The organism is Gaiella sp. (genome assembly GCF_057140465.1).
The window spans coordinates 1-57,203 of the sequence record NZ_DBNHWK010000066.1 but is presented as its reverse complement, the minus strand read 5'-3'; the positions used below and the strand labels follow the sequence as shown (position 1 = coordinate 57,203).

Annotated in this window: 56 protein-coding genes and 1 pseudogene (1 of these 57 running past the window's edge); 14 read left to right on the top strand and 43 right to left on the bottom strand. The window is 73.2% G+C overall.

Going from position 1 to position 57,203, the window contains the following annotated elements; translation table 11 throughout:
• The 10 genes from lepB to AC162C_RS09515 form a co-directional block, all read right to left on the bottom strand.
• Positions 1-313, bottom strand: partial view of a signal peptidase I gene (lepB, locus tag AC162C_RS09560; protein ID WP_484097344.1) — the 5' portion only. Its footprint begins 566 nt before the window's first position; the window shows 313 of its 879 coding nt (coding positions 1-313); it begins with the start codon at positions 311-313; the stop codon falls past the left edge of the window.
• Positions 310-966 carry a tRNA (guanine(37)-N(1))-methyltransferase gene (gene trmD / locus AC162C_RS09555; protein ID WP_484097343.1) on the bottom strand — a complete coding sequence of 219 codons (657 nt, stop codon included), beginning with the start codon at positions 964-966 and terminating at the stop codon, positions 310-312. Before trmD ends, lepB begins: the two co-directional genes overlap by 4 nt.
• A gap of 27 nt (positions 967-993) precedes the next feature.
• Positions 994-1,461 carry a ribosome maturation factor RimM gene (locus AC162C_RS09550; RefSeq protein WP_484097342.1) on the bottom strand — a complete coding sequence of 156 codons (468 nt, stop codon included), beginning with the start codon at positions 1,459-1,461 and terminating at the stop codon, positions 994-996.
• Positions 1,462-1,692, bottom strand: a complete 231-nt coding sequence (locus tag AC162C_RS09545; protein WP_462973423.1) for a KH domain-containing protein — start codon at positions 1,690-1,692, stop codon at positions 1,462-1,464.
• A gap of 10 nt (positions 1,693-1,702) precedes the next feature.
• Positions 1,703-1,945, bottom strand: coding sequence for a 30S ribosomal protein S16 (gene rpsP / locus AC162C_RS09540; RefSeq protein WP_462973422.1), 243 nt, complete (start codon positions 1,943-1,945; stop codon positions 1,703-1,705).
• 81 nt (positions 1,946-2,026) lie between these two features.
• Positions 2,027-3,358, bottom strand: a complete 1,332-nt coding sequence (gene ffh / locus AC162C_RS09535; RefSeq protein WP_484097341.1) for a signal recognition particle protein — start codon at positions 3,356-3,358, stop codon at positions 2,027-2,029.
• A gap of 55 nt (positions 3,359-3,413) precedes the next feature.
• On the bottom strand, positions 3,414-3,758 hold the full coding sequence (locus AC162C_RS09530) for a hypothetical protein (protein ID WP_484097340.1): 345 nt from the start codon (positions 3,756-3,758) through the stop codon (positions 3,414-3,416).
• 69 nt (positions 3,759-3,827) lie between these two features.
• Entirely contained in the window at positions 3,828-4,784 is a 957-nt protein-coding gene (ftsY, locus tag AC162C_RS09525) for a signal recognition particle-docking protein FtsY (protein ID WP_484097339.1), read from the bottom strand.
• A gap of 63 nt (positions 4,785-4,847) precedes the next feature.
• On the bottom strand, positions 4,848-8,309 hold the full coding sequence (locus AC162C_RS09520; protein WP_484097338.1) for a chromosome segregation SMC family protein: 3,462 nt from the start codon (positions 8,307-8,309) through the stop codon (positions 4,848-4,850).
• A 54-nt stretch (positions 8,310-8,363) separates the two neighbouring features.
• Positions 8,364-10,451, bottom strand: a complete 2,088-nt coding sequence (locus AC162C_RS09515; RefSeq protein ID WP_484097337.1) for a putative bifunctional diguanylate cyclase/phosphodiesterase — start codon at positions 10,449-10,451, stop codon at positions 8,364-8,366.
• Positions 10,452-10,542: 91 nt separating this feature from the next.
• Between AC162C_RS09515 and AC162C_RS09510 the strand changes: the two genes are divergently transcribed.
• Positions 10,543-11,346: a DUF1295 domain-containing protein gene (locus AC162C_RS09510; protein ID WP_484097336.1), complete on the top strand. Its 804-nt coding sequence runs from the start codon at positions 10,543-10,545 to the stop codon at positions 11,344-11,346.
• A 17-nt stretch (positions 11,347-11,363) separates the two neighbouring features.
• Here AC162C_RS09510 and rnc read toward each other — a convergent pair whose 3' ends face one another.
• The 6 genes from rnc to AC162C_RS09480 form a co-directional block, all read right to left on the bottom strand.
• A complete protein-coding gene (gene rnc, locus AC162C_RS09505) occupies positions 11,364-11,996 on the bottom strand; it encodes a ribonuclease III (protein ID WP_484097335.1) in 633 nt (210 codons plus the stop codon).
• A gap of 73 nt (positions 11,997-12,069) precedes the next feature.
• Positions 12,070-12,309 carry an acyl carrier protein gene (gene acpP / locus AC162C_RS09500; protein ID WP_462973436.1) on the bottom strand — a complete coding sequence of 80 codons (240 nt, stop codon included), beginning with the start codon at positions 12,307-12,309 and terminating at the stop codon, positions 12,070-12,072.
• Between the two features lie 99 nt (positions 12,310-12,408).
• Entirely contained in the window at positions 12,409-13,389 is a 981-nt protein-coding gene (gene plsX / locus AC162C_RS09495; RefSeq protein WP_484097334.1) for a phosphate acyltransferase PlsX, read from the bottom strand.
• A 9-nt stretch (positions 13,390-13,398) separates the two neighbouring features.
• Entirely contained in the window at positions 13,399-13,587 is a 189-nt protein-coding gene (gene rpmF, locus AC162C_RS09490) for a 50S ribosomal protein L32 (protein WP_462973412.1), read from the bottom strand.
• A gap of 43 nt (positions 13,588-13,630) precedes the next feature.
• Complete coding sequence (locus tag AC162C_RS09485; protein WP_484097333.1) at positions 13,631-14,161, bottom strand: YceD family protein; 531 nt, start codon at positions 14,159-14,161, stop codon at positions 13,631-13,633.
• A 129-nt stretch (positions 14,162-14,290) separates the two neighbouring features.
• Complete coding sequence (locus AC162C_RS09480; RefSeq protein WP_462973410.1) at positions 14,291-14,578, bottom strand: hypothetical protein; 288 nt, start codon at positions 14,576-14,578, stop codon at positions 14,291-14,293.
• A 230-nt stretch (positions 14,579-14,808) separates the two neighbouring features.
• Here AC162C_RS09480 and AC162C_RS09475 point away from each other — a divergent pair, with 230 nt between their 5' ends.
• The 3 genes from AC162C_RS09475 (at position 14,809) to AC162C_RS09465 (ending at position 18,877) form a co-directional block, all read left to right on the top strand.
• On the top strand, positions 14,809-16,530 hold the full coding sequence (locus AC162C_RS09475) for a sensor histidine kinase (protein ID WP_484097332.1): 1,722 nt from the start codon (positions 14,809-14,811) through the stop codon (positions 16,528-16,530).
• Positions 16,527-17,216, top strand: coding sequence for a response regulator (locus AC162C_RS09470; protein ID WP_462973408.1), 690 nt, complete (start codon positions 16,527-16,529; stop codon positions 17,214-17,216). The genes AC162C_RS09475 and AC162C_RS09470 overlap by 4 nt, the downstream gene beginning before the upstream one ends.
• 185 nt (positions 17,217-17,401) lie before the next feature.
• Positions 17,402-18,877 (top strand): hypothetical protein, encoded by a 1,476-nt coding sequence (locus tag AC162C_RS09465; protein WP_484097331.1) that lies wholly within the window; start codon positions 17,402-17,404, stop codon positions 18,875-18,877.
• 189 nt (positions 18,878-19,066) lie between these two features.
• Here the strand turns inward: AC162C_RS09465 and AC162C_RS09460 are convergent, their stop codons facing one another.
• The 13 genes from AC162C_RS09460 to AC162C_RS09400 all read right to left on the bottom strand — a co-directional run bounded on the left by AC162C_RS09460 (position 19,067) and on the right by AC162C_RS09400 (position 29,897).
• Positions 19,067-19,579: an ATP synthase subunit B family protein gene (locus AC162C_RS09460; RefSeq protein ID WP_484097330.1), complete on the bottom strand. Its 513-nt coding sequence runs from the start codon at positions 19,577-19,579 to the stop codon at positions 19,067-19,069.
• An 87-nt stretch (positions 19,580-19,666) separates the two neighbouring features.
• Entirely contained in the window at positions 19,667-20,206 is a 540-nt protein-coding gene (gene coaD / locus AC162C_RS09455) for a pantetheine-phosphate adenylyltransferase (RefSeq protein ID WP_484097329.1), read from the bottom strand.
• Positions 20,203-20,739 (bottom strand): 16S rRNA (guanine(966)-N(2))-methyltransferase RsmD, encoded by a 537-nt coding sequence (gene rsmD, locus AC162C_RS09450; protein WP_462975332.1) that lies wholly within the window; start codon positions 20,737-20,739, stop codon positions 20,203-20,205. The genes coaD and rsmD overlap by 4 nt, the downstream gene beginning before the upstream one ends.
• 43 nt (positions 20,740-20,782) lie before the next feature.
• Positions 20,783-22,894, bottom strand: coding sequence for an ATP-dependent DNA helicase RecG (gene recG / locus AC162C_RS09445; protein WP_484097328.1), 2,112 nt, complete (start codon positions 22,892-22,894; stop codon positions 20,783-20,785).
• Between the two features lie 87 nt (positions 22,895-22,981).
• On the bottom strand, positions 22,982-23,842 hold the full coding sequence (locus AC162C_RS09440; RefSeq protein WP_484097327.1) for a DegV family protein: 861 nt from the start codon (positions 23,840-23,842) through the stop codon (positions 22,982-22,984).
• A gap of 16 nt (positions 23,843-23,858) precedes the next feature.
• Positions 23,859-24,239 carry a response regulator gene (locus AC162C_RS09435; protein ID WP_484097326.1) on the bottom strand — a complete coding sequence of 127 codons (381 nt, stop codon included), beginning with the start codon at positions 24,237-24,239 and terminating at the stop codon, positions 23,859-23,861.
• A 4-nt stretch (positions 24,240-24,243) separates the two neighbouring features.
• The gene (locus AC162C_RS09430; RefSeq protein ID WP_484097325.1) at positions 24,244-25,845 is read right to left on the bottom strand and encodes a DAK2 domain-containing protein; all 1,602 of its coding nucleotides are present in this window, start codon (positions 25,843-25,845) and stop codon (positions 24,244-24,246) included.
• Positions 25,845-26,204, bottom strand: coding sequence for an Asp23/Gls24 family envelope stress response protein (locus AC162C_RS09425; protein WP_462973399.1), 360 nt, complete (start codon positions 26,202-26,204; stop codon positions 25,845-25,847). Before AC162C_RS09425 ends, AC162C_RS09430 begins: the two co-directional genes overlap by 1 nt.
• Before the next feature lie 58 nt (positions 26,205-26,262).
• Complete coding sequence (gene rpmB / locus AC162C_RS09420; protein ID WP_462973398.1) at positions 26,263-26,454, bottom strand: 50S ribosomal protein L28; 192 nt, start codon at positions 26,452-26,454, stop codon at positions 26,263-26,265.
• A gap of 82 nt (positions 26,455-26,536) precedes the next feature.
• A complete protein-coding gene (gene ribH, locus AC162C_RS09415; RefSeq protein ID WP_484097324.1) occupies positions 26,537-27,523 on the bottom strand; it encodes a 6,7-dimethyl-8-ribityllumazine synthase in 987 nt (328 codons plus the stop codon).
• Positions 27,520-28,806, bottom strand: a complete 1,287-nt coding sequence (locus tag AC162C_RS09410; protein WP_484097323.1) for a bifunctional 3,4-dihydroxy-2-butanone-4-phosphate synthase/GTP cyclohydrolase II — start codon at positions 28,804-28,806, stop codon at positions 27,520-27,522. Before AC162C_RS09410 ends, ribH begins: the two co-directional genes overlap by 4 nt.
• 54 nt (positions 28,807-28,860) lie before the next feature.
• Entirely contained in the window at positions 28,861-29,304 is a 444-nt protein-coding gene (locus tag AC162C_RS09405; protein WP_462973395.1) for a hypothetical protein, read from the bottom strand.
• Positions 29,304-29,897, bottom strand: a complete 594-nt coding sequence (locus tag AC162C_RS09400) for a riboflavin synthase (protein ID WP_462973394.1) — start codon at positions 29,895-29,897, stop codon at positions 29,304-29,306. The genes AC162C_RS09405 and AC162C_RS09400 overlap by 1 nt, the downstream gene beginning before the upstream one ends.
• A 163-nt stretch (positions 29,898-30,060) precedes the next feature.
• On the opposite strand from AC162C_RS09400, the gene AC162C_RS09395 reads away from it, so the two are divergent.
• Positions 30,061-33,414: an ATP-binding protein gene (locus AC162C_RS09395; RefSeq protein WP_484097322.1), complete on the top strand. Its 3,354-nt coding sequence runs from the start codon at positions 30,061-30,063 to the stop codon at positions 33,412-33,414.
• Here the strand turns inward: AC162C_RS09395 and ribD are convergent.
• From ribD to priA, 6 genes are all read right to left on the bottom strand, one after another.
• Complete coding sequence (gene ribD, locus AC162C_RS09390; protein ID WP_484097321.1) at positions 33,401-34,345, bottom strand: bifunctional diaminohydroxyphosphoribosylaminopyrimidine deaminase/5-amino-6-(5-phosphoribosylamino)uracil reductase RibD; 945 nt, start codon at positions 34,343-34,345, stop codon at positions 33,401-33,403. The two genes, AC162C_RS09395 and ribD, sit on opposite strands and share 14 nt — an antisense overlap.
• Positions 34,342-35,022 carry a ribulose-phosphate 3-epimerase gene (locus AC162C_RS09385; protein WP_484097320.1) on the bottom strand — a complete coding sequence of 227 codons (681 nt, stop codon included), beginning with the start codon at positions 35,020-35,022 and terminating at the stop codon, positions 34,342-34,344. The genes ribD and AC162C_RS09385 overlap by 4 nt, the downstream gene beginning before the upstream one ends.
• A 44-nt stretch (positions 35,023-35,066) precedes the next feature.
• Positions 35,067-36,323, bottom strand: coding sequence for a transcription antitermination factor NusB (locus tag AC162C_RS09380; RefSeq protein ID WP_484097319.1), 1,257 nt, complete (start codon positions 36,321-36,323; stop codon positions 35,067-35,069).
• Positions 36,302-37,111 (bottom strand): methionyl-tRNA formyltransferase, encoded by an 810-nt coding sequence (locus AC162C_RS09375; RefSeq protein WP_484097318.1) that lies wholly within the window; start codon positions 37,109-37,111, stop codon positions 36,302-36,304. Before AC162C_RS09375 ends, AC162C_RS09380 begins: the two co-directional genes overlap by 22 nt.
• Positions 37,108-37,707: a peptide deformylase gene (def, locus tag AC162C_RS09370; RefSeq protein ID WP_484097317.1), complete on the bottom strand. Its 600-nt coding sequence runs from the start codon at positions 37,705-37,707 to the stop codon at positions 37,108-37,110. The genes AC162C_RS09375 and def overlap by 4 nt, the downstream gene beginning before the upstream one ends.
• 120 nt (positions 37,708-37,827) lie before the next feature.
• Positions 37,828-39,759, bottom strand: a complete 1,932-nt coding sequence (gene priA / locus AC162C_RS09365) for a replication restart helicase PriA (protein ID WP_484097316.1) — start codon at positions 39,757-39,759, stop codon at positions 37,828-37,830.
• Positions 39,760-40,000: 241 nt separating this feature from the next.
• Here priA and AC162C_RS09360 point away from each other — a divergent pair, with 241 nt between their 5' ends.
• The 8 genes from AC162C_RS09360 (at position 40,001) to AC162C_RS09325 (ending at position 47,957) form a co-directional block, all read left to right on the top strand.
• On the top strand, positions 40,001-41,020 hold the full coding sequence (locus AC162C_RS09360) for an ABC transporter ATP-binding protein (RefSeq protein ID WP_484097315.1): 1,020 nt from the start codon (positions 40,001-40,003) through the stop codon (positions 41,018-41,020).
• Between the two features lie 70 nt (positions 41,021-41,090).
• Positions 41,091-42,095: an iron ABC transporter substrate-binding protein gene (locus tag AC162C_RS09355; protein ID WP_462973385.1), complete on the top strand. Its 1,005-nt coding sequence runs from the start codon at positions 41,091-41,093 to the stop codon at positions 42,093-42,095.
• Positions 42,092-43,678 carry an ABC transporter permease gene (locus AC162C_RS09350; RefSeq protein WP_462973384.1) on the top strand — a complete coding sequence of 529 codons (1,587 nt, stop codon included), beginning with the start codon at positions 42,092-42,094 and terminating at the stop codon, positions 43,676-43,678. The genes AC162C_RS09355 and AC162C_RS09350 overlap by 4 nt, the downstream gene beginning before the upstream one ends.
• 9 nt (positions 43,679-43,687) lie before the next feature.
• Positions 43,688-44,377, top strand: a complete 690-nt coding sequence (locus AC162C_RS09345; protein ID WP_484097314.1) for a metal-dependent transcriptional regulator — start codon at positions 43,688-43,690, stop codon at positions 44,375-44,377.
• 104 nt (positions 44,378-44,481) lie between these two features.
• Positions 44,482-45,096 (top strand): hypothetical protein, encoded by a 615-nt coding sequence (locus AC162C_RS09340; RefSeq protein WP_484097313.1) that lies wholly within the window; start codon positions 44,482-44,484, stop codon positions 45,094-45,096.
• A gap of 88 nt (positions 45,097-45,184) precedes the next feature.
• Positions 45,185-45,868 carry a response regulator transcription factor gene (locus AC162C_RS09335; RefSeq protein ID WP_462973381.1) on the top strand — a complete coding sequence of 228 codons (684 nt, stop codon included), beginning with the start codon at positions 45,185-45,187 and terminating at the stop codon, positions 45,866-45,868.
• Positions 45,865-47,205, top strand: a complete 1,341-nt coding sequence (locus tag AC162C_RS09330) for a HAMP domain-containing sensor histidine kinase (protein ID WP_484097312.1) — start codon at positions 45,865-45,867, stop codon at positions 47,203-47,205. Before AC162C_RS09335 ends, AC162C_RS09330 begins: the two co-directional genes overlap by 4 nt.
• A gap of 86 nt (positions 47,206-47,291) precedes the next feature.
• A complete protein-coding gene (locus tag AC162C_RS09325) occupies positions 47,292-47,957 on the top strand; it encodes a hypothetical protein (protein WP_484097311.1) in 666 nt (221 codons plus the stop codon).
• 132 nt (positions 47,958-48,089) lie between these two features.
• Here the strand turns inward: AC162C_RS09325 and metK are convergent, their stop codons facing one another.
• From metK to AC162C_RS09285, 8 genes are read right to left on the bottom strand one after another with little or no spacing between them, the layout of a single operon-like run.
• Positions 48,090-49,340, bottom strand: coding sequence for a methionine adenosyltransferase (metK, locus tag AC162C_RS09320; protein WP_462973378.1), 1,251 nt, complete (start codon positions 49,338-49,340; stop codon positions 48,090-48,092).
• Between the two features lie 33 nt (positions 49,341-49,373).
• Entirely contained in the window at positions 49,374-50,348 is a 975-nt protein-coding gene (locus tag AC162C_RS09315) for an NAD(P)H-dependent glycerol-3-phosphate dehydrogenase (RefSeq protein WP_484097310.1), read from the bottom strand.
• Between the two features lie 4 nt (positions 50,349-50,352).
• On the bottom strand, positions 50,353-51,708 hold the full coding sequence (gene der / locus AC162C_RS09310; RefSeq protein ID WP_484097309.1) for a ribosome biogenesis GTPase Der: 1,356 nt from the start codon (positions 51,706-51,708) through the stop codon (positions 50,353-50,355).
• Positions 51,695-52,375 (bottom strand): lysophospholipid acyltransferase family protein, encoded by a 681-nt coding sequence (locus AC162C_RS09305; protein WP_484097308.1) that lies wholly within the window; start codon positions 52,373-52,375, stop codon positions 51,695-51,697. The genes der and AC162C_RS09305 overlap by 14 nt, the downstream gene beginning before the upstream one ends.
• On the bottom strand, positions 52,372-52,998 hold the full coding sequence (gene cmk, locus AC162C_RS09300) for a (d)CMP kinase (protein ID WP_484097307.1): 627 nt from the start codon (positions 52,996-52,998) through the stop codon (positions 52,372-52,374). Before cmk ends, AC162C_RS09305 begins: the two co-directional genes overlap by 4 nt.
• A complete protein-coding gene (gene aroA / locus AC162C_RS09295; RefSeq protein ID WP_484097381.1) occupies positions 52,995-54,311 on the bottom strand; it encodes a 3-phosphoshikimate 1-carboxyvinyltransferase in 1,317 nt (438 codons plus the stop codon). The genes cmk and aroA overlap by 4 nt, the downstream gene beginning before the upstream one ends.
• An 11-nt stretch (positions 54,312-54,322) precedes the next feature.
• The gene (locus tag AC162C_RS09290; RefSeq protein ID WP_462973373.1) at positions 54,323-55,429 is read right to left on the bottom strand and encodes a prephenate dehydrogenase/arogenate dehydrogenase family protein; all 1,107 of its coding nucleotides are present in this window, start codon (positions 55,427-55,429) and stop codon (positions 54,323-54,325) included.
• 34 nt (positions 55,430-55,463) lie between these two features.
• Positions 55,464-56,819 carry a class II 3-deoxy-7-phosphoheptulonate synthase gene (locus tag AC162C_RS09285; RefSeq protein ID WP_462973372.1) on the bottom strand — a complete coding sequence of 452 codons (1,356 nt, stop codon included), beginning with the start codon at positions 56,817-56,819 and terminating at the stop codon, positions 55,464-55,466.
• 171 nt (positions 56,820-56,990) lie between these two features.
• Here AC162C_RS09285 and AC162C_RS09280 point away from each other — a divergent pair.
• Positions 56,991-57,203, top strand: a pseudogene (locus AC162C_RS09280) (tryptophan--tRNA ligase); the annotation flags it as partial.

Genomic DNA, 57,203 nt, shown 5'->3' with positions numbered 1-57,203 from the left:
TCCGGAGCGGCCGCGGGAGGCGACGGAACAGCCGATCGACCGGGTTCCGCGAGTGGTGCTCACGCTCGGCCGACGGAGGCAGTGGCGGCATGCCCAGGGGCATCCCATCGTCCGTCGTGTCGGCAGCGGGCGGCTCCGCGGGCGTCGTCGGCCAGCCGGGAGGCGCGCTCGGACCGGGGCCGTCCTCGGTCTCCGGCCGTGCGGGCACGCCCACGCCGGCCTCGTCGGAACGAGGCGGAGGGAGCGGCGCCGCCTGCCCGTCCTCGTCGTCCGGCAGGCGGTGCGGAGGGCCGTAGAGGTCGTGCTCGCTCACGCCGGGCTCCGGATGCCGCTCTGCTCACGCCGCCACGTCGCGATGCGCGCGTGGTCACCCGAGCGCAGAACATCGGGCACCGCCCAGCCGCGGAACACCGCCGGGCGCGTGTAGTGCGGGTACTCGACACCGCCTGCAAGCGCGACGGAGAAGCTCTCGTGCTCGCCCGATCCGTCGGCGAGCGCCCCCGGCAGGCGACGCGCGATGGCGTCCACGAGCACCATCGCGGGCAGCTCTCCACCGGAGAGGATGAACGGCCCGATCGACACGGCATCCGTGCAGAGGTACTCGACGATCCGCTCGTCGAAGCCCTCGGAGCGGGACGAGAGAAGCGCCACGTGCGGCTCCTGGGCGAGCTCCTCCACGAGCGGCTGGTCGAGCGCGCGCCCGGAGGGCGTGAGGGCGATCACGCGTCGGGGCAGGCGGTCGCCGTAGAGGCCGTCGAGGGCGGCGGCCACGACGTCGACGCGGAGCACCATCCCCGGACCACCCCCGTAGGGCTCGTCGTCGACCTGGCCCCCGCGGAGCGGAGACGTGTCGCGATAGCCGAGCAGCCGCAGCTCGAGCTCGTCGCCGAGGACGTTGGCGATCGGCGGATGCTCCGTCATCCAGGCGAACGCATGGGGGATCTGGGTGAAGACGTCGAGACGCACGGCGATCCAGCGTAGCCGTCGCGCTCGTCAGACTGCGTACTCGGACACGATCACGACCCGGCGTCCGGCGAGGTCGACCTCGCGCACGGCGTCCTCGATCATCGGGACGAGCGCGCCGGAGTCGAGCACGAGGTTGTCGTTCGCGACGCCCTCGAGGACGTCCGCGACGTGCCCGAGGCGCGCCCCCGACTCGTCCACCACGTCGAGGCCGACGAGCTCGTGCACGTAGAAGTGCCCCGGCGCGGGCGGCGGGAGGTCGTCTGCCGCGACCGAGAGCGTCGTTCCGCGCTCCACGGGGCGGTCGAGCTTGATCGCCCGCCGACCGCCCCCGACGCGGCGGGAGAGCGTGATCGTCGCCTCTGCCCCGTCCACCCGCAGCGTCGCACCGACCTCGTAGCGACGAGGATCGGCGCTCGCGCGCTCGACCACGAAGGCGCCGTCGACGCCGTGCGGCCTGCCGACCCGGCCTACCGGGACGAGGTGCGGTGCCGCCATCTAGCCGGCGATCTCGAGCACGATGCGGTGACCCGAGCGTCCGCTGCTCGTCCGGACGAGGGTGCGCAGCGAGCGCGCCGTCCGTCCCTGACGCCCGATCACCTTGCCGACGTCCTCCGGGGCGACCGAGAGCCGGAGGACGGTCGCTCCGTCCTCCTCCGCGGCCTCGACACGGACGGCGTCGGGATCGTCGACGAGCCCCCGGGCGATCCAGGCGAGCAGCTCCTCCACCGTGCCCCCGCTACTGGATGCCGGCGGCCTTGATGAGGCGCTGCACGGGCTGCGACGGTTGCGCGCCCTTGGCGATCCAGTCCTTCACCTTCGCCTCGTCGAGCTCGATCGTGGACGGATCGGTCTGCGGGTTGTAGCGGCCGATGATCTCGATGAAGCGCCCGTCACGCGGCGACCGCGAGTCGGCGACCACGACCCGGTAGATCGGGTTCTTCTTCGAGCCGACGCGCGTCAGCCTGATGCGTACTGCCATGTCCCTCTCTTCTCTCGTCTCGTGAACGACCGTGAATGATGCCTGACGCGGGCGGCCCTCATGCGACTCCCGTCCGTCGGCTCACTGCCGGACGCCGCCGCGGAGTTCGGGAGGGAGCGCCGGGAGCTTCCCCTTCCCCATCTGCCGCATCATCTTCTCCATCTGCTTCCGGGCCTGGAGGAGGCGGTTCACCTCGTCGATGCTCGTCCCGCTGCCCGCGGCGATCCGCCGCCTCCGCGGCCCGTTGATCACGTGTGGCGTGCGCCGCTCGTGAGGGGTCATGGAGAGGACGATCGCCTCGACCCGTGCCATCTGCCGCTCGTCGATCTCGAGGTCGCCGAGTTGCTGGCCGACGCCCGGGATCATCTTCAGGACGCCCTTGACGGGGCCCATCTTCCGCACCATGCGGTAGCTGGCGAGGAACTCGTCGAACGTGAACTCACCGGCCTGGAGACGTCGCTCGAGCTCCTCCTGCTCGTCCTCGGCGACCGCCGCCTCGGCCCGCTCGATCAGGGTCAGCACGTCGCCCATGCCGAGGATCCGCGACGCCATCCGGTCGGGGTGGAAGACCTCGAGCTGGTCGAGCTTCTCCCCGGTCGACGCGAACATCACCGGCCGACCGGTGATCGCCTTCACGGACAGGGCAGCTCCGCCGCGGGCGTCGCCGTCGAGCTTCGTGAGCACGACGCCGTCGAACGCGATCCGCTCCTGGAAGGCGGTCGCGACGTCGACGGCGTCCTGACCCGTCATCGCGTCGAGCACGAGCACCACGTCGAGCGGCTTGACCGCGTCGCGGACGCGGACGAGCTCGTCCATGAGCGCCTCGTCGACGTGCAGGCGCCCCGCGGTGTCCACGAGGACGACGTCGCACCCGTCCGCGGTGGCGCGCTCGAGGCCGCTGACCGCCGCCTCGACCGGATCCTGCGTCTCGGCACGGTAGACGGGAACGCCGATCTGCTTGCCCAACTGCTCGAGCTGGTCGATCGCGGCGGGGCGCTGGAGGTCGGCGGCCACGAGCGCCGGCGCCTTTCCCTCCCGCTTGCGCAGATGGAGCGCGAGCTTCGCGCACGCGGTCGTCTTGCCCGAGCCCTGGAGGCCGCAGACGAGGATCACGGTCGGCGGGCGCCCGAACACGAGCTTCGCGTCGGAGGCGCCCATCAGCTCCGTGAGCTCCTCGTGGACGATCTTCACGACCTGCTGCCCGGCATCGAGGCCTCTGAGCACGTCCTGGCCGAGCGCCCGCTCCCGCACGTCGGCGACGAAGCTCTTCACGACCTCGAAGTTGACGTCCGCCTCGAGCAGGGCGAGCCGGACCTCGCGCATCGCGCGCGAGACCGACTCCTCGTCGAGGCGTCCACGCCCGCGCACGTCTCCGAGCGCCGACTGCAGCCGACCTGCAAGCGTGTCGAACATCGCCGTCAGTGTACGGAGCGCGACGAGGTCGGCCGGGGAGCCGGGTGCCCGAGGGCTACAGCGGCGCGCTGCCCGAGCGCGCCGGGATCGACACGGCGCCGATCCGGCCGATCGTGTCGAGATCGGGCGCGAAGACGTTGTGGAGCTGCGCGACGTCGATGCTCACGTCGGCCCTGATGCCGAGCTGGGACAGGGTCGGCCGCAGCCGCTGCTCGAGGAACGCCTCGGCGGCGGATGCGGTCTGGAACAGGTCCACGACGTTGATGCCGTCGTGTGCCTCCGCAGCGACGTGCAGAATCGAGCCTGCGGCGGGGTTCGCGTCGAGGTCGAGGTGGGACATCAGCTCCTCGTAGCGGTTGCCGGAGAGCCCCGGGAAGTGCACGAACATGGCGACTGCCATAGCCCACCTCATTCGATTCGGCGTGGTCGCGGACAGCGTAGAGGCCGGTGCAGACGACGGCGCGCGGGCTCAGGGCGCCCCGACGAGCGCGCGCGCGAAGTCGAGCGCGTCGAACGGCCGCAGGTCGTCGATCCCCTCCCCGATCCCGACGAGCTTGACGGGCAGCTGCTGCTCGTGCGCGATCGCGATCGCGACTCCCCCCTTCGCCGAGCCGTCGAGCTTCGTCAGGGCGACGCCCGTGACGCCGACCGCCTCGCCGAAGAGCCGGGCCTGCTGGAGCGCGTTCTGTCCCGTGGTCGCGTCGACGACGAGCAGTGTCTCGTGCGGCGCCCCGTCGGCCCGCGACGCGATCACCCGCCGAACCTTGCCGAGCTCCTCCATGAGGTTCGCCTGCGTGTGCAGGCGGCCGGCGGTGTCGACGATCACCACGTCCTTTCCTCGCGCCCGCCCGGCCTCGATCGCGTCGAAGGCGACGGACGCCGGATCCGCTCCTCTCGCGCCGCCCACGAAGTCGGCCCCGGATCGCTCGGCCCAGATCTCGAGCTGCTCCTCGGCGGCCGCGCGAAACGTGTCGGCGGCGCCGAGCAGCACGGACCGGCCGTGCCGCCGCAGCTGGTGCGCGAGCTTCCCGATCGTCGTCGTCTTGCCGGTGCCGTTGACACCGACGACGAGCACGACGCTCGGCGGGCCTTCGTGGACGGCCAGCGTCGGCGGCTCGCCGAGGAGGGCCGCGACCTCGTCGGCGAGTGCCGCCTCGAGGCCCTGGATCGATCCACGCGCCTCCAGCCGCCGCACGATCTCGGCCGTCGCGGGGACGCCGACGTCGGCCCGGATCAGCGCCTCCTCCAGGCGCTCCCACGCCTCGTCGTCGTTCGGATCGAACGCCGTCGGGACGATCTGCTCCGCGAGGGCGCGGCGACTCTTCGCCAGCGAGTCGCGCATCCGCGCCAAGAAGCCGGTGCGCTCGGGCTCGTCGACCGCGGGGTCGGCGGCGTCGCCCAGCAGCTCTGACCAGGTCCGGCTCATCGTCGGCCGCGAGCCTCGCGGGCCGGTGCGCCGCACCGCGCCGGGAGCGGCGACCAGCGACCGCTAGGCGATCGCGGCTGCATGCTCGTGCCGCGGCAGCCGACGGGAGACGATCTGGGAGATGCCGTCGCCGCCCATCGTCACGCCGTAGAGGACGTCCGCGGCCTCCATCGTGCGCTTCTGGTGCGTGATCACGACGAACTGCGCGCGGTCCGCGTAGCGGCGCAGGAGCTCCACGAAGCGTGCGATGTTCGTGTCGTCGAGTGCCGCCTCGACCTCGTCGAGCAGATAGAAGGGGCACGGCTTCGCGAGGAAGAGCGCGAACAGGAACGAGATCGCGCCGAGCGCCTTCTCGCCGCCGGAGAGCAGCGAGAGCCGCGTGATGCGCTTTCCGGCCGGGCGCAGCTCGACCTCGATCCCAGGCTCCGCCCCCTCGTCGTCGGGCTCGACGAGCCGGAGCCACCCCTCGCCGCCGGGGAACAGCGTCTCGGCGACCTCGGTGAAGTTGGCCGACACCGCGGCGAAGGTCTCGTCGAAGCGTCGGGTGACGGTCTCGGCGAGATCGTCACGGAGCTGCTCGAGCTCGTGGAGCGACTGCTCGAGGTCCTCGCGCTGGGTGGAGAGCTCCTCCAGACGCTCCTTCTCCGCCGCGTACTCCTCCTTCGCGAGCGGGTTGACGCGGCCGAGCGCCTCCCGCCTCGATTCGAGCCGCTCCGCTCGCGCGGCGAGCTCCTCGCGCGGGCCCTCGGGCACGTCCGCGTCGGTGCCCTCGGGGACCGACGCGCGCGCCGCCGCGTGACGACGACGCGCCTCGTCCGCCTCGCCGTCCAACCGGGCGATCTCCACCTCGATGCCGGTGAGCCTCTCGTTCGCCTCGTCGGCCGCGGCACGCAGCTCGACCTCTGCGGCGCCGAGGCGTCGCAGCTCGGTGCCGAGCTCCGAGGCACGGGCGGCGCCGGCATCGGCCCGGGCGCGGACGGGCGCCTGGAACCGCTCCGCCAGCGCGACCGCGCGGTCGAGCGAAGCGTCGAGAGCCGTGGTGATCGCTCCGAGGCGTCGAAGGAGGTCGGGATCCGCGCCCATCCGGCCGGGGGCGCGCGCGACGAGCGCCGCCTCGGCCACCCGTGCCCGGTCGGCGGCCTCGCGCGCCACGTGTTCCGCCGCCTGCGCCGCCTCCCTGGCAGCCGCGGCCTCGTCGACGAGCGCCTCGAGATCCGCCGCGGCGTCGACCGCCACCCGCTCGGCGGAGCCGCCGAGTCGGGCGACGACGACCTCGGCCGCCTGGGCGCGACCGGCGGCATCGGCCGCCTCGCGACGGGCAACCGTCTCCAGCTCGGTGAGCCGGCGGAGCTCGGCGCCGAGCGACGCCGATCGGTCACGGCCGGCGGCGACCTGTGCGGCCAGCGGGGCCTCGAACCTGTCGACGACGGCGGCCGCGCGCGCGAGCAGTCCCTCGAGCCCCTCCGCGCTGCGGGAGAGTCGTGCGAGGAGCGCGGGATCGGACGCGCGCTCTCGCAGGTGGGCAACGGCCCGGTAGGCCTCCTCCGCGGCCGCGGCGGCCTCCGCGGCCGTCGTCGCGGAGCGGTCGGCCGCGTCGGCGCGCCCGGCGAGCTCCGCGACCTCGGCTGCGAGCGCGCCGCGGCGGGACTCCATCTCGAGCAGCACCGCCTCCGCGGTCTCGCCGGCGAACCAGAGCTCACCGCGGCCGGGGTCGTACCCGAATCCCTCCTCCGTCACCGAGGGCACACGTGCGTCGAGCAGCGCGTCGAGCGGCACGACCGGGAGCCCTGCGACGAGATCTGCGGGATCGCGCCCGGCGAGGACGAGGACGCTCCCGAGGCCGCCGTCGCGCGCGCGCCGGAGCAGGTCGAGCCCGGCGCGGGCGTCCTCCGCGAGCACGGCGGACGCACGGGCTCCGAGCGCCGCCGCGATCGCGCGCTCACGGCCCGGCTCCACGTCGAGCGCCGTGATCGCCAGCCGCTCGCCCGCCTCCGCGAGCGCCCGTGCGGCCGGCGGAATCCCCTCACGCTCGGCGAGCGCGCGCTCGAGGGCGGCCAGCCGCTCCCGGGCCGACCGCGTGCGCTCGGCGAGCTCGTCACGGTCGCTCGCGGCAGCCCGCGCAGCGTCGCGCGCCTCGTTCGCCGCGCGCTCGAGCTCCGCAGGGGACGGCTCGCCACGGGCGGCCCGTGCCCTGGCGGCGTCGTGCTCGTCGCGCAGCGACGAGGCGAGGGCGGCGGCGTTCTCGCCACGGGCCGCGATCTTCCCGCGCGCGGCTCCGAGCGCGACCAGCCCCCGGCCCGCGCTCTCCTGGCCTCCGTCGATCTCCGAGAACGCCTGCTCGAGCTCCTCGCGCTCCCGACGCAGGGCATCGAGTCGTGCCTCTGCCTCCCGAACGGCCACGCGTTCGGCCGCGGCGAGCCGTGCGTGTGCGTGGCGGCTGCGCTCGGCCGCCTGGCCACTGGCCTGGGCGAGGTCGCGCGCCTCGGCGGCCGCCGTCCGGGCGGCGTGCTCGAGCGCCCGAACCGCGGCGTCGTCGCGACCGGCGAGCGCGCGCAGGGCTTCCGTCACGTCCTCCTCGAGTCGTGTTGCGAGCTCTGCCGCCGTCTCACGCCGAATTGCGAGTCGCTCGGCGGCGCCCTGGAGCCGGTAGAGCGAGCCGAGCGCTGTCTCACGGCGTCCGGCGGCATCGGAGAGCTCCTCCTCCGCCGACTCTCGCTCGGCGAGGAGGGCCCGCAAGCGCTCCTGCGTCCCGCGCCGCGCGAGCTGCGCACCCTGCCGGACGTCGTCGGCCGCCGCTCGACGGTCGGCGATCCCCTCGAGATCGAGCGCCGCCACGCGGGCGCGCAGGACCGCGATCTCGACCGCGAGCTTCTCGGCGCGCTCGGCGGCCGTGGCCTGGAGGGCGAGCGGGCGGAGGCGCTTGCGCACCTCGTCTTCGACGTCGCGAGCGCGCTCCACCTGAGCGGCGACGCGCGCGAGCTTGAGCTCCGCGCGGTGCTTGCGTTGCTTGAACTTGCCGAGCCCGGCCGCCTCCTCGACGAGCGCCCGGCGGTCGGCGGGCTTCGACGCGAGCACCGCGTCGACCTTGCCCTGCGAGACGATCGAGTGCATGGAGCCCCCGAGGCCCACGTCGGCCAGCAGCTCGACGAGGTCCGTGCGGCGCACCGGGGTCCGGTTGACGAGGTACTGACCCTCGCCTCCCCGGATCAACCGCCGTGCGATCGAGATCTCCGCGTAGTCGAGCTCGCCGCCGAACGCGCCGTCCTCGTTGTCGAAGAGGAGCTCGACCTCGCAGTGCTCGGCCGGCTTCGACGCGCCGCCGCCGGCGAACAGGACGTCGTCGGGCTTCTCGGCGCGCAGCGCCGACGGGGTCAGCGACCCGGCCGCCCAGACGATCGCGTCGGCGACGTTGGACTTGCCCGAGCCGTTCGGCCCGACGACGACGGCGACGCCCGGCTCGAGCTTCACCTCGACCGGATCCGGGAACGACTTGAAGCCGCGGATCTTGATGCTCCGCAGATGCATGCGAGCGCGAGGCTATCCGGTGCGGCGGACGGTCCGACGCTCGCAGCAGGCCCGCTACGCCGCGGGGCGTTGGCCCGGGACGGGCTGGCGCAGCGTCGTCCAGTGGAAGCCGTGCTCGGGAGGAAGCCGCATTCCGGACTCGAGCAGGCGGACGACGTAGTCGCCGTCGAGTGCCGGGGCATAGAGGTAGCCCTGGCCCAGACCGACCCCGAACTCCCGAAGGGCCTCGGCCTGCGCCTCGCGCTCGACTCCCTCGCCGACGACCTCGAGCCCGAGCGATCGGGCAAGGCCGACGATCATCGTCACGAGCTTTCGATCGTCCGCGTCGTCCACGAGCCGCTCGACGAAGGGCTGGGGCACCTTGAGCACGTCGAGCGGGAAGTCGCCGAGACGGCTGAGCGACGAGTACCCGGTCCCGAAATCGTCGATCGCGACGCGGACGCCCAGCTCACGGAGGGCGCCGAGGTGCTCGATCGCCTCGCGGAAGCCGACGCTCACTTCGTGCTCGGTGACCTCGAGCGTGACGAGCGAGGGGTCGAGATGGAAGGTGGACACGGCCGCCCAGACGTCGTCGACGAGGGTCGGGCTGGCGACGTCGACGGCCGACAGGTTGATCCACACCTCGACCCGCCTGTCCGGCCGACCACATTCCTGCCAGAGACTTGCATGGCGGCACGCCTCGCGGATCATCCTCCTGCCGATCGCCGCGAGCTGGCGGTTGTCGGCGACACCGAGGAACTCGCCGGGCGTCATCAGCCCGTTGGTGGGGTGCGACCAGCGGGCGAGCGTCTCGAACCCTCGGATCTGGCCGTCGGAGAGCGAGACCAGGGGCTGGAAGTGCGGCTCGATCTCGTGCTGCTCGAGCGCCCGGTCGAGCTCGAGCGCGAGCTCCCGCCGGCGACGCGCCACGTCGTGCGTCTCGGGCTCGTACATCGCGACGTTGCGAACGTCGTCCGCCTTCGCGGCGTACATGGCAGCGTCCGCGTTCCGGAGCAGCCGCTCCGCGGTGATACCGGACTCCGCGATCGCAATACCGATGCTCGCACCCAGGCGACGGGCCGCGTTGCCGACCGCGAACGACTCGACGAAAGCGAGGGTCACACGCTCGGCGGCCTCGCGGGCGGATTCGGCGTCCGCGTCCTCGAGGAGGACGGCGAACTCGTCGCCTCCGAGGCGCGCCGTGAGCTCGGCCGGGCCGGCGGCGTCGCGCAGCCGCGTCGCGGCCTCGGCGATCACGTCGTCGCCTGCAGCGTGGCCCCACGTGTCGTTGACGGCCTTGAAGTCGTCGAGATCGACGAGCAGCACTGCGGGCGCGTGCTGCACGTCACCGACCGCGAAGCGCTCGAGCGCCCGCACGACCCGATCGCCGAAGAGCACCCGGTTCGCGAGACCCGTGAGCGCATCGTGGAAGGCCTGATGGTGGAGCTGCTCCTTGAGGTCGGTGAGCTGCGCGAGCGAGCGGCCGAGTCGGCTGTTCTCGATCACGACGCCCGCATGCCCGCAGAAGGCGGAGAACACCGTGACGTCGGCCGCCACGAACTCCCGCGGGGACGCACCCGACCCGCCGACCACCACGAGGCCGAGATCGCCGTCCGCAGCCGTAAGCACGCCGACGACCGCCGTCGTCAGCTTCCGTGTCTCGAGCACCCGCCCGAGGTCGGGGTCCTGCGCCACGCCGCGGATCACGACGGGCTCCCGGGCACGCCTGTGCAACGCCTCCAGCGCGACCGCGTCGGCGTCCGCGAGCCTCGTGGGCATCAGCAGGCCCTCCGTGTCGGCCCGGCTGACGCTGCGCAACGCCGACTCGCCCGTCGCCCCGGGAAGGATCAGGATCTCCGCGTACTCCACGTCGAAGAGGCTACGCGCCGTCCCGAGGAGCTCACGGATGCCGTCCTCGAGCTGCGCGGAGCCGGAGGTCGCGCGGAGCGTGTCGACGACACGCTCGAGCCGATACCGCTCCCCGCGCTCGTCGGAGATGCTCATGCGAAGGAAGCCGAGCGCGAGCAGGGCCGGCAGGAGCGGAAGTGCGAGCAGCACGGACGGCACGCTGCCCTCTCCGAGTCCGACGACGAGCAGGAGCGCGGCCAGCGCCACCAGGCCGAGGCCCGGCAGGACGAACGGGCGGGAGTCCGCTGAGGTCACCGCGGGCATCGGGTTCGTTATCGGCCGGGCAGGGGCGCATACTTGAGCCGATCCTGCGCGCCGACACGACGGCGACGCGTACGATCGGTCGATGGTCGAGCAGACCTGGCTGCTGCTGGCGCTCGGTGCCGTCTGTGCGAGCGTCCTGATGCTCGGGATGTGGCTCCTGCAGGTGCGGATCCACGACGCGAGCCACGTGGACGTCGCCTGGGCGTTCGGGACGGGAGGGCTCGGCGTGCTCTACGCCGTGCTCGGTGACGGCAGCACGGCCCATCGTGTGCTCGTCGGCGCCCTCGCGGCGATCTGGGGAGGCCGTCTCGGCACGTACCTCCTCGTGAACAGGATCATCGGGAAGCCCGAGGACGGCCGTTACCAGGAGTTGCGCCGCCGGTGGGCGCCCCACGTCGACCGCGCGTTCTTCGTCTTCTTCCAGGCCCAGGCCGCCTTCGTCGTGGTCTTCTCGCTCCCGTTCCTGTTCGTGGCGCAGGACCGGGACACATCGATCGGCGCGCTCGCCTGGCTCGGCGCCGCGGTCGCGCTCGCATCGATCGGCCTCGTCTCCCTCGCCGATCGGCAGCTCGCGGCGTGGCGCGCCGATCCCGCCAACCGGGGGAGGACGTGCCGCAGCGGGCTGTGGTCGTGGTCGCGACACCCCAACTACTTCTTCGAGTGGCTGCACTGGGCGGCGTGGGCCGTGATCGCGCTCACGGCGCCGGACGGGTGGATCACCGTGGTCGTGCCCCTCTTCCTCCTCTACCTGCTCTTCAAGGTGACGGGGATCCCCGAGACCGAGGCGCAGGCGGTGCGCTCGCGCGGAGACGACTACCGCCGCTACCAGGAAGAGGTCTCGGTCTTCGTGCCCCGGCCGCCTCGACGCCGCCCGACGCGGGGCTGAGGCGGGGACGCCGGACGTCAGACGGCGGGCGGGGGCGGCTCGACGCCGAGCGCGACGAGCGCCTGCGACGCGGCCTCCTGCTCGGCGGCCTTCTTCGTCGACCCGACGCCGACGCCGAACTGCTCCCCGTCGATCGTCGCCGCGCAGCGGAACTGCCGCGCGTGCGGGGGCCCGTCGACCTCGAGGACGAGGTACTGCACCTGCCGGCCGGTCCGCGCCAGCGCCTCCTGCAGCTCGGTCTTCGCGTCGACGTGCCCGGTGCTCGCGAACTCGATCCGCTCCTCGAAGGCCTCCACGATCGGCGCGGCGACCGCGTCGAACCCGAACTCGAGGTAGACGGCGGCGATCGCCGCCTCGAGCAGCGCCGCGAGCACGTTGCGGCTGCGTGCGATGCGCTGCAGCTCGGGGGCCGGGACGTCCTGGGAGATCTCGGCGAGGCGCGCCCCGAGGTCCAACGTCTTCGCGACCGCGGCACAGCTCTGACGCGACACGACGTGCGCGCGGATCTTCGCGAGCCGCCCCTCGCTCGCGTCCGGGTAGCGGTCGTACAGGGCGCGGGCGACGACGAGCTCGAGCACGCTGTCGCCGAGGAACTCGAGGCGCTCGTACGACGACTGGCGATCCGGCGCCCACGAGGTGTGCGTGAACACCTGCTCGCGTCGCTGCGCCGGAAGCGCGTCGACGAGGCGGGTGAGCTCGTGCGGCTCCGACGGCCGCCCGCGCCTACTGGTGCCCGACGACGTAGTCGACGGCCTGGCCGACGGTCGTGATCTTCTGTGCGTCGTCGTCCGGGATCTTGATGCCGAACTGGTCCTCGAGCTCCATGATCAGCTCGACCAGGTCGAGCGAGTCGGCGTCGAGGTCCTCCTGAAAGGAGGCGTCCTCGGTGATCTCGGACTCGTCGACGCCGAGCTGCTCGCCGAGGGCCGACTTCACACGCTCGAACACTTCTTCACGGGACAGCGCCACTTCAGACCTCTCTCGTCGTGTCGGGGATCGTGAGGGCGCGACTTTACCACGCTGGGACGCCGGGATCGACGCGACCCGTGGCCGACGTGGCCGTCAGTCCGCCGCGCCTGCCGACCGGGACGGAAGCCGCCGCTCGAGCCGGCCCACGAGGTCGTGCTCGACGCCTCGCGCGGCGAGCCGGACCGCGTTCGCGATCGCACGTCGCGAGCTGGAGCCGTGCGCAATCACCACGATGCCGCGGAGCCCGAGCAGGTACCCGCCGCCGTACGTCTCCGGGTCGAGCCGTGCCCGCAGCTCACGGGCGGACGGGCGGATGAGGAACCCGCCGACGCGCCCTCGCGCCGAATGGTCGATCTCGCTGCGGAGCGAGCGGAGCACGCTCCGGATCGTGCCCTCGAGCGTCTTCAGGGCGACGTTCCCCGTGAAGCCGTCGGCGACGACGACGTCCCCCTCCCCCTCGAGCAGCGTCCGGCCCTCCGTGTTCCCGTCGAACACGAGCTCTGACCGCGTCAGCATGGCGTGCGCCTCGAGGACGAGCTGGTTCCCCTTCTCCGGCTCCTCGCCGATCGACAGCAGGCGGACACGGGGCTCGTGGATGCCGAGGACCTCCTCGGCGAAGACGACGCCCATGTGGGCGAACTGGACGAGGTGCTCCGGTCGCGCGTCGGCGTTCGCCCCGGCGTCGATGAGGACGGACGGGCCACGGCGCGTCGGGATCGTCACCGCGATCCCGGGGCGGAAGACACCTCGCAGCCTGCGGATGTGGAGCAGCGACGCAGCGAGTGTCGCGCCCGTGTTGCCCGCCGACACGGCAGCCGCGACGTCACCGTCCCCGACGGCCCGCACGGCTCGCACGAGAGAGGAGTCGGGCAGCGCCCGCACCGCCTCCGCGGGCTTGTCGTCCATCGCGATCTCGCCGTCGGTGACGACGTGCTCGAGACCGCAGGCGTCGAGCCCGTCGGGACCGAACACGACCGGGACGATTCCGTCCCCGACCGCCTCGAGCGCACCGGCGACGATCTCCTCCGACCCACGGTCACCACCGAGCGCGTCGACCGCGACGCGAACGGTCACACCGACGTCCTACGGCGCCGGGGCGCGGAGCGGCTGCACGTCGCGACCCTTGTACGTCTTGCACGTCGGGCAGACGCGATGCGGCCGCTTGGGCGAGCCGCAGGTCGGGCACGTGGCAAGGCGCGGAGCCTCGATCCCGTGCTGGGCACGGCGCTTGTCACGGCGCGACTTCGAGGTCTTTCGCTTCGGGACAGCCATCGGCGGCCGCGAACTATAGCGGCCGCGCGGCCGCGGCCGCCGCTCAGGCCTCCGGCCCGCCGGCCGCCAGCTCGCCCCGGAGCTCCTCGAGCGCGGCCCAGCGGGAGTCGACCGGCTCGTCGGAGTGCGTGTGCGGCTCACGGTTCAGGTCCATGCCGCAGACGCCGCACAGGCCGGCACAGTCGGGGCGGCACAGGACCTGCTCGGGCAGCGCATCCGCGATCGCGTCGCGTGCCCATGCCGAGAGATCCAGGAGGTCGTCGACGACGTACTCCGTGCGCATGTCCGGACCCGCCTCGGGATCGGCGTCGTGGTACTCGCGCACGTCGATCGACAGGTCGCAGACGGCATCCTCGAGACATCGCATGCACGGGCCGTGCAGCCGGGTCGCGAACGCGAGCCGGAAGACGTCGCCGCTCGTCGCGCGCTGGACGACCAGGTCGACGTCGACGGAGGACGGCACGGGAAGGTAGCGCTGGCCTCCGAGGACGAACGGCTCGAGCGCGACCTGAACCGTGTCGCGCATCTCCTCCCCCGACCGGAGCCGCAGCGAGCGGAGCGGGAACGTCGTCATCGGGTCGAGCGTAGCGCCCGAGGCCTGTCGTCGACGCGGGAGGCACGGACGACGGGCGGCCCGGGCGGATCCGGACGGAGCCACACGGGTGCGTCGGGCCTCGGTCGCACGACACCCGCACTCGCCCGCCTACTCGGCGACGAGGTAGAGATCGACGCAACCGTCGTCGCCGAGCCGCGGGGTGAAGTCGACGACGTCGAGGTCGAGCATCACGGTGCGGCTCTCCGTGGACACCGCGGCGACGACCGAGAGCGGAACGTGGTAGGTGAGGGCGTCGGACGCGCCGCCGCGCACGAGCAGCTCCGAGATCTGATCCGCCGCCGTGCGGTCGTCGGCGGGGACGACGGTGCCGAGGCGACCGTGACGACCGTCGACGCGGAAGCCGACGAGCGCGGCGGCGTCCAGGCGCACGTTCACGACGGGTCGCCCTCCGTTCGACGACCCGGCCGCACCGGACGGCGGGGAGCAGGCCGTGCGAGCACGGAGACGAGTCGCCCTCGCCCCCCACGGGGACGTCGTCCGAGGAGCACCATGCACGCACTCTCGCGCGCGTGCGTGAGCGGTGCCCGCGTTGGGACGAGTGGCGTCTCGTGGTTCTGTGAGCGTCCCCTCACACCCTTCGAACACGTCTCGCCCATACTTCCGGGGTGCGCGCCCATCCGCTCCTCAGCATGCGCTGGTGGCTCGCTCTCGCGTTCGCGGTGATCGCCGCGGTGACGGCGGTGGCCGTCGCCCAGGTCTACCGCTCCACGAGCGAGGACGCGATCCGCTCACACGCGGAGGAACTCGCTGCGGGCGGCGCCGTCGCCGCCGCCCAGCGCGTGTCGCGCGAGTCGACGCTCCCGGGGATCCGCGCCGCCGTGCGGGAGGTGGGAGCGGAGCGTGAGCTCGCGGTGTTCGTCTTCGATGCGGACGGTCGGGCGCTCACCGCCAGCCGGGCGGGCGAGGTCGAGGTCACGGCCGTCCGGGACATCGATCGACTGGTCGAGGCCGCGCTCTCCGATCGGCGCCGCGTGGCGTCGGACGAGGAGGTCGGTCGGATCGCGGTCGCCCTGCCGCTCAACGCCGGCCCCGGGAACGCCCTGATCGCCGTCGCCTCACGCCCCGACCTCGAGGAGACGCTCGGCATCGTCCGCGACGAGATCGTGTCCGCCGCGCTGTGGGCGACGTTGATCGGCGCCGTCGCCGGGCTCGTCGTCGCGAGCCTGATCACGCTCCGGCTGCGCCGCATCGGCGCGGCCGCGGTCGAGATCGAGCAGGGTCGGTTCGACCGCCCTCTCGAGCCGCGGTTTCCCGACGAGCTCGGGGCGCTCGCGACCAGCGTCGACCACATGCGCGAACGGCTCGCCTTCTCGTTCGCCCGTCTCGAAGGGGAGCGCGATCGCCTGGCGCTGCTGCTCGAACAGCTGCAGGAGGGCGTGATCGCGGTCGACCGTACGGGCCGCATCGTGTTCGCGAACAGCCAGGCACAAGACGTGCTGCGTGCGGACCTGTCCCCCGGAACGGCGCTGCCCGACCCGTGGCCGTCGCCGTCGCTCCCCGCGGTTGCGGCATCGCTGTTCGAGCCCGCCGCCCACGCGTCGAGCTTCCGCGTCCACCCGGACGACGCGCACACGTTCCTCGTCGCGGGGATCCCCCCGGCACCGGAGGCGGACACGGCGCTCCTCGTCTTCACCGACGCCAGCGCCCGAGAGCGCCGCGAGCGCGCCGAGCGGGAGTTCGTCGCGAACGCTGCCCACGAGCTGCGCACGCCGATCGCGGCGATCGCGAGCGCGGTCGAGGTCCTGCAGGACGGCGCGAAGGACGACCTGGAGGCGCGTGACCGGTTCCTCGCCGCGATCGAGCGCCAGACGGAGCGACTGACGGGTCTCGTCCACGCCCTGCTGACACTGGCGCGCGCGCAGACACGCGCCGAGCCGGTGCGGCTCGAGGAGGTGGCGATCGCCCCGATCCTCCACGAGGTCGCCCACGCGACGGCACCCGCCGACCGGGTCGTCGTCACGAGCGCCGAGGGCCTCCTCGCGATGGCCCACCCCGACCTGCTGCGGCAGGCCGTCGACAACGTCGCCGCGAACGCCGTCAAGCACGCCGGCGGAAACCGCATCCGACTCCGCGCGTACCGTGAGGACGGCAACGTCCTCCTCGAGGTCGTAGACAGTGGTTCCGGCATGACGACGGCGCAGACGCGGCGGGCTTTCGATCGCTTCTATCGGGCACCCGGCTCGAGCGGCGGAGGCTACGGCCTCGGCCTCGCGATCGTGCGTGAGCTCGTGGAGGCGATGGACGGCGCGCTGCGGATCCAGAGCGCCCCCGGCGAGGGCACGACGGTGCAGATCGTTCTCGCGGCCCCGGTGGAGGAGCCCCGGTGACGGCGCGCGTGCTGGTGGTCGACGACGAGCGCGACATCCTCGACCCGCTCGTATACGCGCTCGAGCGCGAGGGCTTCGCGGTCACGTCGTCGACGGACGGGGTCGACGCGCTCGAGCGGGCACGTCAGGAGACGTTCGACGTGCTCGTGCTCGACGTCATGCTCCCGGGCATGTCGGGCATGGACGTCTGCCGGACGGTCCGGGGCGAGAGCGACGTCCCGATCCTGATGCTCACGGCCAGGGACGCGGAGGTCGACCGCGTCCTCGGCCTGGAGCTCGGGGCCGACGACTACGTGACGAAGCCGTTCTCGACCGCAGAGCTGATCAGCCGCATCCGCGCGATCCTGCGCCGTCGGGAGCTCGACCGAGCGGCCGGCCCGACCAGCGAGCTGCGCGTCGGCGGGATCGAGATCGACGTCGCACGTCACGAGGTGAAGGTCGACGGCGCCCGGGTACCCCTCACGCCGTCCGAGTTCCGACTGCTGCTGCTGCTCGCGGAGCAGCCGGAGCGCGCGTTCACCCGGCAGCAGATCATGGAGCACCTGTGGCAGACACCGTACGTGGGCGACGCGCGCGCGTGCGACGCACACATCTCGAACCTCCGACGCAAGGTCGAGCGCGATCCCGCCCACCCCGAGCGGATCGTCACCGTGCGCGAGGTCGGGTACAAGCTCGTGCCCGCCTGAGCGCGGCGCGCGGAGCGCCGCGCCTCGCCGCCGCTTTCTGAGCGAATGCTCACATTCGCCGCACGGGCCGCTCATCGGGCACGTCGCGATCCAAAGGCGCCCTCCCTAGCCTCGGAGTCGATGACCACAACCGATCTCGACGGCAATCGGCTCCGCGAGAGCCCACGTCAGGAGGGACGAATCCGATGACTCAGTACATCAGGCGCCATCGCGGCGGCCTGCGTCGGCGGATGATCGCGGTCGCCGCGGTCTCCGCGCTCGCGGCAGCCGCGGCCACGGTGCTGCTGGTACCGGCGGGAGGCGTCGCACGGTCGCAGGCGGCGCCGAACAACGTCGCAGAGCCCACGATCTCCGGGACACCCGTGGTCGGGGCGAACCTGACCGGCAGCGCGGGCACGTGGGAGAACGCGAGCTCGTACGCCTACCAGTGGGTGCGGTGCGCAGCGTCCGGCAGCGCGCCGGACGGCTCGGACTGCACCGTGATCGGCGGCGCGACGACCACCGCGTACAGCCCCTCGTCCTCGGACGTCGGCTTCCGCCTTCGCTTCCGGGTGACGGCGACGAACACGGACGGCTCGACGACCGCCGCCTCCAACCCCACCGCGGTCGTCGCCGACGGCAGCGTGCCGACGAACACGAAGGAGCCGGTGGTCAGCGGCACTCCGGTTCAGGGCCAGACGCTGACGACGACCAACGGCGACTGGACCGGCAGCCCGACCGACTACGACTACCAGTGGGTGCGCTGCGGCACCGACGGCGGGAACGCCGACGGCAGCAACTGCACGGTGATCGGGGGCGCGACCACGAACAAGTACACGCTCACCGGGGACGACGTCGGGAGGCGCCTCCGCTCCCGCGTGATCGCGAAGAACTCGGCCGGGCAGACGACGGCGGCCTCGAACGCGACGCCCGTCATCGCCGCGTCGTCCTCCGGGACGGGCGCGCCCGTCAACCGGACGGAGCCGCGGATCAGCGGCACGGCGCAGGCGGGGCGCACGCTCACCGCGACCTCGGGCTCGTGGACCGGCACGACGCCGATCGCGTACTCCTACCAGTGGGTGCGCTGTCCCACGGACGGCGGCCGGGGCGACGGCAGCAACTGCGCAACGATCGGCGGTGCGACCCGCTCGACGCACGTGCTCACGCCGGCGGACGTCGGCCAGCGGATGCGCGTCAAGGTGACGGCGCGGAACTCCGTCGGCTCGAGGACGGCCGCGTCCAACCCGACCGCGATCGTCCAGCCGTCGGCGGCGAGCGGGATCATCACGCTGCCGAACGGTGAGCGGTCGGTCCCGGTGACGAGCATCCCCGCCGACCAGCGGCTGATCGTCGATCGCGTGTCGTTCACCCCGAACCCCGTGCGATCGCGCACCGCGCCGATCACGGTGCGGGTGAAGGTGAAGGACACGCGCGGGTTCGTCGTCCGCGACGCGAACGTCTTCCTCCGGTCGACGCCGCTCGTGACGAGGACCGTCGGCGGAGACGGCCGCACGGGCACGGACGGGTGGGTCACGTTCACCGTCCAGCCGGAGCGGGACTTCCCGGCGCTCAACCCGAGCTACAACGTGCAGTTCTTCGTCAAGGCGTACCGCACGGGCGATCCGCCGCTCGCAGGAGTCGCGGGGTACCGACTCGTGCAGGTCGCTCTCGGCAGGTCGTAGCGCGAGGACGACAGGACACACCATCCGAGGGGCGGCACCGGCGGTGCCGCCCCTCGCCGTTCCGGCGCGCCGCGGGGCGGCGCCGCGGCACGCGGCCCGGCCCCGGGCCGGATCCCGGGAGACGACTGCCGACCCGACCGCATGCGCCTACGCGGTCGGCGCCCGTCGCACGGTGCCCGCTCGTCGCGCCTAGACGTACGTGTCGTCGTCGCCGCTCTCGCGGTCGAGCGGCCCGATCCCCGCGACGACCGTCTCCTGCGAGCGCTCGTGCAGGCGCTCCCGTCCCCGTCGGACGGCGACGAGGAACCGGTCGAGGTTCGTCTCGAGGGTGGAGAGGATGCCGTCTGCCCAGTCCTCCATCTCGAGGCGGGTCTCCCGCGCCTGCCGGCGGGCCTCCTCCACGATGTCCTGAGCCTGTTTCTCGGCGAGCTTGACGATCTCGGTCTGGGACGCCTCCCGCATCGCCTGCTCGCGTGCCTCGCCGATCAGGCGATCGCACTCGCGCTTGGCCTCCGCGAGCATCTCCTGGCGTTCCTTCACGATCCATCGCGCCTGCTTGATCTCTTCGGGAATCGTGGCGCGCATCTGATCGAGGATCTCGTAGATCTCCTCACGATCGATGCGCACCTGGTCGGTGAGCGGCACGGCCTTCGCGTTGTGCACGAGGTCGTCGAGCTTGTCGATGAGAACGAGAACGTCCATGGCGTGGGATGGTACTGGTGTTTGCGGCTGGTGGCGCCGGTCAGGGCGCACCGGGCACTGCGCGAGCGTCGGCCCGACGCCCCGCCGCTACTCCTGCGGACTGACGGGAGCGCCCGGACGCCCGTCGGGGAACAGCTCGGCGAACCGGCGCGCGACGGCCTCCGGGACGAGCTCGTTCACCTTCCCGCCGAAGGACGCGATCTCCTTGACACCGCTCGAGGAGATGAAGGAGTACTGGGGGCTGGCCATCACGTACATCGTCTCGATCTCCGGCGCGAGCATCTGGTTCAGCCGGTTCATCTGGAACTCCCATTCGAAGTCGGCGATCACCCGGAGCCCCTTCACCATCGTCTTCGCCTCGTGACGCCGGGCGAAGTCGACGACCAGCTCGCTGAAGACGTCGACCTCGACGTTCGCGAACGGCCGGAGCGCCTCTTCGAGGAACGCGACGCGCTCCTCGATCGAGAACGTCGTCTGCTTGTGGTGAGGGTCGCGCACGACGCCGACGACGACGCGATCGAAGATCGCGGCGGCGCGCCGGATGACGTCGACGTGCCCGAGCGTCACCGGGTCGTACGCTCCCGGGCAGATGGCGGTGAGGCGTCCGTTGTCGGCGCGCGCGGTCATCGGTGTCGAAAGATGGTCACCCGCGCCGAACCGTAGCGGCGGGTCGTCACGAGGTCGAGTGGGAGCTGTGGCTCGGTACGCGCGTCCGACTCGACGGCGACGACGCCGTCCGCCGCGAGGACGCCGGGGACGAGCTCCCCGAGTGCCTGCTCGAACGCATCCCAGCGCCCGTAGGGCGGGTCGGCGAGGACGACGTCGTACCTGGCGCCACGGGCACGCCGCTCGCGGAGCACGGCGACGACGTCCCGGCAGTCGACGATCGCACCGGTGAGCTCGAGGCGCTCGAGGTTCTGCCGGATCGCCCGGCACGCGGCGCGATCGTCGTCGACGAAGAGGCACTGCCGTGCACCCCGCGAGAGCGCCTCGATGCCGAGCGCCCCCGAGCCGGCGAACAGGTCGAGCACGGAGGCGCCGTCGACGGGGCCCAGCAGGGCGAAGGCCGCCTCGCGGACACGATCGCCGGTCGGGCGGGTGTGCGCCCCCTTCGGCGCCTCGAGGCGCCGTCCCTTGTGTGTTCCCGCGATCACGCGCACAGCCGCAGGGTACGCGGGCCGACCGATCGGACGCGGTGGCCGGCTACGACTCCCCGGCGTGCGCCGAATCCCCGAGCACCCGATCGACGAGGACGTCGAGCAGGCCCTCGTCGCCCAGGCCCTGGGCGATCCCCCGCGCCCGCTCGAGGAGATCGCGGTCGGTCCGCAGCCGCGTGAACCGGAGATCCGAGAGGCCGGCCTGGCGTGCGCCGAGCAGCTGTCCCTCACCGCGGATCTCGAGGTCGCGCTCGGCGAGCTCGAACCCGTCCGCCGTCTCGACCATCGCCTCGAGGCGCTCGACCGCGGACTCGGTGAGCTGCTCGCGCGGACGGGAGACGAGGAGGCAGTAGGACTGGTCGGCTCCGCGGCCGACCCGGCCGCGGAGCTGGTGCAGCTGCGCGAGCCCGAAGCGGTCGGCCTCCTGCACGATCATGATCGTCGCGTTCGGGACGTCGACGCCGACCTCGATCACCGTGGTCGCGACGAGGACGTCGATCTCCCGCTCCTTGAAGCGCGCCATGATCTCGCGCCGGTCGGCCGGCTTGAGGCGCCCATGGAGGCACCCGACCCGGTAGCCGTCCAGCTCGGCCGCGCGGAGGCGCTCGGCCTCGGCCTCGGCGGCGCGGGCGACCGTCGTCTCCGACTCCTCGATCAGGGGGCAGACGACGTACGCCTGCCGACCCTCGTCCAGGTGCCGCCGGAGGCGCTGGTAGGCCTCCGAGCTGCGGTCGTCGGTGACCCACGCGGTGATCACCGGCCGGCGGCCGGCAGGCGGAGCGGAGATCTCGGAGACGTCGAGGTCGCCGTACACGGTGAGCGCGAGCGTCCGGGGGATCGGCGTCGCCGTCATGTGCAGCACGTGCGGGCTCGTCCCGCCGGCGAGCGCGCTGCGCTGCTCGACGCCGAAGCGGTGCTGCTCGTCGACGACGGCCACGGCGAGGTCGGCAAACGCGACGTCACGCTGGATCAGGGCGTGCGTGCCGAGGGCGATGTCGACACCGCCGCTCGTGATCAGCTGCCGCGCCTGCTCGTGCTCCCGGGCGGGAAGCGAGCTCGTGAGGAGCGCGACGCCGACGCCGAGCGTTGCGCAGACGCCCTCGATCGTGAGGAAGTGCTGCTCCGCGAGGGTCTCCGTCGGAGCCATCAACGCCCCCTGGCGTCCGGCCTCGACCGCCCGGAGCAACGCGTAGAGCGCCACCGCCGTCTTCCCTGCGCCGACGTCGCCCTGGAGCAGCCGTTGCATCGGGGAGGTCCGCACGAGGTCGCCGTCGATCTCGGCGATCGCGCGCTCCTGCGCGTCGGTCAGGCTGAACGGCAGCACCGCCCGGTAGCGGGCGACGAGCGGGCCGGGCGGCGGCAGCGCCGCCGCGACCAGGGACTCGCGCTCGGAGGAGCGCCGCCGAAGGGCGAGCTGGAGGACGAGCAGCTCGTCGAGCGCGAGCCGGCGGCGGGCGGCCTCCGCCTCGGTCGGCGTCCTCGGACGGTGGACCGCCACGAGCGCGTCCCCCCGCAGCGGCAGCCCCTCGCGCGCGCGGACCGTGGCCGGCAGAGGGTCGCCACCCGCCCCCGCGTACGCGAGCGCGGCCGAGGCGACCGAGCGGAGCTGCTTCTGGGCCAGCTCCTCGGTCGCCGGGTAGACGGGCGCGTAGTCGCTCGTGTCGCCGTCTCCCGTCGGGTCGACGTCGTACGCGTCGACCGCGAAGCCGTAGCGGTTCTGCCGCCCGCGCAGCCGGAGCCGCGCCCCCGGCACGAGCTTCGGCTCCAGCCACGGCTGGTTGAACCACGTTGCGCGGATCTCCCCCGTGTCGTCGCGGACGGTGGCCGTGACCACGTGCAGCCGGCCGCGCCGCCGCCCCGAGGCGCGCGTCACACGCACCTCGATGACCGCCTCGTCCTCGCCGAACAGCTCGCTGATCGTTCGCCGGGGAGCGGGGGCCTCGTACCGGCGGGGCCGATGGGCGAGCACGTCGCCGACCGTCGCGAGCCCCAGCCCCGCGAGCTTCGCCCGCGCCGCCGGACCGACGCCGGAGAGCGTCTCCACCGATGCCAGCAGCGCCTCGGGGCGCGGCGTCGTGCGGGTCGGGGCCCACACGGACGGCGGGTCCACGCCGGCGAAGCCGGCCGGCAGCCGGGTCACTGAGCCGGCGCGGGGCACGTCCCGAGTATAGGTCCGGGACCGGCGGCGGGAGCGCGATCGCCCCGGCAGGCGCCCCACTCCGGCGCGGTCGACGCGTCCGGGCTCTCAGTCGTCCTGGAACCAGAAGAAGCCGACGGCACCGGGGCCCGCATGGGTTCCGACGACGGCGCCGAGCAGCCGCACGAGCTCGATCTCGGCCTGCGGCCGGAGCTCGCGGACGAGGGTCGTGATCACCTCCACCCATTCGGGCGCGTTCGCGTGAGCGATCGCGATCCGCAGGCCGGCGGCATCCTCGGTGTCGTCGGCGAAGAGCCGCCCGAACTCCTGCAGCGCCTTCTGACGGCCGCGCACCCGTGACACGGGGGCGATCACGCCGTCCTCGACGGAGAGGATCGGCTTGACGTTGAGCAGGCCGCCGGCGAACGCCGCGGCCCGGCCGATGCGCCCGCCCTTCTGGAGGTACTCGAGCGTGTCGACGGTGAACACGACGCCGTTGCGGGCCTTGAACCGGTCGACGAGCGCGGCGACCTCGGCATCGGTCGTTCCCCGTTCGAGGCGGCGCTGGATCGCGAGCGCGAGCAGGGCACAGGCGCACGACGCGGTCTCCGTGTCGACGAGCCGGACGGCGTCGCCGCCGAGCTCGTCCATCGCCAGCGCGGCCGACTGGTACGTGCCGGAGAGCTTCGCGGAGAGGTGGATCGACCAGACGCGGTCGTAGCCTGCGAGCTCCTCGTACACGGCGACGAAGTCCTGCGGCGTCGGCTGCGACGTGGTCGGGAGCTCGGGCGCCTCGGCGAGCCGCCGGTAGAAGCTCTCCGGGGTGATGTCGATCCCGTCGCGGAGGCTCTCGTCGCCGAACCGCACGTACAGCGGGACGACCCGCATGTTCGGGTAGAGGGCCGCGGCGTCGAGGAAGTCGGACGTCGAGTCGAGGACGATCGCGGTGTTCTCGGTCGTGAGCTCCATGAAGTTCCTGCGGAGTCTATTGCGGATCCGTCGCGGACACCGCGCCGCGGACGACGTCGGCCAGGAGCGCCGGCCGCTGGTCCTTGCCGAGGACGGCGGTCGCGCCCGCGGCACGGGCCTCCTCCTGCTCGTCTCCGGTCGCCTCCGCGGTCAGGCAGACGACGGCGATACCGGGCGTCGCGCCGAGCAGCGCCCGCGTCGTGTCGATCCCGCCCATTCCGGGCAGCCGGAGGTCGACGAGCGCGACGTCCGGCCGCAGCGACACGGCCTGCGCGACCGCGTCCTCACCCGTCGCGACGGCCGCGACGACGTCGATCCCGTCCTCGAGCCCGAGTAGGAGCTCGAGGGACGACCGGTAGACGTCACTGTCCTCGACGAGCAGCACGCGAACGGTCACCGGCCTACTCCGCCGAGAGCAAGAGCGCGTAGTGCGGTTGGCCGCCCCACTTCACCTCCAGCTCCAGCTCCGGGTGCCGGCGCGCGATCTGCGCGCGCAACGCCTCTTCCGGTGGCGCCTCCTCACCCCGCAGGATCGTGACGTACGAGCGGTCGTCCGCGACGAGCCTGTCGACGACGGCGTCGACGACCCTGTCGAGCGACTCGTCGTTCGCGATCGCAGCGCCGTCCACGAGCCCGAGCCACGCACCCTTCTTCACGGTGACGCCGTCCACCGTCGTGTCCCGCGAGGCGATCGTGATCTCGGCGGTCGCGACCCCCTCCGCCTCCTGGCGCATCCGTCGCTCGTTGACGTCGATCGGATCGTCGGGGTTGAACCCGAGCATCGCCGCGAGCCCTTCGGGCACCGAGGTCGTGCCGAGCACCCGGACGTCCTTCGTCGAGGCCTTCGCCGCCTCGTCGGCGGCGAGGCGGACGTTCTTGTTGTTCGGGAGCACGACCACGTGGTCGGCGTTGACCGCCGTCACCGCCTCGTGGATCTGCCCGACCGACGGGTTCATCGTCTGCCCCCCCTCGATCACGAAGTGGGCGCGGAGGCTCGCGAAGATCTTCCGGTTCCCCGCTCCGGGTGCGACCGCGACGAGCGCGGTAGTCGTCGGCGCAGCCTGCGCCGCCGCATGCAGCTGGGAGAGCCACCGCTCCCGCTCGCTCGCCTGCCCGTGCATGTCGCCGATCTCCACGCGGCCCCCGTCGACCGTCCCCAGCGCGCGACCGATGCCGAGCGCGGCGTCCGGGTCGTCCGTGTGGACGTGGACCTTCGCCAGGGACGCGTCCCCGACGACGAGCAGCGAGTCGCCGAGCGGCTCGAGCTGCCGCTCGAGGTCGTCGAGGGACAGCCCGTCGCCCTCGACGACGAAGACGGTGCAGTAGCGGAACTGCGACTCCTCGTGGTGGATCGCGTCCTCGTCGAGCTCGTCGAGCGCGGCCGGGACGTCGGGCAGCGGCTCCCCCGTGAGCGCCGCGTGGATCCCGCGGAAGAGCTCGACGAGCCCGACACCGCCCGCATCGACGACGCCGCTCTCGCGAAGCTTGTCCAGCATCTCCGGGGTGCGACGGACGGCGTCGTCGCCGCGCGCGAGGATCGCCCCGAGGGCGTCCTCGACGGGAAGCACACGCACGTCCGGCCGCTCTGCCTCCTCGGCCATCTCGCGGACCACGGTCAGCATCGTCCCCTCCACCGGGCGCTTCACGCCCTGGTAGGCGCGGGTCGTGCCCTGCCGCAGCGCCGCGGCGAGGACGTCCGCGTCGACGTGCTCGTGGGCCCCGACGACCTCCGTGATCCCGCGCATGATCTGGCTGAGGATCACACCGGAGTTGCCCTTCGCCTCCATCAGCGCGGCGCGTCGGAGCTCGTCCGCGACCTGTCCCGGCGTCGTCGCCCGGGATGCTTCGAGCGCCCGCACGACGCCGTCGACGGTCGCGACGAGGTTCGTTCCGGTGTCACCGTCCGGCACCGGATAGACGTTGAGGGCGTTGATCCGCCGCTTGTGGCGCTCGAGGTTGGCGAGCGCCGACCGCGCGAGCGTCCGTGCCTTGGCGAGATCCATCAGTCGGAGCGCCTTACGTGCTCGATGCGCACCTCCACCGAGGCGACCGGCAGCCCCGTCTGCCGCTCGACCTCGTACGCAACCCTCGTGCGAATCGTCGATGCGACCTCGGCGAGGTTGAGCCCGTACTCGACGACGACGTTGAGCTCGATCTCGAGGCCCTCGTCACGCCCGTTCACGTGGACCCCGGCGGTGATCGGGTCGCGTCCGCGGAGCCGTATCAGGCCCCGACGCCCGACCATCCCGACGACGCCGTAGCACTCGCCGGCGACACGGCCCACGATCTGCGCGATCGCCGCGGACGAGATCGCGATCCGGCCGTGCGCAGTCTCGCGCGCGAGGTGGTGGTCTCTCTCCATCCGCCCGAGGTTAGACGACCTGTCCGTCGGGGCGGTTACGCCCGTACCGGCGGGCGACCTAGACGGCCTTGACGACCTTGCCGGCCTTGAGGCAGCGCGTGCAGACGTAGTCGCGCGTCGGCTTGCCGTCGAGGACGAGGCGGACGCGCTGGAGGTTCGGGTTGAAGCGCCGCTTCGTGGCGACCATCGAGTGGCTCCGGTTGTTCCCGAAGGACGGCTTCTTCCCGCAGATGGCGCAGATCCTGGACACGCGGCGGCGAATGGTAGCGGAGAACCCGGGTCGGGCGCGACGGACCAGCTGCCCGCTCCGCGGGCCTCCGCCGGGTGGGAGGTCAGCGCGCGGCCGCGGCCCGGAGGTTGGCGAAGACGTCCGCCATCTCGAGCGCGGTGCGCACCGCCTCGGCGCCCTTGTCGAGGCGGGAGGCGGCCTGGTCGGCGCTGTCGAGCGTGAGCACGCCGAACGCCACCGGTACGCCCGTCTCGATCGCGGCGAGCTGCACGCCCGACGCCGCCTCGGAGGCGACGTACTCGAAGTGCGGCGTGTCGCCACGGATCACGCAACCGAGCGCGACGATGCAGGAGAAGCGCCTCGTCTTGGCGAGCGCCATCGCGGCGAGCGGGAGCTCGAACGCGCCGGGGACGGGCATCACGGTGATCGCCTCGGACGCCACCCCGCGATCGGCGAGCTCGGCGAGGGCACCGTCGAGCAGCTGCGTCGTGACGTCACCGTTGAAGCGGCTGACGACGATCCCGACGGCACGGCGCTCTCCGCGCGGCACACCCTCGAGCAGGGGGAAGCCCGGGGGGACGAGGAGCTCCCCGGGTGCGTGCTCCGCCGTCGTCGATCCGAGCTCCGGCGGTGCCCCCTCGGGTATCACGGCCGCCTCCTCGGACGCGCCCTCGGGCTCGCCGGCCAGCCCCGCCGCCACCATCGTCGACGCTCCAGCCTCCTCGGCAGGCGGGGACGACGGCGGCATCGAGGACCAGCCCTCGCTCACCGACGGGCGCTCCTCGGCGGCCGCGTCGGACACCGGGGCGGGAGCCTCCGGCGCCTCCGTGTCGGGAGCCGACGCGGGCCAGGAGGCGAGCACGTTCTCGCTCGAGCGATCGACGTCCTCCGCGTCGGACGCCTCGGCGGCGCGCGTCTCCCGCGCGGCCCGCTCCCACGGGTCGTCGAGGGCAGCGTCGGCGGGGCTCCCGGTGGAGAGCAGCTCCGCGTCCTCGGCTACGGCCTCCTCGGACGCGGGAGGCGACGGCGGCGCGCCGAGCTCCGGTACCTCGTCGTCGTCCCAGCGCGGGGTGTCGTAGCCGTCGCTCACGCCTCGGCTCCCTTCCAGTCGTCGGGTTCGTATCGCATCCGCTGATGATGAATGCGGCGTCCGATGGTATGCCCGAGCTTCTCGCGCTTCGCGTCGAGGTACGCGCGGTTCTCCTCGTTCGGCACGACCTCGATCGGCTCCTGGGCGACGACGGTGAGGCCGTAGCCCGCGAGCCCCGCGATCTTCTTCGGGTTGTTGGTGAGGATCCTGATCGTCGTCAGACCGAGGTCGGCGAGGATCTGCGAGCCGATCCCGTACTCGCGCTGGTCGGCGGCGAACCCGAGCTCGAGATTGGCCTCCACGGTGTCGCGCCCGTTCTCCTGCAGCTCGTACGCGCGGAGCTTGTTGAGGAGGCCGATCCCACGTCCTTCCTGTGCGAGGTAGAGGAGCACGCCGCGGCCCTCGCGCTCGATGTGCCGCAGGGCGAGCTCGAGCTGCTCGCCGCAGTCGCACCGGAACGAGTGGAAGACGTCGCCGGTGAGGCACTCCGAGTGCACGCGGACGAGCACGTCCGCCGCGCCCTCGACGTCGCCCTTGACGATCGCCACGTGCTGCTTCCCCGTGAGCAGCTCGCGGTACGCGATCGCGCGGAACTCGCCGTACTCGGTCGGGAGGCGGACGGACACGACGCGCTCCACGAGCCGCTCGGTCCGCCGCCGGTACTCGATCAGGTCGGCGACGGTGACCATCTTCAGCCCGTGACGCTCGCAGTACCCGATCAGGTCGGGGACGCGCGCCATCGATCCGTCGTCGTTCATGATCTCGCAGACCACGCCCGACGGCGCCACGCCCGCGAGCCGCGCGAGGTCGACGGCGGCCTCGGTCTGTCCCGCACGCTGCAGCACACCGCCGGGGCGGGCCCGGAGCGGGAAGACGTGGCCCGGCTGGACGAGGTCGCGCGGCCCCGACCCGGGGTCGATCGCGACCTGGATCGTGTGTGCGCGGTCGGCGGCGGAGATCCCGGTCGAGACACCCTCCCGCGCCTCGATGGAGACGGTGAACGCCGTCCCGTACGGCGTCTCGTTCTGATCCGTCATCTGCCGCAACCCGAGGTCGTCGCACCGCTCCGGCGTGAGGCAGAGGCAGATCAGGCCGCGCCCGTGCGTGGCCATGAAGTTCACGGCCTCCGGCGTCACGAACTGCGCGGCGATCGTGAGGTCGCCCTCGTTCTCCCGGTCCTCGTCGTCGACGACGACGACGAACCGGCCCTCGCGGATCTCCTCGAGGGCCTCCTCGATCGTCGCGAACGGCGACGCGCGCTCCACGGCCGACGTCTCGCTCATCGCGCGCATCGTAGCCGTGCTGCGCCGCGCATCCCCTGGTCGCCGCTCACGGCCTCACGCGGGCGGCGGCTCCCAGACGAGCTCGGCGACGTCGATCACGAGCACCGTCTCCTCGTCCTCCCCACCCGACCGCACCTCCCCCGTGCCCACGCACAGCACGTCGTTCAGGCGCGTGTACGGCTCGGTGTCGGCGAGGTGGGTGACGGCGACCACGATCTGCCGCCGGCCGGGCGGGTAGGCGCGCCCGTACCCGTGCATGTCGACGAACACGGTGGCGCCGTCGGCGGTCTCGATCACGCCCTGCAGGTCCGGCACGAACGTCTCGTCGGTCCGCCGGCGCGGGTGGTTCGCGCCGCGGTACCGACCGCTCACCGCGCCGTCGGCGCGGCCCTCGGCGAAGAACAGCCACTGCTCCTCGCTCCCCCGCGGCCCGTCGATCGAGACCATCCAGCCGTCCGGATAGCCGAACGTCAGGCGGTACAGGTGCTCGAAGCGCATCAGCGGCCCTCCGGAAGGAGACGCTCGACGTACTTCGCGAGCACGTCGACCTCGAGGTTCACCTGGCGACCGGGAACGAGCGAGCCGAGGGTCGTGGCGGCGAGCGTGTGCGGCACGAGCGCGACGCCGAACGCGTCGTCGTGCAGCTCGGCGACGGTGAGCGAGGTGCCATCGACGGTGATCGAGCCCTTCTCGACGCAGTAGCGGAGGATTCCCGCCGGGGCCTCGACGAAGACGCGCAGACCGTCGCCCTCCGCCTCGACGGACTGCACGCGCCCGATATCGTCGACGTGCCCCTGCACGATGTGCCCGCCGAGCGGCTCCCCCGCTCGGAGCGCCGGCTCGAGGTTGACCTCGTCCCCGCGCGAGAGCGACGCGAGCGTCGTCCGCGAGAGCGTCTCGGGCACCGCGTGGAACACGATCGCGTCCCCGTCGACCGACTCCGCGGTGAGACAGACCCCGCTCACCGCGACCGAGTCGCCGACAGTGGTCGCGGGCGCCGTCGCCGGCGCGGCGATGCGCAGGCGCACTCCGTCGTCGCCGCCCTCGAGGCCGGCGACGCGAGCGATCTCCCTCACGATCCCGGTGAACACGACCGCAAGGCTACGTTGTCGCGCGCGTCGGGGCGATCGCGTCCTCGCCCTGGGCCCCACGCCCGCCCCGGGTCGCGGCGCCCGACGGCGGCCCCGACGCCTCCGTGCGCACCCCGCGCCGCACGACCGTGACACGCGGGTCGGGATAGAGTGGCGCGACGCGATGCCCGACGACATCGAGCGCCGGATCGTCACCGTCCTCTTCGCCGACCTCGTCGAGTTCACGCCGTTGGCCGAGGAGCTCGACCCCGAGGACGTCTCCGCGATCCAGGACGCGTACTTCGGCGTCGTCCGGGACACCGTCGGCCGCTACGGCGGCAGCCTGGAGAAGTTCATCGGCGATGCGGTGATGGCGGCCTTCGGGCTCGGGTCGGGGCGCGACGACGACGCCGAACGGGCTGTCCGCGCCGGCCTCGCGATCGTCAACGGCGTCGACAGCCTCGGAGCGCGGCTCGGCCTCGACGCCGACCAGCTCCGGGTTCGGGTCGGTGTCAACACCGGCGAGGCGGTCGTGGCGCCGTCCGTCCCCGAGGAGGGGCAGGGCACCGACCGCGGACGCGTCACAGGGGACGTCGTGAACGTCGCCGCACGCCTGCAGTCGGCCTCGACCCCGGGTCGCGTGCTCGTCGGGCCGGCGACCGCGCTCGCGGTCGCCGAGGCGATCGAGCTCGACACGGCCGTCCCCGTCGACCTCAAGGGGAAGTCCGAGCCGATCCTCGCCCAGCTCGTCGTCGGCCCACGGCCCGAGCGCTCGCGTGAGCTGGCGATGGGCGGCCTCCGCGCGCCCGTTCTGGGGCGGGCGACGGAGATCGCCCGGCTCCTCGAGGCGGCCGCGCGCTCCACGTCCACCCAGCGCGAGCGCGTCCTCGTCGTCGCCGAACCGGGCGTCGGCAAGACGCGGTTGCTCGCCGAGCTCGCGCTCCTGCTCGCGCACGAGTCGCGGCGCATCGTGCGCGTTCGGCTCCGACCGGAGGCCGCCGCCCCCTTCCCCCTCGTCCGGCAGCTCGTCGCTGCCGCGCTCGAGACCGACGACGTCGGTGCACCTGCAGGCGCGGCGACCGAGCGTCTGGCCGAGCGGCTCGTCGCGGCGGGTGCGACGCCCGGACGCGCGGCGGTGATCGCCGAGGAGATGCTGAGCGTCGTCGAGCCTCCGCGCCCGGGCGGCAGGGGTCGTCCGGGAGTCGAGCGGGACGAGCTCTTCGACGCGTGGCGCGACGGCCTCCGGCTGCTGCTCGATGACCGGCCGACGGCCCTGCTCGTCGAGGATCTCCACTGGGCGCGGCGCGACGACGGGGCGTTCGTCGAGGTGCTCGCGGACGACACCGCCTGGCCCGACCTGCTCGTCGTCGGGACGACGAGACCGTCGGGTCTCGTCCACCTCGACGACGCCTGGGCGGTGCTCGACCTCGCGCCGCTCGAGGCGGCTGACGCCCGGAGCCTGGTCGCCGCGCTCGTCGGCGACGCCGTGACCGAGAGCCTCGCGGAGCGCATCGTCGAGCGCTCGGACGGGAACCCCCTGTTCATCGAGGAGCTCTTCCGCACCTGGGTCGGAGTGGGCGCGTTGCGCGCCGGGCCCGACGGGTCGTGGTCACTGACGATCGCGCCCGAGGAGGTGACGCTGCCGACGACGATCCAGGCCCTCTACGCGTCCCAGCTCGACGACCTTCCCGATGGCGCGCGCACCGTCGCCCGGCGGGCCTCGGTCGCGGGCCGCCGCTTTCCGCTCGGTGCTCTCGGCGCGCTCGGCGCGAGCGAGCCCGCTGCCGCCGTCGACGAGCTCGCACAGCGCGCGATCGTCACCGGCCCCGTGCCGGGCGCGATCGGCGGCGACACCTACGCCTACCGGCACGCGCTCGTCCGCGACGCCGGCTACGCGAGCCTGGCCCGGGCGGAGCGCGCAGGCCTCCACCTGAGGCTCGCGGAGTGGCTCGAGGGCGCAGCCGGTGACCGGATCGACGACGCCGCGGCCGCGATCGGGGGGCACCTCGCCGATGCCGTCGAGAGCGCTCCGCGGCTCGGGCACACGATCGGGGGGCGTCGCCCGCGCGACGAGGTCGCCGTCGAGGCGGCGGCGTGGCTCGAACGGGGCGCCGAGCGGGGGATCGCGCTCGGCGCCTACGACAGCGCACGCGCATCGCTTCGGCGCGCGATCGACCTCACCCCGCCGGGAGAGCCGCTCGCCCTCGGCCGCCGCCTGCGGCGTCTCGGCGACACGCTCGACGGGATCGGGGACTTCGAAGAGGCGGGCGAGGCGTTCCGTCAGGCGACGGAGACCTTCGAGGCGGTGCTCTCGTCGGCCACCGGCGAGCAGGCGGCACACGAGGCACGCCGTGCCCTCGGCACGGCCGCGTCGGCGTTCTCGCGGGTGCGCTTCGAGCAGACGCGCTTCGCGGAGGCGCTCGCGATCGCCGAGCGCGGGCTCGAGGCGATCGGGACGGAGGACGCCGCCGCCCGGCTCCCGCTCACCCTCGCGTCGATCCGGGCGCGCATAGGGATCGACAACGACGTACGGGCCGTTCTCGACGAGGCGCGTGAGGCGACCGAGATCGCGCACGCCCTCGGTGATCCCGACCTCGTGCTCGCGACGACGGAGTGCGAGCTTCGCCTGCGCACGGAGGTCGTGGAGGTCGATGCGTCGGAGCTGACGGAGCTCGGCGACCGGCTCGAGGCCGCGGGCCGTTGGCGCGACGCCGCGAGCGTGCTCCGGGCGGCCACCGTGATGGTGATGGACGATGCCGCCTTCTCGAGATCGGCCGACCGTGTCGAGGCCCTCGCAGACGCACGCGGGCTGAACGAGCAGCGCGCCTGGATCCTCCAGACCCGGGCGGAACGGGCACTCGAGCGGGGTGCCTGGGACGCTGCGCTCACCGCCGGGACCGAGGCCACCGCCATCGGCGTCGCACACGGGTACGAGCGGGCGGTCGTCCGCACCTGGTTCGTGCTCAGCCCGATCGCGGCCGCTCGCGGCGACGGGACGACGCTGGCGCGGATCGCCACGTGGTTCGCCGAGCGCGCAGGGATGTTCCCGGACAGCCCCTACGGCAGGGTCATGCACCGGGCAGTCGACGTCGACATCGCGTCGCTCGGCCTGGCGCCGCCGCCGACGCTCGACCCGGAGCACCTGCTTCCCGGCTTCTCCCTCCCGTACACCGCCGCGGACTGGCTGCTCGCGCTGGAGCGGATCGCCGGAGCGTGGCTCGCGGAGGGGCGAGCCGACGCCGTGCGCTCCGCGCTCGCCGCACAGGAAGGCCGCGCCGACGACCCGCGTGGGCTCGGCGAGACGTCGCGCTCGCTCGTCGCCGCCTGGGTGGCCGAGACGGACGGGGACGCGGAGGCCGCGATCGCGCACGCCCGGGCTGCGCTGCGCACGCCGGCCGCCGACGCCGCCCCGTGGTGGGCGCTGCGGGCGCTTCGTGTGCTGGAGCGCCTCGGGAGGGCGACGCCGGATCAGGAGCGGCGCGCCCGTGACCTCGAGCGGGATCTCGGTGTGGCGCCGGACGTCGCTAGGGCTCGTTGACGTACGCCTCGACGAGCACGTCGTCCCCGACGCGCTCGACCGCGACACCGGTCAGGCTCAGCGGCTCGGCGAGCTCGCCCAGCCACGTCGGGCCTGCACCCGAGAGCGTGGGCGCGACGAAGAGCACGACCTTGTCGACGAGCCCTGCCTCCACGAACGCCGTCGCCAGCGTCGGCCCGCCCTCGAGCAGCAGCGACTGGACGCCCTCGCCCGCCAGCGCACGCAGTTCGTCGTCCAGCGCACCTGTCCGCAGCTCGAGCCCGGAGCCGGCGGGGAGCGGCCCTCGACCGAACGCGAGTCGCCGCGGCTGCCGCACGACCGGGACGTCCCGCGCATCCAGGCGCGGCGCATCGACGCGAACCGTCCCCATGCCGACCGCGACCGCGTCGGAGCGGGCGCGGAGCTCGTGGACCCGGCGCCTCGAGCCCTGCCCCGTGACCCACCGAGAGCCGGGAACCGTGACCCGTCCGTCGAGGGTCACGGCGGCCTTGTACGTCACGAACGGGCGGCCGACGGCGATCCATGTCCGCCAGGCCTCGTTCTGCCGCCGGGCGGGAGGGCTGTCGACGACCTCGACGTCGATCCCCGACGCGCCCAGCCGGGCGATCCCGTCCGAGGTGCGAGGGTTGGGGTCGAGCGAGCCGACGACGACCTTCGCGATGCCGGCGGCGATCACCGCGTCGACGCACGGCGGCGTGGCGCCGTGGTGGTCGCAGGGCTCGAGCGAGACATAGAGCGTCGCGCCGGCGGCACGGTCGCCCGCTGCGCGGAGCGCGTGCACCTCCGCATGCGGCTCACCCTTGCGTTCGTGCCATCCCTCGCCGACGACGGCGCCGTCGCGGACGACGACCGCGCCCACGACCGGGTTCGGATGGGTCGTGCCACGCCCTCGCTCCGCGAGCGCGAGCGCCCGATCGAGCCACACGCTCATGCCGCGAGGGCGACGAGACGGCGGTACGCGTCCGCCGGCTCCGGGTCCGAGAAGATCGCGCTCCCGGCGACGAGCAGCGTCGCGCCGGCCTGCCTCAACGCCTGCGCGTTCTCCTCACCGACGCCGCCGTCGACCTGGACCGGGCAGGAGACGAGCTCGGCGAGCCGGGCGACGCGATCGAGCGCCTCCGGCATGAACGGCTGTCCCGAGTACCCGGGCCAGATGCTCATCACGAGCACGAGGTCGGCGGCCGCCCGTTCGGCCGCCGCCGCGGCGCTGTCCGGCGACGTCCCCGGGTTGAACGAGACGCCGACGCGGAGGCCGAGCTCCCGCGCGGCCGCCGCGACGCCGGCCGGGTCGTCCGTCGCCTCGACGTGGAAGGTGACCGAGTCGGCGCCCGAGCGCGCGAACTCGTCGAAGTGGTGGACGGGGTCGGTGACCATGAGGTGGCAGTCGACGACGCCGCCGGCCGCGTGGATGCCCTCCGCGATGCTCCGCAGGACGACCGGGCCGATGGTCACCGGCGGGACGAAGTGCCCGTCGCCGGTGTCGAAGTGGAACACGCGGCAGCCCGCCGCCAGCAGCTCGTCGACCTGCGCTCCGAGCCGCCGGAAGTCGGCGGCGTACAGCGACGGCTCGACCTCCGCGCCGCCTCGGATCCACTGGGGCCACCCCACGCGGCGATCGTACCCCGGGCCCCGGCGAGGCACCCGCAGGGCGCTCAGGGGACGCGCAGGCGCGCCACGAAGAAGCCGCTCGTCCCGTGGACGTGCGGCAGCGTCTGCAGGAACTCGGGCCGACGCGGATGGGCGAACGCCGGCCACTCGGCGCCGAGGTCGTCGAGCGGGAGCCCGACCTCGTCGACCACCGCCTCCGACTCGTCCGCGTTCACCGTGCAGACGGAGTACGTGACCGTCGCTCCCGGGCGCGCGCGCTCGATCGCGGCGCACAGGAGCGAGCGCTGCAGGGCCGGCAGCGGCTCCGCCCGCCAGCGCAGGTCAGGGCGTGCGGCGAGCACGCCGAGCCCCGAGCACGGAGCGTCGACCAGCACGCGGTCGAAGCCCTGCAGCGTCGACGGCAGGTCGCGACCGTCTGCCTGGACGACCGTCACCCGCGTCGCCCCGAGCCGACGGACGTTCTCCTCGAGCTCGCGGGTACGCGTCGCCGACACGTCGACCGCGACGACGTCGCCGGCGAGCATCGTCGCCTTGCCTCCCGGGGCGGCGCACAGGTCGAGCGTCCGCTCCCCGGCGCGTGAGCCGACGACGTGCCCGACGAGCTGGGAGCCACGGCTCTGCGGCCAGATGCGCCCCGCGGCGACGGCCGCCTCGTCGACGCGGTCGACGATCCACGCATCGGGCAGGACGTCGTCCGGACGGCCCTCGATCTCCCCGTGCACACGGCGGACGGCGAGCTCCGGCGGCTCGTTCTGCGCCCGCATCAGCGCGCGGGCGCCGTCGGGGCCGAGGTCGCGCCACCAGACCTCGGCGACCCAGTCGGGGTACGAGTGCAGGAGGGCGGCCTCCCCCGGGGTCGTCTCGGGCAGCCCCGCGAGCAGTCCCCGCATCCGTTCTGCGAGACGCCGCATGACGGCGTTGGCGAACGGAACGGCCCGTACGGAGCCCGCGCGGCGGACGAGCTCGACGGACTCGTTCACCGCCGCGTAGCGTGGGATCCCGTCGAGGAAGCCGACCTGGTACGCGCCGAGGCGAAGCGCCGCGAGCACCTCTGCGTCGATCCGCTCCACGGGGCGCCGGGCGAGCGTCGCGATCGCGTGATCGAGGGTGCGTGCCCGCTGCACCGCCCCGTAGGCGAGGCGTTGCGCAAGGGCGCGGTCGCGGTCGTCGAGGCCCGTCGCGGCCGCTCGCAGCGCCCGGTCGGCCCAGGCCCCGTCCTCGAAGACACGGCGGAGCACCTCGTAGGCCGTGACGCGTGCGGGCGCGACCACCGCCGCCATCAGCGGAGGCCGCGCAGCCACGCCTCGACGGGCATCCGACGGCCGCCCTCGGGCTGCACCTCGAGCGGCTCGAACGCGCCGTCGTCGCCCACCCGCGCCCGCCAGACGATCAACGGGCGATCGTGCAGGACGGCGCGCGCCCCGATGTGCGGTGACAGTGCCCGCACGCGGCGGACGAGCTCCTCTGCCGGTCGGGTGAGGTCGAGCACGCGATCCGCCGGGCCGATCTTCTCCGCGTAGGTCACACCGTCGTCGGGCTGCGCGACGAACACCGGTTCCGGGTCGGAGAGCACGCGGTCGAGGAGGCGGGCGGCGACGTCGGCCGCGCGCCGGTAGACGGCGCCGGCGTCGTCGTCCGGGGCGATCGGGAACGACTCCTGCGCGACGGTCGGGCCGGCGTCGAGCGCCTCCACCGTCTCGTGGATCGTGACCCCGGTCTCCGTGTCCCCTGCCAGGATCGCCCGCTCGACGGGGGCGGCGCCCCGCCATCGCGGCAACAGCGACGGATGCACGTTGAGCCAGGACCGCTCTGCCAGCAGCGCGGCAGGGACGAGCACGCCGTAGGCGCAGACGACGACGATCGGGGCCCCGAGGTCGAGCGACGGCTCCAGGCGCTCGGGTTGGAGGACCGGGATCCCGAGACGCTCGGCGGTCACCTTCGCAGCCGGCGCCGCGAGCCGCCGGCCCCGGCCGGTCGGCGCATCGGGCCTCGTCAGGAGGCAGACGACCTCGCGGGACGCCGCGAGGCGCTCGAGCACGTCCGCGCCGAACGGCGCCGTCGCCGCGACGGCGATCCCCGCGGGGCTCACTGCGACAGCAGGAGCCTCGGGCGGAGCTGCCGGAGCGCCTCCCGGCGCGACTCCGGATCCGTGCGGTCGACGATCAGCACGCCGTCGAGGTGGTCGACCTCGTGCTGCACGACCCGAGCGATGAGCCCCTCGAGCTCGAGGACGACCTGCTCGCCGAGCGCGTCCGTGCCCTCGAGCGTGATCTCGAGCGGGCGCTCGACGTCGACGCGGACCGTCCCGAGCGACAGACAGCCTTCCTCGTCGACCTCCGTCTTGGTCGACGACCGGGTGATCACGGGGTTGACGACCATCCGGGCCACCTCGCCGTCGTTGAAGACGAAGAACCGGCGCAGGATGCCGACCTGCGTCGCCGCGAGCCCGATCCCGTCGGCGTCGTGCATGAGCGCGATCATCCGCTCCGCCATCCGGGGCAGCTCGTCGTCGAAGGACTCGACCTCGACAGCCCGCATGCGGAGCGCGGGGTCCCCGTACTGCCTGATCTGCGAGAGGGCGATCCGCTTGCGCGCCTCGTGCTCGGCAGCGGCGCGCGCCTCCTCCTCCTCCTCGAGGGCGGTGTCGACGTCGGCGTGGTCGTGGTCGTGCTCCGGCGCGGCCATCGTCGGCGAGTGTAGCCGTCGCCCCGGGAGCGAGAGGGTCGATCGGAACGTGGTCACGGCGGACGGCAGGCGGCGCGTGCCCCCCCGCACGACGCCCCCATCGATCATCCGATCGACCGGCTAGAGGGACTGTGGGTCGACGTCCACCACGGCCGTGAGGCCGTCCCGGCGCATCGCCGGCCCGGCAGCGGCGAGCAGCCGTGCCGCCTGTCTCGCGAGCCGTCGCGGCTCCGCCGTCTTGGCGACGAGCTGTGCGCGGTGGCGGCCGCGCAGGCGGAGGAGCGGCGCCGGCCCGAGGAGGTCGGCCCCGAGCCCGTCGAGCCCATCGCGGATCTCCTGGAGCGCGCGCAGTGGGGCGCCGGGCTCCGCCCCCGAGACCACGATCGTCACGACGTGGCGGAAGGGGGGGTAGCCCAAGGCTTCCCGCCGCTCCGTCTCGCCCGCGAGGAACCGGGCGACGTCGTGCCGCACCGCGTAGGCGAACGGTGTCGCGTCCGGCTGGAACGTCTGCACGAGCACGAGGCCGGGTGCGTCGCGCCCGCTCCTCCCGGCCAGCTGGGTGACGAGCTGGAACGTCCGCTCCTCGGCGCGGAAGTCGGGCAGGGCGAGCCCGGTGTCCGCATCGACGACGGCCGCGAGCGAGACACCCGGGAAGTGGTGCCCCTTGGCGACCATCTGCGTGCCGACGAGGACGGCGCGATCGGCCTCACGGAACCGGAGCAGCGCCTCGCGGAGCGCTCCGGGTCGGGCCGCGGTGTCCGCATCGAGGCGGATCCGCTCGAGCTCCGGCACGCAGCGTGCGAGCTCGGCCTCGAGCCGTTGCGTGCCGGCGCCGACGCGTGCGACGTCCGCAGACCCGCACGCGGAGCACCGATCGGGGAGCGGCTCGCTGTACCCGCAGTGGTGGCAGTGGATGCGGTCGTCGCCGTGCAGGGTCAACGCGACGTCGCAGTGGTCGCAGCGACGCGTGACGCCGCACGAGCGGCAGTGGACCGCGGGTGCGATCCCACGACGGTTGAGGAGGAGGATCGCACGCCCGCCGCCGTCGACGAGCCGGCCCAACTCCTCGAGCAGGGGGGCCGACAGCGGGTACCCGGCCTCGCGGCGAAGGTCGACGAGACGCACCCTCGGCAACGGCGCGCCGATCCGCACCGGCAGCGAGAGGCGCTCGAGCCGCGCCCAGCTCTCGGGACGAGGCGTCGCGCTTCCGTAGACCGCCACCGCACCCTCGAGCGCCGCCCGCTTGGCCGCGACCGTGCGGGCGTCGTAGCGCGGGTCGGACTCCTGCTTGTAGGCGGCGTCGTGCTCCTCGTCGACGACGATCAGACCGACGCCGCGCATCGGTGCGAACACGGCGGAGCGCGCGCCGACGACGACCCGTGCCTCTCCGCGCGCGACGCGGTCGCGCTCGTCACGGCGCTCTGCCTGCCCGAGCCCCGAGTGGAGGATCGCCACCGTGTCCCCGAAGCGTTGTCGGAAGCGCCCCACCGTCTGCGGTGCCAGCGCGATCTCGGGCACGAGCACGATCGCGCCCAACCCGCGTTCGAGCGCCGCCGCGCACGCCTGCAGGTACACCTCCGTCTTGCCGCTCCCCGTCGGCCCCTCGAGCAGCACGTGGTGCCCGAGCCCCTCGTCGAGCGCGGCGACGATCCGCTGGACCGCACCTCGCTGCTCGGCCGTCAGCGCGTCCGGCTCCGCCTCCCCGTCGAGCGCATCACGCTCGGCCGGCGACGGTCGTGTCCCTCGCGGCGATCGTCGCCGGGGCGCGACGAGCTCGAGGGCCCGCGCCGGCGTGGAGCCGTAGTAGTCGGCGAGCCAGATCGCCAAGTCGACGAGGGACGCAGGGATCTCGTCGAGGACGTCACCGACCGGGACGGGCTCGACTCCGTGCGGTGCCTCGACACCGACATCGGTGACGACGCCCCGGGCGCGGGATCGGCCGAGGCGGACGTCGACGACGGTGCCCTTCCGCACGTCCTCGCCGACGACGTAGGTGAAGGGGCGAGCGAGGGTGCGGGTCGAGACGAGCGGGTAGATCGACGCGAGGGGCATCGCGACCGAGCGTAGCCCCGCGGGCGGAAGACCCGGAGAACGGCGAGCGCGGACAGGCACGAACGACCCGCGAGATCGGGATCTCGACGCCTCGCGCCGCGACGACGAGTCGGCGTCGAGCCGTGTCCCGGCAACGGTGGGGAGCGGCGCAACGCGTCGCGATCGCGGACGCTCAGGCGGGCCGCGAGGGCGAGCGCGACCCATGGCTGCGCCGAACCGCTGGCTGTAAGGTTCCCCTTACATGGCGTGCTCGATGATCCTGCTGGAGGGTGTGACCAAGCGCTTCGGCGACGTCGTCGCGGTCGACGACGCGTCGCTCTGCGTCGAGCGCGGAGACGTCGTCGCGCTGCTCGGCCCGTCCGGATGCGGCAAGACGACGATGCTCCGCCTGATCGCGGGCTTCGAGCGGCCCGACGCGGGGACCGTCGAGATCGGCGGCGCTCCGGCGGCCGGCGCGGGAGCCTGGCTCCCGCCCGAGCGACGCCCGGTCGGGATGGTCTTCCAGGACTACGCGCTGTTCCCGCACCTGACGGTCGCGGAGAACGTCGGCTTCGGCGTGTCGCGGGCCGAGCGCGGTGCGCGCGTCCCGATGCTGCTCGCGCTCGTCGGCCTGTGCGGGCTCGGCGAGCGCTACCCGCACGAGCTCTCCGGAGGGCAGCAGCAGCGCGTCGCGCTCGCGCGCGCGCTCGCACCGGCTCCCGAGGTCGTGCTGCTCGACGAGCCCTGGTCGAACGTCGATCCGCACCTCCGCGAGGAGCTGCGGGGCGAGGTGACCGGGATCCTGCGGCCGCTCGGGGTCACCGCCGTGCTCGTGACGCACGACCGCGAGGAAGCGTTCTCGGTCGCCGATCGCATCGCCCTCGTCCACGAGGGGACGATTGTCCAGGAGGGAGCCCCCGAGGAGCTCTACTTCGCGCCGGCGTCGCGCTGGGTGGCCGAGTTCGTGGGAGCCGGGAACGTGTTGCGCGGCCACGTCGAGCGCGGGGTCGTGCACACGAGGCTCGGCGCGTTCCCGGCGAACGGCGCGTCGGCAGCGGGCGAGGTGGACGTGCTCGTCCGTCCGGAGCTGCTCGAGCTGACCCCGGACCCGGACGGCGCCGCCGAGGTCGTGTGCCGCGAGTTCCGCGGCCACGACGTCTTCTACCGCGTCGTCCTCGACGGCGTCGAGCTCGTGTCGCACCGGCCGTCGACAGAGGTCGTGCCCCTCGGTGCACGCGTCTCGATCAGGTTGCACGAGGGCCGGGTGCCGGTTTTTCACTAGCGCCGCCGGACATTGAGGTACGGTGCCCCTTACATCAGGCCGAGGGATCATCGCTCGCAGGGGACGCAACTTGAGGACGACAGCAACTCTCGCCGTGCTCGTCGCGGCGATCTTCTCTGCGGGGTGCGGGAGCGACGACGGCTCGGGCCCGCTCACCGTGTACTCGGGGCGCGAGGAGGAGCTCGTGCAGCCGCTCTTCGACCGGTTCGCCGCGGAGACCGGGACCCGGGTCGAGGTGCGCTACGCCGACAGCGCCGAGCTCGCGGCGACGATCAACGAGGAGGGCGGGAACTCCCCGGCCGATGTCTTCTTCGCCCAGGACCCGGGATCCCTCGGCGCCGTCGAGAGCCAGCTCGCGGCGCTCCCGCCCGAGACGCTCGATCGCGTCGATTCCCGCTTCCGCGACGACCGCGGCCGCTGGGTGGGCACGTCGGGCCGCTCCCGCGTGCTCGTGTACAACACCGACGCGGTCGCTGCGGCAGATCTCCCTTCCTCGGTCTTCGACCTCACCGATGCCGCCTGGAGAGGGCGGATCGGGATCGCCCCCACGAACGCGTCGTTCCAGGCGTTCGTCACGGCGATGCGGCTCTCGGTCGGAGACGACCGCACGCGCGAATGGCTCGTCGGCCTGAAGGCGAACCAGCCGCGGACCTACGAGAAGAACCTGCCGATCGTCGAGGCCGCGGCCTCCGGCGAGATCGACGTCGGGCTCGTCAACCACTACTACCTGGCACTCGTGAAGGACGAGCAACCCGACGCGCCGGTCGCGAACCATTTCTTCGAGCCGGGCGATCCGGGTGCACTCGTGAGCGTCGCAGGCGTCGGAGTGCTCGCCAGCACCGATCAACCCGAGGAGGCGCGCGCCCTCGTGGACTTCCTGCTATCGGACGACGGCCAGCGCTTCTACACGGAGGAGGCCGAAGAGACCGAGTACCCGCTCGTCGCGGGCATCCCCTCGGCGCCCGGGCTGCCTCCGCTCGGCGACCTGCAGGGGCCGGACGTCGATCTCTCGTCCTTCGGGGGCGAGCTCGAGTCGACCGTCGAGCTGCTGCGCGAGACCGGCTACCTGACGTGAGCCGGGCGACGGGGAGCCGGCGGCCCCCGTTCGTGCTCGTCCTCACGGCGGGCGTCGTCGTCGCCGCGCTCCTCCTGCCGCTCGCATACCTCCTCGTCCGGATCGGCGACGACGCGGCCCGCGCGCTCGAGGTGCTGGGCGAGGCCTCGACGTGGCGGCTCGTCTGGAACACGGTCATCCTCGTCGTCGGCGTCGTCGTCGCCGCGGTCGCCGTCGCCGTGCCGCTCGCCTGGCTCGTGACGAGAACCGACCTGCCCGGTCGACGCGCCTGGGCGGTCGCCGGGGCCCTGCCACTCGTGATCCCGAGCTACGTCGCCGCGCTCTGCCTGCTCGGGGCCTTCGGAGAGCGCGGGCTGCTCGCGGACTTGCTCGGCGTCGACCGCCTGCCCGACATCACGGGGTACTGGGGCGCCGTCGCCGCCCTCACGCTGGCCACGTACCCCTTCGTGTTCCTGCTCACACAGGCCGCTCTTCGCGACCTCGACCCGACGCTGGAGGAGGCTGCGCGCGGTCTCGGCGTGTCGGGGTGGCGCTCGTTCGCCCGCGTGACCGCGCCGTCGATCCGGCCGGCCGTCGGGCTCGGCGCGCTGCTCGTCGCGCTGTACACGCTCTCGGACTTCGGCGTCGTCTCCCTCATGCGCTACGACGCGCTCACGAGGGCGATCTACATCCAGTACCGGAGCCTCTTCGACCGGACGCCGGCGGCGACGCTCGCGCTGCTGCTCGTCCTGCTGACCGCGATCGCCCTGATCGCCGAGTACCACACGCGCAGGCGCGGGCGACTGCACCGCACGGGACCCGGATCGCCGCGACCGGCGCCCGCCGTGACGCTCGGGCGATGGACGGCGCCGGCGCTCGCGTACTGCACGCTCGTCACCGGGCTCTTCCTCATCCTGCCGGCGACGATCCTGGTGACCTGGCTCGTCCGCGGCATCGTCAACGACCGCGATCTCGAGGCGCCCTGGAGTGCCCTCGTCGACTCGCTCGGCGCATCCGGGCTGGCCGCCGCGGCCGCCGTGCTCGCCGCCCTCCCCGTCGCCGTGCTCGCGACGCGATACCCCGGGCGGCGCACGCGAACGCTGGAGCGACTCTCGTATGCGGGGAATGCGCTCCCCGGGCTCGTGATCGCCCTCGCGCTCGTCTTCTTCGCCGCCCGGTACGCGTCCCCCGTCTACCAGACGCTCGCACTGCTCGTCTTCGCCTACGTCGTCCGCTTCTTCCCGCAGGCGATGTCGGGCGTCGAGTCGTCACTGCAACGGGTCAGCCCTCGCGTCGAGGAGGCCGCCCGCGGCCTCGGCCGGGGGCCGCTCGCGACGACGATGCTCGTCACCGTCCCGCTCGCCCGCTCGGGAGTGCTCGCAGGAGCGGCCCTCGTGTTCCTGTCCGCCATGAAGGAGCTGCCGGCCACGCTGCTCCTCCGGCCGATCGGCTTCGAGACGCTCGCCACCGAGATCTGGAAGCTGACCCAGGTGGGCGCCTACTCGCGGGCGGCGCTTCCCGCGCTCGTCCTGATCGTCGCCTCCGCCCCGGTCCTCTATCTCGTCTCACGCGACCGCCGCCTCGAGTCGGGTGCAGGCGGGTAGAGTCGACGGATGGCGCAGGGGCACGGTCACTCCGTCGACGAGTACCTGGAGACGATCTACTTCCTCGCGTTCCCGATCGGCGAGTACCGCCCCGCCACGGGCTCCCAGGCGATCGCCGCCCGGGTCGCCGAGATGCTCGGCGTGTCACGCGCATCGGCCGGAGAGATGCTGAAGCGGCTCGAGGCCGAAGGGCTCGTCGAGCGGGGCGAGCAGCGAGAGGCGATCCTCACGCCGACCGGTGTCGAGCGTGCCAAACGGGTCGTCCGCAAGCACCGCATCATCGAGCGCTTCCTCACCGACTTCATGGGCTACACGGCGTCCGAGTCGCACGTCCAGGCGGACGAGATGGGCGACACGTTCACCGACGACATGATCGAGCGAATGAACGAGCGGCTCGGCTTCCCGGACCGCTGTCCTCACGGGTGGCCCGTCGAGCCGGACGCCGAGCAGGTCGAGAACACGGAGCTCGTTCCGCTGTCCGAGCTGACCGTGGGCGGCGAAGGGGAGATCGTGCGGCTCGCCGAGCACGACGGCGACCTCCTGCACTGGTTCTACGACGAGGGGCTCGTCCCGGGGACGCGGATCGTGGTTCGCGAGCTCCAGGAGGGCACGGGCGAGGTGCGCGTCGCCGTCGACGGGGACGAGCGCGGGATCGCGGAGACGGCGGCGCTGGGGCTGTACGTCCGCCCGGCAGCCTGACGGGGGCGACCCGGGCTGCTTACGAAACCCTCACCCGATCCTCAGCGTGCACTCACCCGGCCCCGCGAGCATGGTGCGAGGCATATCCACGACGAAGGGGAGGCATGAACCCGAACCGTCTCACGATCACCTCCGTGGTCGCCGCAGGCGCCCTGTTGGCCAGCGGCGGCGCGGCGCTCGCCGACGACGGCAAGGACACGACCGCTCGCTGCGATGCGCGCCTCGCAAAGCTCGCCGAGAAGAAGGGCGTCAGCGTCGAGCAGCTCACCACCGACCTCAAGGCGAAGGCGACCGCGAAGATCGACGCGGCAGAGAAGGCCGGCAAGATCACGGCGGAGCAGGCGGCCGCGAAGCGTGCCGCGGTCGCCCAGGGGACCGGCTGCACGGTGGTCGGGAAGAAGCAGTCGAAGGGGCTGGGCGCCAAGGCCAAGGGCCTGCGGCTCGGGATACTGGCCGGCGCAGCCGACTACCTCGGCCTGTCGAGAGCCGAGTTGAAGGCGGAGCTGAAGCAGGGCACGACGCTCGCCGGGCTCGCGGCGGCCAAGGGCAAGACGGTCGACGGCCTCAAGAGCGCGATGCTCGCGAAGGCGACGGACCGCCTCGCGAAGGCCGCCGCCCAGGGCCGGATCACGGCGGAGCAGAGCGCGAAGCGCCTCGCGCGGCTGACGGCGCTCGTCGACAAGATCGTCACGCAGAGCTTCGTCAAGCAGCGCGCCTGACGGGCCGCTCCGGGCGGGCGGTGGGAGGCCGGAGGCCGTCCACCGCCCGTCTCAGCCTTCTCTCAGGCGGTTCTGCCACCCTTCAGGGGTGAGCGCGCACGTCCTCGTCGTCGACGACGAGCCCGCCCTGCGGGAGTCCTTGGCTCGCGCCCTCACCGCAGAGGGCTACGCCGTCGATACCGCCCCGGACGGGACGACGGCCCTGGAGCGCCTGCGCCACGAGGAGCCGGACGCCGTCGTGCTCGACGTGCTGATGCCCGGCCCGGACGGGCTGGAGGTCGCACGGCGGCTGCGTGCCGCCGGCTCCCGGGTGCCGGTCCTGATGCTGACTGCCCGCGACGGCGTCGGCGACCGGGTCGCCGGGCTCGACGCGGGGGCCGACGACTACGTCGTCAAGCCGTTCGCCCTCGAGGAGCTGCTCGCACGGCTGCGTGCCCTCCTCCGCCGCGGCCACGGCGCCGAGCCGAGCGGTGAGCGCCTGCAGTTCGTCGACCTCGGGCTCGACACGGGGACCCGTGAGGTCCGTCGCGGCGACCGTGCGATCGAGCTGACGCGCACGGAGTTCGCCCTGCTCGAGCTCTTCCTCCGCAACCCCCGCCAGGTGCTCACGCGCGCGCTGCTCTTCGACCGCGTATGGGGCTACGACTTCGGGCCGACCTCGAACACGCTGGAGGTGTACGTCGGGTACCTGCGCCGGAAGACCGAGGAGGGCGGTGAGCCCCGACTGATCCAGACCGTGCGCGGCGTCGGCTACGCGCTCCGCGAGCCGTGAGCTTCCGCGCCCGCGTCGCGCTCGCGGCTGCGGCCGCGGTCGCCGTGGCGGTGGTCGGCATCTCGATCGGCGCCTACGTCCTCGTGCGCGACAGCCTGCGGGACGAGGTCGACCGCTCGCTGAGCCAACGCAGTGTCCGCACCGAGCTGGCGCCCTTCGGTCGGCGCTTCGGGACGATCCGCCCACCGGCGTTCGGCGGTGCCGCCGGGTACCTCCAGCTCGTCGGCGCCGACGGCGCGACGCTCCGGCCGCCCGGCGACGACGTCCCCCTCCCCGTCGACGACGCCGATCTCGCGGTCGCGCGGGGCGAGTCGGGTGCCCGCTACGCCGACGTCGAGGTCGACGGCATCCACCTGCGCGTGCTCACGCGCCCCGTCCCGGGCGGCGCTCTCCAGCTCGCGCGGCCGCTCGAGGAGGTCGACGCATCGCTCTCGCGGCTCCGCGCCGCTCTCCTCGTCGCGGGTGGGGCCGGTATCGCGCTCGCGGCCCTCCTCGGCCTCGTGGTCAGCCGGACCGCCGTCGCGCCCCTCGGCCGGCTCGCCGACGAGGCCGAGGCGATCGGCGCCACCGGCGACCTGACGCGGCGCGTGGGCATCGCCGGCACCGACGAGATCGGGCGGCTCGGTCACCGCTTCGACGAGATGCTCGCAGCCCTCGAGTCCTCGGAGCTCGCCCGCCGGCAGCTCGTCGCCGACGCCTCGCACGAGCTGCGGACGCCGATCGCGACCGTGCGCACGAACGTCGACCTGCTCGCCCGGCACCCGGATCTCTCCCCGCCCGAGCGCGACGCCGCCCTCGAGACAGCCCGCACGCAGCTCGAGGAGCTCTCGGCGCTCGTCACCGACCTCGTGGAGGTCGCGCGCGACGGCTCGGAGCCCGCGGCCCCGCCGGAGGCGTTCCGGCTCGACGAGGTCGTCGGCGACGCCGTGGGACGTGTGGAGCGCGCGTACCCCGCGATCCGCTTCTCGGTGGAGCACGAGCCGGCCGTCGTCGACGGCGTCGCCGACCGCGTCCATCGGGCCGTCTCGAACCTGCTCGACAACGCGGCGAAGTGGAGCCCCGAGGGCGGCGTCGTCGAGGTGCGCGTGCGCGGCGCGGAGGTCGTCGTCCGTGACCACGGCCCGGGGATCGACCCGGACGACCTGCCACACGTCTTCGAGCGCTTCTACCGTGCCCCCACCGCGCGCTCGACTCCCGGCTCCGGCCTCGGGCTCGCGATCGTCCAGCGCGTCGCCGCCGAGCACGGAGGCGCCGTGACGGCGGAGAACGCGGCGGACGGCGGCGCACGGTTCGCGCTCCGGCTCGGGCCGGGCGACCACGCCGTCGGCCCTGTCTGAACTCTTACCCTGCTCTCAGCCCGTTCTCAGGCTCGTCCGGTTCACTGGAACTCGACACGAACCGACGGCAACCAAGGAGACAGCACATGACCTACCGCCCCCGACGCTCGATCGTGATCGCCTTCGTCGCAGCGCTCCTCGTCATCGGCGTGAGCGCCGCCGTGGCGTCGAACGGCGACCTCGAGGCGAAGCGCGACGCCTTCATCGCGAACGTCGCGAAGCGTCTCGGCGTGACGACCACCGCGCTCGAGGAGGCGCTCAAGGGCGCGCGTATCGACCAGGTCGACGAGGCCCTGAACGACGGGAAGATCACGCAGGAGCAGGCCGACGCGGCCAAGGAGCGGATCGAGTCCGGCGAGGGCCGCGGCTTCGGGTTCCGCCCCGGGCCCGGCCACCACGGCTTCGGCCACCACGGCTTCGGCCACCGCGGCATGGGCCTCGACGCCGCTGCGGCGTACCTCGGGCTGACCGCCGACGAGCTGCGCACGGAGCTCCGGAGCGGAAAGTCCCTCGCCACGATCGCGGGCGAGCAGGGCAAGTCGGTGGACGGCCTCAAGGCCGCCCTCCTCGAGGACGCGACCACGAAGCTCGACGAGGCGGTCGCCGCGGGGCGCATCACCGAGGACCAGAAGGCGGCGATGCTCGAGCGGCTCACGGAGCGGATCGACGCGATGGTCGAGCGGACTCCGGGCGAGCGGTTCGGCGGCGGCCCCAAGCCAGCCGGCTTCGCGCCGACGTACGCGCTGACGTAGCGCGCGACGACCCTCGAATGAGACCGTCGAGGCCCGCGATCGCGGGCCTCGACGCGTGCCGAGGCAGGCCCACCGGCCCGCGCGGACCGAGAGCGACGACGTGCGCGCTGCTCTCGCCGGCGCCCGGGATGCTCAGGCCGGCGCCGGTGCCGTGAGGCCCGCGGCCTCGCGGAGCGCCTCGACGCGATCGAGGCGCTCCCACAGGAAGTCCCGGTCGTCACGGCCGAAGTGCCCGTAGGCCGCCGTCTTCGTGTAGATCGGCCGGCGGAGGTCGAGCTCGCGAATGATCGCCCCGGGCCGCAGGTCGAAGAACTCGCCGACCAGCCGCTCGATCGTCGCGAGCGGCACCGCCTCGGTGCCGAAGCAGTCGACGTTGAGGCTCATCGGGTGCGCGACGCCGATCGCGTACGCGACCTGGAGCTGGCAGCGCTCCGCGAGCCCGGCGCCGACGACGTTCTTGGCCGCGTGCCGGGCGGCGTAGGCCGCGGATCGGTCGACCTTCGTCGGGTCCTTGCCCGAGAAGGCGCCGCCACCGTGCGGCGCGGCACCCCCGTAGGTGTCGACGATGATCTTGCGGCCGGTGAGCCCGGTGTCGCCCATCGGCCCCCCGATCACGAACTTGCCCGTCGGGTTGAGGAAGAAGAAGTCCTTGTCGCCGAGCTTCGCCGGGTCGAACAGGTCGCGGAAGTCCGCGTGCAGGATCGGCTCGACGACGTGCTCCAGCAGGTCCGGTCGCATCAGCGTCTCGACGTCGATGCCGTCCCGATGCTGCGTCGAGACGAGCACCCGCTCGATCTCGACCGGTCGCTGATGCCCGTGCTCGTCGACCTCGTAGCGCACGGTCACCTGCGCCTTGCCGTCGGGGCGGAGGTAGGGCACGACGTCGGCCTTCCTGACCTCGGCGAGGCGCTTCGCCAGCTTGTGGGCGAGCATGATCGGGAGCGGCATCAGCTCGTTCGTCTCGTTGGTCGCGTAGCCGAACATCATCCCCTGGTCGCCGGCCCCGATCAGGTCGACCGGATCGTCGTCGCCGTGCTGCGCCTCGTAGGACTCGTCGACCCCCTGGGCGATGTCCGGCGACTGCTCGTCGAGCGCGACGACGACGCCGCAGGTCTCGTAGTCGAAGCCGTACTTCGCGCGCGTGTAGCCGATCTCGGCGATCCGGTTCCGCACGATCTGGCGGATGTCGACGTACGTGTCGGTCGAGATCTCCCCCGAGACGACGACGAGCCCGGTCGTGATCAGCGTCTCGCAGGCGACGCGCGCATCCGGGTCGTCGGCGAGGACGGCGTCGAGCACCGAATCGGAGATCTGGTCGGCGATCTTGTCCGGGTGCCCCTCGGTGACCGACTCGGACGTGAACTGGAACGAGCGCACTGCCATGCCCGTCGAAGCCTACACACGGCCCGGTAGGCGCTACTCCCTCGTCGGCTCGCGATGCATCAACTGCGAGACGAGGTCCGTCAGCGACACGCCTTCGAGCACGGCGCACACGCCGTCGGTGATCGGCATCTCGATCTCGAGCCGGCGTGCGAGGTCGCGCAGGATCGGCGCCGTCGTCAGCCCCTCCACGACCTGGCCGATCTCCGCGACCGCCTCCTCGGCGGTCGCGCCCCGTGCGATCAGCTCGCCCGCCCGCCGGTTTCGACCGACGGGCGACCAGCACGTGACGACGAGGTCGCCGAGGCCGGCGAGGCCGGCGAACGTCTCGGGCCGCGCGCCGGCCGCCTCGGCGAGCCGCCGCATCTCGGCGAGCCCGCGGGTGACGAGCCCCGACTTCGCGTTGTCACCGAGTCCGAGGCCGTCGGCGCCGCCGGCCGCGAGCGCGATCACGTTCTTCGCGGCGGCGCACAGCTCGACGCCGAGCACGTCGTCGTTCACGTAGACCCGGAAGACCGCCGAGTTGACCGCGCGCTGCAGCTCGAGCGTCAGGGCGGCGTCCTCGCTCGCGATCACCGTCGCCGCGGGAAGTCCTTGCGCGATCTCGCCCGCGATGTTCGGGCCGGAGAGGACGGCGACGGGCCGCCCGCGGACGAGCGTCGAAAGCCGCTCCCCGGTCGACGGGTCGAGGCCCTTCGTGAGACTGAGGATCGGCGCTTCCCCGGGGAGGGCGTCGACGACGCCCCGGAAGGCACGGCTCGGGACGGCGACGACGATCAGGTCGGCCTCCTCCGCGGGCGCGTCGGCGACCGTCGAGGCCGCGATGCCGCGGAGGTCGATCGACCGCGCATACCCTGGGTTGCGGCCCGTCCCGGCGATCGCCGCCGCCTGCTCGGCATCGCGACAGGCGAGTGTCACCCGGTGGCCACGGTCGCGCAGGAGCACGGCGAACGCCGTCCCCCACGATCCACCGCCGACCACGACGGCGTGCATCACCCGCGAGGCCGCCACTCGGTCACTCGCTCTTCCGGAAGTCGATCGAGACGGGCACGCCCTCGAGCGTAAACCGTCGCCGGAGTTCGTTCTCGACCCAGTAGCCGTAGTCGCGCGTGACGAGGCGCGGTTCGTTGACGTAGACCCGGAGCCGCGGTGGGCGCACGCCGGTCTGCGTGCCGTACAGGAGCCGCAGCCGGCGCCCGCGCTCCTGGGGGCCCGGCCGGGCCTCGCGCAACTCGGCGAGCGCCCGGTTCAGGCTCGGCGTCGAGATGCGGGACACGTGCTTCGCGTAGAGCTCCTCGACATGGTCGAGCAGCCGACCGAGCCCACGCCCGCTGTGGGCCGAGACGGCGATCACGGGCGGACGCTGGCGCAGACGGCGGTGGAGCAGCCCCTTCGTCTCCTGCAGGTCGATCGTCGACACGTCCCACTTCGAGAGGACGACGAGCGTCGAGCACCCCGACTTGCGGGCGAGGTCGGCCACGGCGAGGTCCTGCTCGACGACGCCCTCGGCGGAGTCCACGAGCACGAGCGCGACGTCCGCCCGCGAGGCGGCCTCGCGCGCACGGAGCTCCGAGTAGTACTCGATGCCCTGACGCTGGTGACGCTTCCGGCGGAGCCCGGCGGTGTCGACGAGCACGAAGGTGGTGTCGTCCCGCCGCAACTCGGTGTCGATCGCATCACGGGTCGTTCCCGGGACGTCGGAGACGATCACGCGCTCGCGCCCGAGCAGGGCGTTCAGCAGCGACGACTTGCCGACGTTCGGGCGGCCGAGGATCGCGACCCGGATCGCCTCCTCGCCGACCACGGGCTCGTTCGCGCCCGGCAGGCGGCGGACGACCTCGTCGAGGAGGTCGCCCGTCCCGTGCCCGTGCAGCGCCGAGATCGGCCAGGGATCGCCCAGGCCGAGCCGGTGGAACTCGAGGGCTTCGAGATCGCGACGCGGGTCGTCGAGCTTGTTCGCGACGACGAGCACGGGCCGACCGGCGGCCCGCAGCAGGGCCGCGAGATCCTCGTCCCCCGGCGTCACACCCGCCCGCGCGTCGACGACGAAGAGCACGAGGTCGGCCTCCTCCACGGCCGCCCGTGCCTGATCGGCGATCGCCGGGCCGTAGAGGCCGCCGTCGACCTCGTCCACACCGCCCGTGTCGACGACCCGGAAGGACGTGCCGCTCCACTCGCAGACGAGCTCCTTGCGGTCCCGCGTGACGCCGGGAGTCTCGTGGACGACGGCCGCCCGGGTCTCCCCGAGGCGGTTGACGAGCGTCGACTTCCCCACGTTCGGGAAGCCGACGATCGCCACCGTCCCCGCGAGCGTGACGGCGGGAGCCGGCGCCGAATCGACGTCGGCGGGCTCGTGCCTATCGCTCGACATCGACGGAGCCGGCGAGAGGGCCGGGTGGTGTCGCGTGCCGCGGTCGCCCGAGCCGGTGCATCTCGACCAGCCACTTCCAGAGGTGAACGATCTCGGCCTGGACGACCGCCGACGCCTCGCGGTATCCGCGCCCGCCCCGCGGCAGCCCGTCGAACAGGAGCGGCTCGCCCCACGCGATCGAGACCGGATGGAAGTTCCCGACGCGCCATGTCTGGGATCCGTGGACGGCGGCCGGGATGACCGGGACACCCTCCTGGACGGCGACCATCGCCGCCCCCGGCTGGACGTCACCGGGGACGCCCGAGCGCTGACGCGTGCCCTCGACGAACAGTCCGAGCGCGTGACCGTCGTGGACGACCTGGCGCATCGTGCGCACCGCCTCGCGGTCCGACTCTCCGCGGCGGACGGGGAAGCACCCGAACGCCCGGATCAGCGCACCGAGCCCGGGCGCTCGATGCGCCTCCACCTTCGCCATGTAGCGGATCGTCCGGGGGCACGCGGACCCGAGCGCGGGCGGGTCGATCCAGGAGAAGTGGTTGCAGGCGATCACGACACCGCCCTCCTGCGGGACGCGCTCCTTCCCGTACACCCGGAGGCGGGAGAACACGACGACGAGCGGCTGCAGCGTCAGCCGCCCCACGCCCCACACGGCGTCAGGACCGCTCACCGGCGCTCCTCGACGAGCGTCGCGACGCGGTCGACCACCTCGTCCAGCGTCAGCTGGGTGGTGTCGATCTCCACCGCGTCGACGGCACGGTGCGTGTTGACGGCGTCGCGCTCGTCACGCTCGCGGAGCGCGGTCGCGAGGGCCTCCGCGTCCGCACCGAACCGCTCCGCGTGGCGGCGCCGCACACGGACGGACGCGTCGGCGACCAGCCACACCTTGACGGCGGCGTCGGGTGCGACGACGGCGCCGATGTCGCGCCCCTCGATCACGACGTCCCCCTCCTGGCCGAGCGCCCGCTGACGCTCGCGCATGAGCTCGCGCACCGCCGGGTGGCGCGCGACGACCGGAACAGCCTCGTCGATCCGCTGCTCCCGGATCGCTCCCGTCACGTCGTGGCCGGCGACGATCACCGTCTCCCCGTCCCCGAACGAGACGGGGTTCTCCCTCGCGAGCCGGGCCAACGCCTCGTCGTCCTGCAGCCCGATGCCCCGCTCGAGGGCGAGCCAGGCGAGCGCGCGGTACATCGCCCCCGTGTCGAGGTAGCGGAAGCCGAGTCGCCGCGCGAGCAGGCGTGCGACGGAGGACTTGCCGGCACCCGCCGGCCCGTCGATCGCGACGATCACGCCGCCTCCCGACGCAGTGCGGCGACGAGGTCGAAGAAGCCCGGGAAGCTCACCCCGACGCAGTCCGCGTCGTCCACCCGAACGCCCTCCCCGGACGCGAGGCCCGCGACGGCGCCGAGCATCGCGATCCGGTGGTCCCCGCGACTGTCGACGTGCCCCCCGCGCAGTCGGGACGGCACGCCGGTGACGACGAAGCCGTCGGACGTGCCCCGGGCCCGCACGCCGAGCGCACGGAGCGCGTCGACGGTCGCTTCGATGCGATCGGACTCCTTCGCCCGGAGCTCGGCCGCCCCGCGGAGGCGGCTCTCGCCGCGCGCGAACGAGGCGGCGAGCGCGAAGAGGGGCAGCTCGTCGATCGCGACCGGCACCTCCCTCGAGCCGACCGTCGTGCCGACGAGCGGCGCCGAACGGATCTCGAGGTCACCGGCCGGCTCGCCGCCGATCGAGCGACGGTTGTAGACCGTGACCTTGGCCCCCATGCGCTCGAGGATCGCCAGCAGCCCCGTGCGACGGGGGTTGAGGTTGACGCCGTGCAGATGGAGCTCGGAGCCGGGAACGAGCGTCGCGGCGACGACGAGCGGCGCCGCGGACGAGAAGTCCCCCGGGACGGCGACCTCCCCGAGTGCGAGCCTCTCGGCCGCGGCGACGGAGACGACCCCGGGCCGCACGGCGACACGTGCACCGGCCGCCTGGAGCATCAGCTCGGTGTGGTCGCGGGTCGGCTGCGGCTCCCGCACGACCGTCTCGCCCGCCGCGTAGAGGCCTGCGAGCAGGACGCACGACTTCACCTGCGCGGACGCGACGGGGAGCTCGTACTCGATTCCGTGCAGCGGTCGACCCCGGATGCGAAGGGGAAGCCGACCATCGGTCGTCTCGACCTCGGCGCCCATCCGCGTCAGCGGCTCCGCGATGCGCCCCATCGGCCGGAGGCTCAGCGAGTCGTCGCCGCTGAGATCGAACGTCCCGCCCGACTGGCCGGCGAGAAGCCCGGCGAGGAGGCGCACGAGCGTGCCGGCGTTCGCGCAGTCGATCGGCCCTGCGGGGGGTCGCAGCCCGCGGAGCCCGGCGCCGTGGACGCGGAGCGTCTCGCGCCCGTCCTCGTCCACGACGATGCCGCACGCACGCACGGCGCGGATCGTCGCCTCCGTGTCCGCGGAGCGCCCGAAGCCGGTGATCCTCGTCTCGCCGTCGCACACGGAGCCGATCAGCACCGCGCGATGCGAGATCGACTTGTCGCCCGGCACGGCGACGTGGCCGACGATCCTCGTCGCCGGCTCGACCCGGAGCGACGCGGCGGCGGTCGGAGCGGGCACGCTCACGTCGTTCACTCGTCGATCACCGGCGCCGCGACGACGCCGTAGCCCTGCGCCTCGAGCAGTTGCACCGCCCGCTCCGCCTCCGTGTCGCCGGCGACGAGCACGGTGAGCGTTCCCCCGCGCTCGTGGGAGAGGTGCTCCATGTCGAAGTCGGCGACGTTGATCCGCTCCGCCCCGAGCGCCTGGAAGATCCCGGCGAGGACACCGGGTCGATCCGGGATGTGCACCCGGAGCCGGTGCAGCGAGCCGGGGTCGGCGTACGCCGTCTGGAGCAGCCGCCGGCGGTTCCCGCTCGCCTCGCCGATCCAGCGGGCGAGGAAGCCGGCGTCGCCGTGCTCGAGGGCGGCCTCGAGCTGCTCGATCCGACGGCGATGCTCGGCCAGCGCGGACGCGAGCGCGTCGCGGTTGTCGAGGAAGATGTCCACCCAGATACGGGGGTTGGCACCCGCGACCCGCGTCATGTCCCGCAGCGACCCGCCGGCCGCCTGGAGCGGGTCGTGACCCTCCACGCGTGAGCTGCCCGCCTGGTTGAGGAGGACGTTGGCGAGCGCGTGCGGGAGGTGGCTCGTGAGGGCGACGAGACGGTCGTGGGCGACCGGGTCGATCGCGACCGGCCGCCCGCCGAGCGCCGCGACGAACCCGTGGAGGAGCTTGAAGCGCCCCGGGTCGGTCTGGGCCGCCGGGGTGAGGAACCACGTGGCGCCGTCGAAGAGGTCGGCCGAGGCGCGCTCGGGGCCACGCGTCTCGGCCCCGCAGATCGGATGGCCACCGACGAACCGTGCATCGGCTCCGGCCGCCGCCGACACGGCGCCCTTCGTCGACCCGACATCCGTCACCGTGCTCGAGGCCGATGCACGGTCGAGCACCTCGCGCACGGCCCCGGGCAGCGATGCCACGGGCGTCGCCACGACCGCGAGCTCGACCTCCTCGAGCGCCTCGTCGAGGCTCCCGGAGGCGGTGCACGCGCCCCGCTCGGCGGCGACGGCAAGGGCGTCGGGGTCGTCGTCCCACCCGGTGACGCGGCCCACGCCGACGCGTTGCGCCGCGAGGCCGATCGAGGCGCCGATGAGCCCCGTACCGACGATGCAGACCGACCGGACGCCCGTCTCCGTCATCGTGTCCCGCCGTTCCGCCCGCGACCGCGCCGGCTCACGCGGCGCGCATCAGCTCCGCGATCAGGAAGGCGCAGTCGAGGGCCTGCCGTGCGTTCAGGCGCGGGTCGCAGAGCGTCTCGTACCGGTCGAGGAGGTGCTCCTCGAGGACGCGCTCGGAGCCGCCGAGGCACTCCGTCACGTCGTCCCCCGTGAACTCGAGGTGGATCCCTCCGGGCCACGTCCCGACCTCGCGGTGCGCAGCGAAGAAGCCCTCGATCTCGGCCATCACGTCCTCGAACCGGCGCGTCTTGTGACCGGTCGGGGTCTGGAAGGTGTTCGCGTGCATCGGGTCGCACGACCAGACGACGGGCACCTCTGCGCCGCGTACGGCCTGCAGGAGTGGCGGCAGCGCGTCACGGACGCGCGCCGCGCCCATGCGGGTGATCAACGTGAGGCGCCCGGGGACGCGCAGCGGGTTGAGGCGCTCGCAGAGAGCGACGACCTCGTCGGGCGTGACCTCCGGGCCCAGCTTGACCCCGATCGGGTTGTGCACGCCCGAGAAGAACTCGACGTGGGCGCCACCGAGGGCACGCGTCCGCTCGCCGATCCAGAGCATGTGCGCGGAGCAGTCGTACCACTGCCCGGTGAGCGAGTCGCAGCGTGTGAGCGGCTCCTCGTAGTCGAGCAAGAGCCCCTCGTGGCTCGTCCAGACATCCACCTCGTGGATCGACCGCTCCGATCCGAGGTCGATCCCGATCGCCTGCATGAACCGCAGCGCACGGCCGATCTCGTTCGCGATCCCCTCGTACCGTCGGCCCTCCCGGGAGGTCGCGACGAACTCCTGGTTCCAGGTGTGCACCTGGGTGAGGTCGGCGAAGCCGCCCTTCGTGAAGGCACGGAGGAGGTTGAGCGTCGACGCGGCCTGGTAGTAGCCCTGGATGATGCGCTCCGGGTCGGGGACACGGGCCTCCGGAGTCCGCTCGTCGGAGTGCACGACGTGGCCACGGAACGACGGCACCTCCACGCCGTCGACCGTCTCCGTCGCGGCGGAGCGCGGCTTCGCGAACTGGCCCGCGATGCGCCCGACCTTGACGACGGGGAGCGTCGCGCCGTACGTGAGCACGGCCGACATCTGCAGGAGCACCTTGAGCTTCTCGCGGATCTGGATCGCAGACACCTCGCGGAACGACTCGACGCAGTCACCCGCCTGGAGGAGGAACGCGCGACCTTCGGCGACCTCGGCGAGCGCCTGGAGGAGGTTGCGGGCCTCCCCGGCGAAGACGAGCGGGGGCAACTGCCGGAGCCGCTCGCGGACACCGCCGAGCGCTTCGGTGTCCGGCCACGTCGGCTGCTGGGCGGCGGGCAGCGCCCGCCACGAGTCGGGCGCCCAGGTCGGTTCGGTCACGGCCATGCGGTGAGTGTAGATGCGCTGGTTTTGACGCACCGACGGAGAACGGCTACAACACCGCCGATGTCCTCGATCCATCGCCTGGGCCTCCTCTGGCGTCGCTGACGCGCCCAGGCCGACAGTGGCCCGACGTCACGATCGTGGCATCGCCGGGCCGTGAGTGAAAGGACGCAGATGCGGATCTTCTCGGGCATCCAGCCCACCGGGGACAAGCACCTCGGCAACTACATCGGCGGCTTCCGCCAGTACGCGCAGACGCAGGAGCTGGGAGAGGCGTTCTTCTGCATCGTCGACCTGCACTCGATCACGGTGCAGTACGACCCCGAGGATCTCCGGGAGCGCACGCTCGACCTCGCCGCGATGCTCTTCGCGACGGGCCTCGATCCC

Bases quoted from the DNA above. Each gene is read 5' to 3' on its own strand.
- AC162C_RS09550 (WP_484097342.1), bottom strand. From the start codon at position 1,461: ATGGCGGCACCGCACCTCGTCCCGGTAGGCCGGGTCGGCAGGCCGCAC.
- rpsP (WP_462973422.1), bottom strand. From the start codon at position 1,945: ATGGCAGTACGCATCAGGCTGACGCGCGTCGGCTCGAAGAAGAACCCG.
- ffh (WP_484097341.1), bottom strand. From the start codon at position 3,358: ATGTTCGACACGCTTGCAGGTCGGCTGCAGTCGGCGCTCGGAGACGTG.
- AC162C_RS09530 (WP_484097340.1), bottom strand. From the start codon at position 3,758: ATGGCAGTCGCCATGTTCGTGCACTTCCCGGGGCTCTCCGGCAACCGC.
- ftsY (WP_484097339.1), bottom strand. From the start codon at position 4,784: ATGAGCCGGACCTGGTCAGAGCTGCTGGGCGACGCCGCCGACCCCGCG.
- AC162C_RS09520 (WP_484097338.1), bottom strand. From the start codon at position 8,309: ATGCATCTGCGGAGCATCAAGATCCGCGGCTTCAAGTCGTTCCCGGAT.
- AC162C_RS09510 (WP_484097336.1), top strand. From the start codon at position 10,543: ATGGTCGAGCAGACCTGGCTGCTGCTGGCGCTCGGTGCCGTCTGTGCG.
- rpmF (WP_462973412.1), bottom strand. From the start codon at position 13,587: ATGGCTGTCCCGAAGCGAAAGACCTCGAAGTCGCGCCGTGACAAGCGC.
- AC162C_RS09485 (WP_484097333.1), bottom strand. From the start codon at position 14,161: ATGACGACGTTCCCGCTCCGCTCGCTGCGGCTCCGGTCGGGGGAGGAG.
- AC162C_RS09465 (WP_484097331.1), top strand. From the start codon at position 17,402: ATGACTCAGTACATCAGGCGCCATCGCGGCGGCCTGCGTCGGCGGATG.
- AC162C_RS09460 (WP_484097330.1), bottom strand. From the start codon at position 19,579: ATGGACGTTCTCGTTCTCATCGACAAGCTCGACGACCTCGTGCACAAC.
- coaD (WP_484097329.1), bottom strand. From the start codon at position 20,206: ATGACCGCGCGCGCCGACAACGGACGCCTCACCGCCATCTGCCCGGGA.
- AC162C_RS09440 (WP_484097327.1), bottom strand. From the start codon at position 23,842: ATGGAGCTCACGACCGAGAACACCGCGATCGTCCTCGACTCGACGTCC.
- AC162C_RS09430 (WP_484097325.1), bottom strand. From the start codon at position 25,845: ATGGATCTCGCCAAGGCACGGACGCTCGCGCGGTCGGCGCTCGCCAAC.
- AC162C_RS09425 (WP_462973399.1), bottom strand. From the start codon at position 26,204: ATGGAGAGAGACCACCACCTCGCGCGCGAGACTGCGCACGGCCGGATC.
- AC162C_RS09410 (WP_484097323.1), bottom strand. From the start codon at position 28,806: ATGAGCGAGACGTCGGCCGTGGAGCGCGCGTCGCCGTTCGCGACGATC.
- AC162C_RS09405 (WP_462973395.1), bottom strand. From the start codon at position 29,304: ATGCGCTTCGAGCACCTGTACCGCCTGACGTTCGGCTATCCGGACGGC.
- AC162C_RS09395 (WP_484097322.1), top strand. From the start codon at position 30,061: ATGCCCGACGACATCGAGCGCCGGATCGTCACCGTCCTCTTCGCCGAC.
- ribD (WP_484097321.1), bottom strand. From the start codon at position 34,345: ATGAGCGTGTGGCTCGATCGGGCGCTCGCGCTCGCGGAGCGAGGGCGT.
- def (WP_484097317.1), bottom strand. From the start codon at position 37,707: ATGGCCGCGCCGGAGCACGACCACGACCACGCCGACGTCGACACCGCC.
- priA (WP_484097316.1), bottom strand. From the start codon at position 39,759: ATGCCCCTCGCGTCGATCTACCCGCTCGTCTCGACCCGCACCCTCGCT.
- AC162C_RS09360 (WP_484097315.1), top strand. From the start codon at position 40,001: ATGGCGTGCTCGATGATCCTGCTGGAGGGTGTGACCAAGCGCTTCGGC.
- AC162C_RS09345 (WP_484097314.1), top strand. From the start codon at position 43,688: ATGGCGCAGGGGCACGGTCACTCCGTCGACGAGTACCTGGAGACGATC.
- AC162C_RS09340 (WP_484097313.1), top strand. From the start codon at position 44,482: ATGAACCCGAACCGTCTCACGATCACCTCCGTGGTCGCCGCAGGCGCC.
- AC162C_RS09325 (WP_484097311.1), top strand. From the start codon at position 47,292: ATGACCTACCGCCCCCGACGCTCGATCGTGATCGCCTTCGTCGCAGCG.
- metK (WP_462973378.1), bottom strand. From the start codon at position 49,340: ATGGCAGTGCGCTCGTTCCAGTTCACGTCCGAGTCGGTCACCGAGGGG.
- der (WP_484097309.1), bottom strand. From the start codon at position 51,708: ATGTCGAGCGATAGGCACGAGCCCGCCGACGTCGATTCGGCGCCGGCT.
- AC162C_RS09290 (WP_462973373.1), bottom strand. From the start codon at position 55,429: ATGACGGAGACGGGCGTCCGGTCGGTCTGCATCGTCGGTACGGGGCTC.
- AC162C_RS09285 (WP_462973372.1), bottom strand. From the start codon at position 56,819: ATGGCCGTGACCGAACCGACCTGGGCGCCCGACTCGTGGCGGGCGCTG.